Raw genomic sequence first — 56,661 nt, 5'->3', positions numbered from 1 at the left:
GCGGGCACCCCGGACCGGGCGGCCCCGGACCGGGCGGCCCCGGACCGGGCGGCCCCGGACCGGGCCACGCCGAGCGTACGGCGCGTGCGGCCGATCCAGGCCCACCGCGCGCCCCACCACGCCGGCGCGGATCCGACGGGCGTCCGGCCCGCGCCGGCGTCGTCCGGTCCGGTCATCCCGATCCGCCCCGCCACGTCGTCCACCCCGGAGTGGGCCGCCGCCGTCGCGTCCGTCCCACCGGCGTCCCGCGACCAACCTCGATTCGGCAGGCCACCAGGCGGGACGCCCGTTCCATCCGTCGGGAGCGGCGGAAGATCTTGGTAGGGATCGGCCCCCGTGGGGGCCCTTTCGTACCAAGATCTTGGCGAGGTGGCGGCGCCGCCGGTCGGACGCGCTCGCCGCCACAGCCGCCGCGAGCCGGCCCGGCCCGGCCCGGTGGACCGCTCGGTGATCGCGGGATTCGCGTCGGCTGCGGGCCCGACGTCCACCCGGGACGGGTGGTCGTGCAGGAGGCCGGGGGCGTGGGCGGCGACCAGGCGGAGCCAGTGCTCGGGGGGCGCGCCGGGGTGACGTGCCGGCGCGACCGCGGACGGGGCGGCGAGGCGGTCGGCGGTGGCCCGCAGGGCGCGGGCCAGCCGGTCACGCGGTCGCCGGGGCGCCCGCACTGCCGGACTCCAGCTCCAGTCCCTCGTACGCCAGGGTGAGCGCCTCGATGGCGATCTCCTGCGAGAGGGTGTTCAGGTGGGCGCCCCGCCACCGGGTGGGCCAGGCGTTGATCATGTTCCAGCGCAGCACCTCGGCGGTGCCGGCCGGGTCGAGCAACACCACCGAGACGTTGCGCCGGTTGACCGTGCCCTTCGCCGCCGCGTTCACCCAGTCCCACAGCTCGCGGGCGTTGGTCAGGCCGAAGTGCAGGGTCACCGGCGCGTACTCCACCTGACCGGGCACCGCCCGGATGCGCTCGTTGCCGGCCTCCCGGTAGGCCAGCGACGGTATCGCCACCTCGAAGCCACTGACCTCGGTGAAGTGCCCGTTGGTGACGCCGTTGATGAGCAGCTTGAAGTGGTACGCCCGGTAGGGGTCGACGGGCGCGCCCGGCTGCGGGGTGGCCGTGGTCGGCATGTCAGCCTCCGATCGTCTCGGTCTCGGTGCCGCCGGCCCACTGGCTCAGCTTGAACACCACGAACTCCGCGGGCTTGACCACCGCGATGCCGATGTGCGCGACCACCATTCCGGCGTCGCGCACGTCGGCCGGGTTGGTCTCCTCGTCGCACTTGACGAAGAACGCCTCCTCCGGGGTGCGGCCGAGCAGCGCGCCGTCGCGCCACACCCGGGTCAGGAACGCGCCGATGTCGCGCCGGATCGAGCGCCACAGCGTGAAGTCGTTCGGCTCGAACACCATCCAGCGGGTGCCGCCCGCGATGGCCTGCTCGATGGAGATGGAGAGCCGCCGCACGTTCAGGTAGCGCCACTCGCTGGCCTCGGCGGCGAGCGTGCGGGCGCCCCAGAGCCGGATGCCCTCGCCGGCGAAGAACCGGATCACGTTGACGCCCTTGGGGTTCAACACGTCGTGCTCCGGCCGGGTGACCCGGTACGCCAGGTCGACCGCGCCGCGTACCGGCTCGTTGGCCGGCGCCTTGTGCACGCCGCGCAGCGCGTCCGTGCGGGCCCAGATGCCGGCCACGTGCCCGCTCGGCGGGGTGAGCACCAGCTCGCCGCTGAGCGGGTCGCGGACCCGGATCCAGGGGAAGTAGAAGGTGGCGAAGTCGGACTGCCGGGGCCGGTCGCCGCCGGTGCCGGGCGGCTCGTCGTCGGCGCCGCCCGGCGTACCCTCGGCGGGCTTGTCGGACGAGGCCGGCTTGCCCGGCTTGCCGGTGGTGGCGACCCGGGTGAGCCGGGAGACGTCGGCCACCTCGGGCGGCGGGTCGCAGATCGCGACCATGGTGCGCAGCCGTTCGGCGGTGCCGATCAGGGCCTCGTGCGAGACCGGGTCGTGGTAGCCGGGGGCGGCCAGGATGGAGATCTCGTCGATCGCCTCCAGCACCTGCAGGCCGCCGCGCCGCCCGCCGGTGCCGGTGAGGCCGCCGTCACCGACGTTCACCACCCAGCAGCGGGTGCCGCCGTTGTCCAGAAAGCCGAACACGGCGCGGGCCAGCGGGGTGCTCTCCGGGTGCTCGCCGTCGGCGTAGAGGCGCAGGAACTCGGTCCAGCTGTTGACCGCCATCGGCCGGTCGACGTGCGCGCTGCGGTTCGGCGCGATCCCGACGAAGGCGGCGGTGCTCGTGCCGACCGGCCCGATCGGGCGGGCCCCGGAGGGCACCTCCTCGACGTAGATGCCGGGGGAGAAATAGGTGGGCATCGGTCCTCCTGGGGAGTCAGTCGGGGGCGCGGACGACGACCAGGTCGTCGCCGCCCGGGTCCAGCTCGGCGGTGTGCACCCGCCCCCGGCCGATCAGCCGGATCCGCACCGGACGGTCCGGGGCGTCGGGGTCGTGCGGCACGCCGACCAGCCGGAACCGGCCGGCGGCGTCGGTCTCGGTGGCCTGGGTGGTGCCGACCAGTTCCACCCGCATCGCGGCGAGCGGCTGGTCCTGCGGCCCGACCACCCGGCCGTCGAGCGTGCGCATGCCGAGCTGCCGCAGCCGCAGCGGCTGCCGCACCGGCGGCGCGGCCGGCGCCGGCCGGTCGATCCGCGCCGGCACGTCGAGCAGCAGCGCCGGCCGGGGCGCCACGCCGAGCGCCCGCCACAACGTCGGGTCGCCGGCGTCCAGCACCGGCTCCGGCCGGCCGGTCCCGGCGGTGGCCGCGGCGAGCACCCGGTCCAGCGCCGGCAGCGCCGCCGGCCCGCCGCCGCTGACCAGCAGCCGGACCACGAACCGGTACGGTTCCCGGGCCGGGCCGCCGGTCGCGGTCTGCCGGGCCGGCCGCAACTCCAGCGGCCAGACCGTGAGGCCGCCGCCCGGGTCGTCGCGCGGCGGGCCGACCGGGACGGGCTCACCCGCCGCCCCGGCCAGCCAGGACGTGACGTCCGCGACGGCTGCCTCGATCGCACCGGTCATCGCGGCGGCGTCCCCTGGATCCGGTACGCGATGGCCTCGTTCCAGACGTGCGGGTAGACGCCGATCTCGAAGTAGCGGGTGAACCTGTTGATCGGCGCGTTGGTGTGGTCGTGCCAGAGCAGCCACACCGGGGCGATGGTGAACAGCGCGTAGTTGAGCGCGACCAGGGGCAGGTAGAGCGGGCCGAGCAGCCGGGCCTGGAACACGTGCACGTCCTCGTGTCGCTGGATGCCCGGGCTGGACCCGGCGCAGACCGTGCCGATGGTGGTGGCGTAGCGGGGGGAGACCCCCTCGACCACGTTGACCCGGCCGCTGCCGGCCGAGACGACCCGGTCGAGCCGGTGGCCGAAGACCAGGTGCAGGGCCAGGTAGAGCGCCCCGGCGAACGTGTTGAGCAGGCTCCACGTGTGGTCGACCACGAAGTGGACGATCCCCTTCGCGTCGGCGCCGTAGGTGCCGGCCGAGGCGGTCGCCCAGCCGAACGGCGCGCCGACGAGCAGCCCGACGACCGCGCCGACCAGCAGCCCGACGGTGCCGGCGGCGGCCTGTCCGAGCACGGCGCCGAAGGCGGTCTGGACGGCGGCGCTGAGGATGCCGAAGACCATGACGGTCACCCCTCTCAGACCCAGGAGCGGACGTAGCGGGGCTCGCGTCCCTGCGCGAGTTGGGTCGGCGACGCCTGCGTCGCCTGCCGGTTGCCCGGCGGGAGCTGGTTGACGCCGAGCGCGGCGGAGAAGATGACCAGCCCGTTGAAGAACGCGATGATCCACTTCTCCGGTCCGGCGTCGTCGGCGAACGCGGCGGTCAGGTAGGACAGCAGGAGCGCGAAGCCCAGCGCGATCCACTTGCGCGCCTTGTCACCGCTCGGCCCGATCAGGCCGCCGATGACGTTCGTGGCGAGCAGGGTGGCGGCGCTGGCGCCGGTCAGACCGCCCAGGGCGGCCCAGGTGAAGAGATCGTTCACGGCGATCCCCCTTTTCGGCGGTGCGGTGGTGCGGTCTCGGGGTGCGGTGGTGCGGCGGATCGCGGCGGTCGCCACGGGCCCGCCCGGGTCGGCGGTGGGTCCGGCAGGCGTTGCCGGTGCTCGGGGGTGGGTCCGGCGGTCGTCGCCGGTGCTCGGGGGCCGGACCGGTGGCCGCCGACGGGGGTCGGCGGGCCGGTGGGTGGACTCAGGCCGGTGGGCCGGCAGGGGGCGTCGGCGTGGCCGGTGCGGCGGGTGCGCCCGGTCCGCTGGTGGGCACGGTCGGTGCCGGGCTTCCGCCCCGGCGGCGGCGCAGCAGCAGGACGACCACCCCGGCGCCGACCAGCAGCAGGACGACCGCGCCGCCGACGACCGGCAGCCAGGGGAAGGAGCCACCGTCGACCACGGCGGCGACCGCGCTGGTGGGTGGTGCCGGTGGCGCCTCGGCGACGGCCCGCAGCTCGGCCGGTTTGGGCTGGTTGGCGACCACCTTCCAGCTCACCGAACGGCCGGTGGTCTCGCCGTTGGTGTCGAGCACCCGGCCGGGGAACGTCACCGAGATCTCGAACGACATCAAGGTCATGAACGCCTGCTGGTTGCGGGGATCCTGCTCGGCCACCTTTCCGCCGTATTTCTTCGGATCCAGCGGCAGCGAGAAGCGATAGAGATCGTCATCGCGAACCAGATTCACGCTCTCGCTCGTGAATTGCGCCAGCGGCGTTTTCCGATAGGTGATCTGAATGCCGTAGAAGGTGGCGTCCTCGTACCGGGTCTCGGTGCCGGCGGGAAGCGTGGGAATGTTCTGCCGCAGTTCGGCGAACGCCACCGCGGCGTCCGGGTTGCGCTGCTTGAGCACGGACTTCTGCGCGGTCAGCAGGAGCTGACCGGAGATCGTGTCGTCGGCGTTCACGGTCAGCCCGAGGTTGAGTTGCATGCAGCCGCTCAGTGCCGCCACGAGCGCGAGACACACCGCGACGCGGAATGCCCGGCTGCGGCGGAGTCTCGTATTCATGCGCTCAGTGTGGACGTGCGCGCCTGGCCCCGCAGTCAGCGATCAGCCGCCGCTTTGTCGCCGATCTTACCGGCCGCCTGTCCCGTTCGGACGACCCCGGAAACGCGCGCCAACGATATCCTGAAAGGTTGTCACCGCTCATTTCCCGGCACCGGCCGCTCGGCGACGACCCGGAAGACCGGGATGCCCGGTGCCACGCGCGCGAACTCGGCGAGCGGGGCGTGCCGGTCCACCGGCACGTGCGGGCGTGCGCCGGGGGCGAGCGCGAGGTGGCGACGCAGGATCGGCGGCCGGTCGGCCACGTCGACCTCGACCAGCCGGACCGGCTCCCGGCCGCCGTGGCGCAACACCGCCCGCCCGCCGGCGGCCCGCACGTTCGCCACCCAGTTGACCCGCTCGCCGAGCATGGACACCAGGTAGCGTTCGCCCTCGTGGTCGGCGACCACCAGCGGCAGGGCGACCGTCCGGCCGGTGCGCCGGCCCCGCACCTCCAGGGTCACCCAGTGCTGAGGGCCGAGCCCGGCGGCGTGCTGCCGCGCGGCGAGCCCGTTCAGCACCCGCGCGAGCCGGTTCGGCCGCCCGCTCCGATACATCCACCGCACCTGCCGGCGCCACAGCTCCCTGACCATGATGCCTCCCTCTCCCGTGCCTCCATTGAGGACCGGGGGCGCCGCCGGCGACCAGGGTCGATCGACCCGGGTACCGCCCCGAACGTCAGGTGCCGGGACCGCCGTCGCCTCAGGCGCTCTCCCGGGTCACCAGCGTCGAGGCGAACGCCGTGGTCGGTGCCACCCGCGCCTGCGTCAGCACCGCCGTGGCCGCGGCGGCGGCGATCCGGTCCACCGGGTGGGTCGCGGTGGTCAGCGCCGGGCTGCTCACCGCCGCGTACGGCAGGTCGTCGAAACCGGCGACCGCCACGTCGTGCGGCACCCGCAGGCCGTGGGCGCGCAACGCGGCGATCACGCCGAACGCGGTCGCGTCGCTGGCCGCGTAGATCGCGTCGACGTCCGGCCACCGGCGCAGCGCCGCCAGCGCCGCCGTCCCGCCCCGGGCCGCGGTGAAGTCGCCGGTCACCAGCCGAGCCGGCGCACCCGCCGCACCCATCAGGTCCCGGTACGCGGTCACCGACCGCTCCGCGCAGCTCAGCCAGCGCGGGCCGGTGACCATGGCGATGCGGCGGCGGCCGGTGGCGTACAGGTGACGCAGCACCGCGTCGGCGCCGGCGGCGTTGTCCACGTCGAACGACGGCACGGTCGGCGAACCCCGGCCGATGGAGACGACCCGGCCGCGCAGCCGGGCCGGCACCGCGTCCAGCGCCGCCTGCGTGGTGTTGACCAGGATCACCCCGCAGACACCCCGGTCGGCGCCGAGCCGGCCCAGGCCGGACGGGTCGGCCAGCGGCAGCCACTCCAGCGCCACGCCGACCCCCTGCGGCCCGCACACCCGCGACGCGGCGCTGACCACCCGGTGCACGTACGGGTCGTCGAAGACCCGGTCGTCGCGGCCCACCACGGCCACCACCAGCCGCACACCGGCGCCGCGCACCAGCGCCCGGGCGGTCGGGTCCGGCACGTAGCCGAGGCGCTCGGCGGCGGCGCCGACCCGCGCGCGGGCGTCCGCCGAGGCGAAACCGTAGCCGCCGAGCACCCGCGAGGCGGTGGCCCGGGACACTCCGGCGGCCCGGGCCACGTCGTCGAGCCGGGCCGGTCGTGCGTCAGGCGTACCCATCGTCGCATCATGCCCGGTCCGGGCCGCGGCGGGTAAGGGGCGGGCGGGCTTGTGGTGGAAGCGCTCTCAGGTGTGCGATCGTCGTCGGGAACCATCCGGGGGAAGGGACTACCGCACCGTGAGCAACACCCTCGACGCGCCGGCCGCGCGGCCGGCGGCGCCCCGGCCGGTGTTGGCCGCCCGCACCGGCGTCGCCGTCGTCTTCGCCCTCAACGGTCTCGCGGTGGCCAGCTGGTTCTCCCGGGTGCCCGCGGTCCGCGAGGCGCTCGGGTTCAGCCCGGGCCGGCTCGGCCTGCTGCTGCTCTGCATGTCGGTGGGCGCGCTGCTGGCGATGCCCGCCGCCGGCCTGGTCACCCAGCGGCTCGGCCCGGCCCGCACGGTGGTCGTGGCGACCGTGCTGGTCGCGTTGGGCATGACGGTGGCCGGTCTCGCCACCGGCCTGGCCGGCTGGGCGGTCGGCGTCGGCGTCGGGCTCGCCGCGTTCGGCTTCGGCTCCGGGCTGTGCGACGTGGCGATGAACGTCGAGGGCGCGGCCGTGGAGAGACGGATCGGGCGGACGATCATGCCCCGTTTCCACGCCGCCTGGAGTCTCGGCTCGGTGGCCGGGGCCGGGCTCGGCGCCGGCGCCGCCCGGCTCGGCGTACCGATCGAGGTGCACCTGCCGGTGCTGGCGGTGCTGATCCTGACCGGCACCCTGCTCGGCGCCCGGGCGTTCCTGCCCGCGCCGGCCGAGGCCGCCGGCGCGGGCGCGCCGGCGGCCCGCCGACGCGCGCTGCTGGCCGCGTGGCGGGAGCCGCGCACCCTGCTGGTGGGCCTGCTGGTCCTGGTCATGGCGTTCACCGAGGGCAGCGCCAACGACTGGCTGGCGGTGGCGTTCGTGGACGGCTACGGGGTCGACGAGTCGGTCGGCGCCGCCGTGTTCGGCGTGTTCGTCGTCGGCATGACGCTGGGCCGCACCGCCGGCACGGTCGCCATCGACCGCTGGGGGCGGGTGCCGGTGCTCTTCGGCACCATCGGGCTCGCCGCCGCCGGCGCGGCCCTGGCCGTGCTGGCCGGCTCCGGCCCGCTGGCCGTGGTCGGGGTGGCGCTGTGGGGCATCGGCGCGTCGCTCGGTTTCCCGGTCGGGATGAGCGCCGCCGCCGACGACGAGGACCGGGCCCCGGCCCGGGTCAGCGTGGTCGCGGTGATCGGCTACACCGCCTTCCTCGCCGGGCCTCCGCTGCTCGGTTTCCTCGGCGACCACTTCGGCGTGCTGAACGCGCTCGGCCTGGTGCCGCTGCTGCTGCTGCCCACGCTCGCGCTGGTGCCGGTGCTCCGTCCGCCGGTGAGCACCGGGCAGCCGGCCCGCTGAGCACGGCTCAGCCGACTCCCACGGCGCTTTCAGGCACCTGCCAGGCAGGCGTGCTGCACTGGAGCGGACGCCGAGGAGAGGAGGCGGACATGGGCTGGTTCAGTCGACGGGCCGCCGACCCGACGACCCCGACGAAGCTCGACCGGGAGGCGAACCGGGAGGACCTGGCGCAGCTGGAGGCGTTCGTCACCAGCCGGCGCGGGGTCGAGTTCTATCTGGAACCGGAGACCACCGCCACCGACACCACGGTGGTCGCCATCGCCCACGACGGGGAGTGGATCCGCCGCCGCACCGGCTCGCCCCGGGTCGCCGGCAAGATCGCCCAGCGGCACGCGGTGCCGCTCTACGAGGCGGCCCGCACCGGCTATCCGGAGCGGATGCGGGCCTGGAACCGGGCCCACCCGGAACGCCGCAAGCGCTGACCGCCCCCGCTCAGACGCCGAGCGCGGCGTGGGCCTCGTCGCGGCGCAGCGGCTCGTCGTGCGCGGAGACATACCACTCGACGTGCTCGGAGAGCAGGCTGCGCGCCAGCTCGAGATCGGGCCGGTCGGTCGGGTCGCGCTCGTGCAGCGGGGGCGGGTACCAGCAGTCGCCGAGCAGCAGCACCCGGGAGTCCGGCACCAGCACCACCGTCGAGTCCGGCGCGTGCCCGCCGCCGACGTGCCGCAGCACCACGCCCGTCGGCAGCATCAGCTCGTCGGTGAACGTGCGGGTCGGCGGCAGCACCGCGAACCCGTCCCAGTCGTCCACCGCGAGCGCCCGCGCCCGGTAGCTGGGGCCCAGCCGGGGCTCGGCCCGCACCCGTTCCCGCAGGTGCCGGTGACTCCACGGGCGGGCCGCCTCGGCGCGCAGCGGGGCCACGCCCGCCTCGTGCCCGACGATCTCCACGCCCGGCCAGGCGCACGCGCCCCACACGTGGTCCCAGTGGTGGTGGGTGTAGACCAGCCAGCGCGGCTCCGGCAGCCGGGCGGCGGCGAGCCCGGCCCGGATCTCCCGGGCGTGCGCCGGACTGTTCCCGGCGTCGACCAGCACGCTGCCGCGGTCGTCGGCGACCACCGCCACGGCGGGCCGGATCGCGCCCGGGTCGGGGTCGCCGGGAAACAACCAGACCCGGTCGGCCAGATGACGCGGCTCCATCGCGGGATCCTTTCCACAGCTCGGCCGGATGCTATCGCCGTCCGGCCGGGCCGGCTGCCCCGTCAGCCGGTGAGCGCGGCGGCCAGCGCGTACCCGCCGAAGGCCGCGCCGAGCCCCGCGACCACGCTGAGGAGCACGTTCGCGGCGGCGTGCCGCCACGGGCCGCCGCGGGCCAGCCGCAGCGTCTCGTAGCTGAGCGTGGACCAGGTGGTCAGCGCGCCGCAGAAGCCGGTGCCGACCAGCGCGGTCACCGCCGGGTCGGCCGGCACCGCGAGGACCGCGCCGAGCACCAGCGAGCCGGCCACGTTGACGCTCAGCGTGCCCCACGGGAACACCGAGTCGTGCCGGGCCTGCACCGCCCGGTCGGCGAGGTAGCGCAGTGGGGCGCCGAGCGCCGCGCCGAGCACGATCAGCAGGGCGGTCACCGGGCCACCCGCCGCCGGGCGGCCAGCAGCCGGCCGGTCACCGCGTCCCCGACCGCGACCGCCAGCAGCGCGCCGAGCACGGTCGCCGCCAGGTAGGCCAGCGCGGTGCCCGGGGCCCCGGCCGTCACCAGGTGTTGCGCGTCGACCGCGTACGCGGAGAACGTGGTGAACCCGCCGAGCACCCCGACGCCGAGGAACGGGCGGACCAGCGGGCCGGCGGGGCGGGTGGTGAGCACCGCCATCAGCGCGCCGATCAGCAGGCAGCCGGTGACGTTGACGCCGAACGTGGCCCACGGGAAGGCGGCGGGCGGGTGCGGCACGGCCGCCTGCGCGCCGGCGCGGGCCAGCGCGCCCGCCGCGCCACCGGCGGCGATCACGCCCAGCACCGCGGCCGGGTGCGCGGTCAGCTCCGCCCGGTCGGCGGGCACGCGGAGATCGACGTCGGGATCGACGCGGGACTCGGGCCGTCGGGTCACGGTGCCTCCCACCAGGACGGGCATCACTGGCAGGGACCGTCGGCGATGTCGCGGTTCTCCCGGCGTGTCCCGGGACGGCGGGCCCCACCGCCGGTCTGACCCGAGCATAACCCCATCCTCTCCAGCCCTGCCCGACCCCACCCCGGCCCCGCCGGTTCGGCGGTGCTGACCTGGCCGTACGGCCGGTACGGGCGTACGGTGATCGGCATCCCGCCCGGCGCGGCGGCGTCGGGCCCGTCGCGCAGGAGGCAACCGTGCAGGACCGCACCCCTCGTCCGGAGGAGCTGGATCCCGTCGAGCGGATCGGCGTCGACGAGCTGCGGGCGCTGCAACGGGAGCGGCTGCGCCGGTCGCTGCGGCACGCGTACGACCACGTCCCGCACTACCGCCGCGCGTTCGACCACGCCGGTGCGCACCCCGATGACGTACGTGACCTGGCCGACCTGGCCCGCCTCCCGTTCACCACCAAGGCCGAGCTGCGGGAGAACTACCCGTTCGGCATGTTCGCGGTGCCCCGGGAGCGGATCGCCCGGCTGCACGCCTCCTCCGGCACCACCGGACGCCCCACAGTGGTCGGCTACACCCGGGCCGACCTGGACACCTGGGCGAAACTGATGGCCCGCTCGATCCGGGCCGCCGGCGGCCGGCGCGGTGACCGGGTGCACGTCGCGTACGGCTACGGGCTGTTCACCGGTGGTCTCGGCGCGCACTACGGCGCCGAGGAACTGGGCTGCACCGTGATCCCGGTGTCCGGCGGCATGACCGAGCGGCAGGTCATGCTGATCCGCGACCTGGCGCCCGAGGTCATCATGGTCACGCCCAGTTACATGCTCGCCATCGTGGACGAGATGGAACGCCAGGGCGTGGACCCGCGCGACACCGCGCTGCGCGTCGGCGTCTTCGGCGCCGAGCCGTGGACCGAGGACATGCGCCGGGAGTTGGAACAGCGGCTGGACATGCACGCGCTCGACATCTATGGCCTGTCCGAGGTGATGGGCCCGGGGGTGGCCGTCGAGTGCGTGGAGACCAAGGACGGTCTGCACCTGTGGGAGGACCACTTCTACCCGGAGATCATCGACCCGGTGACCGGGGAGGCGCTGCCCGACGGGGAGCGGGGTGAGCTGGTGCTGACCTCGCTGACCAAGGAGGCGATGCCGGTGGTCCGCTACCGCACCCGCGACCTCACCCGGCTGCTGCCCGGCACGGGCCGCCCGATGCGCCGGATCGAGAAGATCACCGGACGCACCGACGACATGATGATCCTGCGGGGGGTGAACGTGTTCCCCACCCAGATCGAGGAGTTGATCCTGCGTACCCCCGCGCTGTCGCCGCACTTCCAGTGCGTGCTGGACCGGCAGGGCCGGCTGGACACCCTCACCGTCCACGTGGAACGGCGCGCCGGCGCGCCGGTGGACGAGGCGCGGCGGGCCGGCGCGGCCCTGGTCGAGCAGGTCAAGAGCACCGTCGGCGTCACCGTGGCGGTCCGGGTGATCGAGCCGGACGGGGTGGAGCGGTCGATGGGCAAGATGCGCCGCATCGTTGACCGGCGGCGGGAGCGCTGAGATGACCGGCGACGACGGCCGCACCGCGGCGCACGACATGTTCGACGCCGACGTGGCCTCGAAGGGGCTCGGCATCGAGCTGGTCTCGGCCGGCGGCGGCGCGGCGGTGGCCCGGATGCGGGTCACCGCGGCGATGCTCAACGGGCACGCGATCGGCCACGGTGGCTTCGTGTTCCTGCTCGCCGACACCGCGTTCGCGTTGGCCTGCAACAGTCACGGGCCGGCCACCGTCGCCGCCGGCGGTGAGATCAGCTTCCTGCGGCCGGTACGTGAGGGCGACGTGCTCCAGGCGTACGCCACCGAGCGGGTCCGGCACGGGCGCAGCGGCATCTACGACGTCACCGTCCGGCGCGGCGACGAGGTGGTGGCCGAGTTCCGGGGGCGCAGCCGGGTCGTCGCCCGCCCTGCGCAAGGCGGGGCCCCCTATTAACGCATTCTGCATAGGAGGGGGCCCCGCTTGACACTCGACGCGGCCCGTGCGGGTCGGAGCGGCCCCGTGCCCGCTCCGACCCGCACGCGCCCGTCAGGCCGCGAGCCCGAGCGTGGTGCCCGGCGGCACCGTCGCGGCCCGGGGACCCCGGCTCGCCGGCTCACCCAGGTGGTGCGCCGGTCCGGCCGAGTGCGCCCGAGGCGGTCCCGTGGCGGCCGGTGACCAGTCGTCCGGTGCGGCCCTCGACGGTGGCCCGCCCCGGGACGCGCCGGCCGCCGCGTACGCGGAGCGGTCGGCGACCGCAGCGATCGGGGTGGACCCGGCGGGACGGGCGCCGGTCGGGCCCCTCCACCCGACCGGCGCGACCGTCCCGCCCCGAGCGGGCGGTTCGCCCACCCGTCGGCGCCCCACCCGGGGGACGCCGGTCCGGTACCCCGCCGCGGCCACCCGACGCGCGGCGGTGGTGTCGTCCGGCCAGCCGGCCGCGCGTCGAGCCGCGATCGCCACCGGCCCACCGGCGACCCGGTCGTCGACCTCCCCGGCGCCGTGCGGCTCCGCGCTGGCGAACGTCCCGACGCCGGCCAGCCGGCGGGAGAACTGCGCCCGCACGGCGCGGGGCAGCCGATGGGCGGCCACCCGAGCCACCACCGGCTCCACGATCGTCCAGCCGGCCGGCTCGCCGGCGCCGGCCCGGCGGAGCAGGCCGGTCGCGGCCAGGGCGTGCAGCGCCGGCTCGGCCTGGCCGGCGGGCCAGCCGAGCATCCGCTCGACGGTGGCGGCGACGATCGGGCCGCCCAGCGTGGCGGCGGCCATCAGCACCGCGCGTCGCCCGCCGTCCAGCGTGTCCAACCGGGCGTCCACCTGCCGGCGAACGGCGTCGGGCACCCCGGCCGGCTCGATGACCGGGTCGGCCGCGGCGTAGGCGGTGGCGACGCCCGGGTTGCCACCCACCAGCGGCAGCAGCCGTGCGGCCAGGGCGGCGGGCCGCTGGGCCCGGTCGAGCAGGTGCCGCAGCAGCCGACCGGTGTCGCGGGCGCCCAGCGGTGGCAACCACACCCGGTGTCGGGGGTCGGCCGGCTCCGGCCACGGGTCGGCCGGTCCGGCGCCGTGCGTGGTGACCACCGCCAGCGCCAGCCCCCGGTCGCCGGCCGCGGCGTGCACCTGGCGCAGGAACCGGTGCAACGCCGGCGCGGCGCGGTCCAGGTCGTCCACGGCCACCACCACCGGCCCGTCGGCGGCGCGGTCGAGCAGCAGCTCGCGGCAGGCCGGCACGGCCCGGGCACCCGCCGCGGCGTCGCGTGGCGCGGCGAGGAACGCGGCCAGCGCTGCGCCGGTGTCGGCCCGCCCGAGGGTGCGGCGCACCGGCGATCCGGGCCGGGCGGGCACGCCGGCCGGACGGTCGGTCCGCTCCGGCGTGAGCAGCGCGCGGATCAGGTCGGCCAGCGGCGCGAGGTCCCCGTCCGGGTACGGCGGGCAGCGCGTCACGCACCAGCGCACCGCGGTGCCGTCCACCCGCGTCACCGCCCGGGTCAGCTCGTGCAGCAGCCGGCTGCGACCGCTGCCGGGCGGCCCGGTCAGTGAGATCCACCGTGGACGGCGCTCGCGCAGCGCCCGGGCGACCGCGTCGGCCGCGCCGGCCAGCTCGCGACGGCGGCCCACCAGTGGACCGTCGTGCCGGGCCGGCCGGTGTCCGGCCACCCCGGTCACCCGCCACACGTCCAGCGGCGACGCCTTGCCGGGCAGCGTCGCGGCGGCGAGTGGACGCTGGTCCACCAGGCCGGCGACGGCGCGTCGGGTGGTCGGGCAGACCACCACGCCGCCGGGCGGCGCGTACTCCTGGAGCCGGGCCGCGGTGGTGATCACCGCACCGCTTGCCGCACCGTGCCCGCCGTCGCGGGCACCGGTCAGGTCGACCAGCACCTCGCCGGTCGCCACGCCGACCCGCACCCGCAACCGGGCGTCACCGGGTGACCGCCGGTCCAACGCCGCCTGGATCTCCAACCCGGCCCGCACCGCCCGGTACGCGTCGAAGCCGTCGCCGTCGGGCGCGCCGAACAGCGCCATCACCGCGTCGCCGACGTACTTCTCCACCACGCCCCGCCACCGGCGCAGCACTCCGGAGACGGTGCCGAAGTAGACCCGTTGCAGCGTCCGCACGTCCTCCGGGTCGAGCCGTTCCATCAGGGCGGTGGAGCCGACGATGTCGACGAAGAGCACGGTGACGGTGCGGCGTTCCTCCGGCACCGGCCAGCGCGCCGCGGTGACGGCTTCCCGACGCTGCACGGGCGTGGTGATCAACATCGCACCCACCCTTTCCCTGGTCCGGTGCCCGACGACCTCCGGACACTTTCACCACCGGGTCGTCGGGGGATCGGTAGGACGACGTATGTCGGGCACGCGCAACCGTTAGTCGTGTTGTCGACGCGAGGAGTACGAGTGGGGCCCCGAGGCCGTAGAACGGTGCGGGAACCTGTGACTAGGCTGCATTGCATGGCCAGCGACCTGGACACCGCACCGCTCGTCGGCCGCTCCGGGACCCTGGCGACGCTGCGGTCGGCGCTGCTCGACGACGTCGCTGCCGGGCAGACCGCGGCGGTGTTCCTCACCGGCGAGAGCGGGGTGGGCAAGACCCGGCTGCTCGGTGAGGTGGGGGAGCGGCTGCGGCAGGCCGGCGCCCTGGTCCTCACCGGCGCCTGCCTCGACATCGGTGACGCCTCGCCGCTGCACCCGGTGCGCCAGGCGTTGCGCCGGCTCGACGCCGACCTGGCCGAGGCGCGCACCACCTCGGCGGTCCGCGGGCTGTTGCAGGTCTTCGACGAGGAGACCCCCGGCCCGGACGGCGCGGGCGCCCTGCTGGAACGAGTCGCCCAGGGGCTGCACCTGGTCGCCGGCGGCCGGCCGCTCGTGCTCGTCCTCGACGACCTGCAGTGGGTCGACCGGAGCACCCGCCAGCTCCTGCTCTATCTGCTCGCCGGCCTCGGTGACCTCCAGTTGTCGGTGCTCGCCGCGATCCGCGCCGAGTCGCTGCGCGGCGCCCACCCGCTGCGCCGGGTGCTCACCGAGCTGCGCCGGCTGCGCTCGGTCCGGGTGGTCGACCTGCTTCCGCTGGACCGTGCCGGCACCGACGAGTTGGCCGCCGCGATCGTCGGCGCGCCACTGCCACCGGAGGCCGCCGACCAGATGTGGCAGCGCAGCGGCGGCAACCCGTTCGTGGTGGAGGAGTTGGCCCGCGACCGGCGCGACGGCCGCGACGGCCTCTCCGACACGCTGCGCGAGGTCTTCCTGGACCGGGTGGACGCCCTGCCGCAGCCCGCGCACGCCGTGGTGCAGGCGGTCGCCGCCGGCGTCGAGCCGGTCGAGCACTGGCTGCTGGCCCAGGTGGTCCGGCTGCCGGAGGACGAGCTTCTCGACGCGGTGCGCGAGGCGGTGGCGCACCGCCTGCTGGTCGGCGCCGACGACGGCTACCGGCTGCGGCACCGGCTGGTCGCCGAGATCCTCGCGCACGAGCTGCTGCCCGCCGAGCGGGCGGCGCTGCACCGCCGCTACGCCGAGGCGCTCACCGCGGCCCCGGCCGAGCTGCACCAGGCCCGGCTGGCCCACCACTGGCGGCAGGCCGGCGAGCCGGCCCGCGCGCTGCCGGCCGCGATGGCCGCCGCCCGGGAGGCGGAACGGCTGCACGGGTACGCCGAGGCGCACCGTCACTGGTCCGCCGCGCTGACCCTGGCGGCCACCCCGCCCCCGGTGTCGCCGGACGGCAGCCGGCCCCCCGAGCCGGTCGAGGTGGACCGGGCCGAGCTGCTCAGCCACGCCGCCGAGGCCGCGCACCACAGTGGGGAACACGCCCGGGCGCTGACCCTGCTGGAGGAGTTGTCGGCCGACCCGGCCGGGCCGCCGGCCTGCGCGTTGCGCATCCGGCGCGCCCGCTACCTGGCCGCCGCCGGCCGCTCCGCCCCGGCCGAGCAGGAATACCGGCTGGTGCTCGCCTCGGCCGACTGCACGCCGCACGAGCGGTGCACCGCCGCCGCCCGGCTGGCCGAGCTGCTGCTGCACCTGGGCCGCTACGCCGAGGCCGGCGACCAGGCCCGGGAGGCGCTCGACCTGGCCGCCGAGGTGCCCGGCTCCACCTCGGAGGTGGTGCTGGCCAGCGCCGCGCTGGGCTTCAGCGAGGCGTTCCTGGAGGATCCGACCGCCGGGCTGGCGGTGATGCGCCGGGCGCTGGAGACCGCCGAGCGCTCCGGCCGGCCGGAGGACGTGGCCTGCGCCTACCTGCACCTCGCCGAGCTGCTCACCGGCCCGCTCAACACCTGCGAGGAGGGGGTGGTGGTGGCCCGGCGGGGCGCCGAGCGCGTCGCCGAGCTGGGTCTCGGCCGCACCTGGGAGACCCGGCTGCTGGCGGTCGCGACGAACGGGCTGTTCCGGGTGGGGCAGTGGGCCGAGGCGGAGAAGGTCGTCGCCGCCGCGCTGCGGCACCGGCCGTCCGGTGCGGACGCGGTCGAGCTGCTGCTGGCCCGGTGCCGGCTCTCCGTCGGGTACGGCGACGTCGAGGCGTCCGACCGTGACCTGGAGGCGGTCGCGACGGTGCTGGCCGGCGGCGGAGCCCGGCACGTGCTGCCGATGCTCATCCTGCGCGCCGGGCTGCACATGTGGCAGGGCCGGCACGACCTGGCCCGGCAGGCCGTGCAGCGGGGCCTGACCGAGAGCCGCTCCGACGACGTGATCGTGCTGGCCACGCTGGCCTGGCACGGGTTGCGGGCCGAGGCCGAGGCGGCGGCCAGCCGCACGGTCGAGGTGGACCCGACAGCGGTGCGCCGGCTGCGGGAGGCGGTCGACCGGGTGACTCGTAAGAGCGGGCAGGCCGGCGCTCCGGTGCGGTACGTGGCCGACGGTTTCCTGGCGCTCTGCGACGCCGAGCTGAGCCGGCTCGAAGACGGCCGGGGCGACCCCGAGCTGTGGGCCCGCTCGGCCACCGAGTGGGACCGGCGCAACCATCCCTACCCGGCGGCATACTCCCGGTTGCGGCAGGCCGAGGCGCTGCTGGGCCGGCGCAGCCGGGTGGCCACCGCCGGCAAGCTGCTGCGCCGGGCGCACGCGATGGCGCAGTCGCTCGGCGCGGTGCCGCTCAGCGCGGAGATCCGTAGCCTGGCGGGTCGGGCCCGGGTCGCCCTGGACGACGCGCCGCCGGCCGCGCCGGCGCCCCGGCCACGGGCGGCGGCGACCGTGACGCCGGCGGTGGACGAGCTGGCGGTGCTGACCGCGCGGGAGCGCGAGGTGCTCGCCGCGGTCGCCGAGGGACTGACGAACAAGGAGATCGGCCAGCGGCTGTTCATCAGCGAACGGACCATCGGCGTGCACGTGTCGCACATCTTTGACAAGCTCCAGGTCCGCACGCGGGTGCAGGCCAGCGCGATCTTCCTGCGCAACCGGCCGGAATAGACGTACGTCGGCTATACGTCGTTCTACTGATCCGGCGTGCCCGCGGCGGCTGGCAGGCTGTGCGGCGGAATCGGGTGGCGTCGTGGGGGACGCCGACCATCGTGGAGGAGAGATGACCGAACCGGTCTGGGGTCCCGTGCACCAGGACATCGTCGGGCTGCTCGCCGACCACCCCGCCGACGTGCCGGCGGTCGTGGACCATCTGACGAAGTTGCAGGACCTGCTGGTCCGGCTCCCGCCGCTGGAGGCGAGCTGCCCGCTCGCCGACTTCAACAAGCTCTACCTGGTGATCACCAGCACGGTGCTCGACGGCCTCTACGAGGACCGGTTCGTCGACCCGGCGTTCCTGGCCCGGCTCGACGTGGACTTCGCCGCGCGCTACTTCGAGGCGCTGCGGTTCTGGACCGACTCCAGCCCGAGCACGCCGCGGGCCTGGTCGTGCCTGTTCAAGCGGATGCGTGGCCCGGACGCCCGGCCGCTGCCGTCGGCCGCCGCCGGCGTCAACGCGCACATCAACTACGACCTGCCGTTCGCGTTGGTGACCACGCTGGAGAGCCTGGAGTCGGAGCCGGTCGACGGCAGCGACCAGCACCGCGACTACCTGGAGATCAACAAGATCTTCGCCGAGCGGATCCCGGAGCTGCGCCGCGGCTACCTGGACCACTGGCAGCTCATGATCGACATGGTGAACGGCGACATCGACGACTGGTACCAGGGCGAGCTGGTGGAATACACCCGCAACGTGGCCTGGCGCAACGCGCAGAAGATCTGGCGCTGCCGCCACGACCCGGACGCCCGCGAGTGTGAGCGGATGCGGCTGGACGACAACGCCGCGCTGCTCGGCCGGCTGCTGCTGTCGCCCCTGGGAGCGTTCCTGCAGTAGCCGGGACGGGGGGTCCCCGTGTCCCGCCGTCCGGGCGCGGGACACGGGGGCGCCGTCCCCCTCGCCGCTGGTTCGATAGGCGTTCGGCCAGGTCACGCCCCGGTCAACGCCTACCGTCGGGGCATGGCGCAGGCACGGGACGGGGAGCAGCCCCGGCGTACGCGGGACCGCCGCCGCGAGGCGCACGCCGCCGCCGCGGCCCGGGCCGGCCGACACGCCGAGCCCGGCGACGGGGCCGGCCGCGCCCCGGGCGCGTTGCCGGAGCGGGTGGCCACGCCGACCCGGCCGGCGGCGCCCGCCGACCGGCTGCACCGCTGGCTGTTCCAGCACCGGGTCGAGCCGGTCGGCCCGGAGGTCCGGGAGCACCAGTCGCGGGCGCACCCGTGGTGGCAGGTGATGTGCCTGACCGGGGTCGACTACTTCTCCACCCTGTCCTACCTGCCGGGCATCGCCGCGGTCGCGGCCGGCGCGCTCAGCCCGCTGGCCACCCTGCTGATCGTGGCGCTGACCCTGTTCGGGATGCTGCCCATGTATCGGCGGGTGGCCCGGGAGAGCCCGCACGGGCAGGGCTCGGTGGCCATGCTGGAGCGGCTGCTGCCATTCTGGCGGGGCAAGGTCTTCGTGCTGGTGTTGCTCGGCTTCGTGGCCACCTCGTGGATCATCACGATCACGCTCTCCGCCGCCGACGCCAGCGTGCACCTGCTGGAGAACCCGATCCTGCCCGCCTCCTTCCCGCACGGCGCCACGGCGGCGGTGCTGGTGACCGTGACGCTGCTGCTGGTGCTCGGCGGCGTGTTCCTGCTCGGCTTCAGCGAGGCCGTGCAGGTGGCCATCCCGCTCGTAGCGGCCTTCCTCGGGCTGAACGCGGTGGTGGTGGCCGCCGGACTGGCCGGCATCGCCGCCGACCCGGGCGCGCTCGGTGACTGGACCGGCCGGCTGACCCGGGTCGGCGGCGCCGGCGACGTGCTCGCCACCAGCGTGCTCGCCTTCCCGCTGCTGGTGCTCGGCCTGTCCGGCTTCGAGACCGGGGTGAGCATGATGCCGCTGGTGCGGGGCGACGGCGAGGACCCGGAGCGGCGGCTCGCCGCCCGGATCCGCAGCACCCGGCGGCTGCTCGCCACCGCCGCCCTGATCATGTCGGTCTACCTGGTCGCCACCACGTTCGTCACCACCGTGCTGATCCCGCCCGAGGCGTTCGCTCCCGGCGGTCCGGCCAACGGCCGGGCGCTGGCATACCTGGCGCACGAGCGGCTGGGGGAGGCGTTCGGCACCGTCTACGACCTCAGCAGCGTGCTCATCCTCTGGTTCGCCGGCGCCTCGGCGATGGCCGGACTGATCAACATCGTGCCGCGCTACCTGCCGTCCTACGGGATGGCGCCGGAGTGGGGACGGGCGGTGCGACCGGTGGTGCTGGTCTACACCGCGATCAGCATCGCCATCACCGTCGCGTTCTCCGCCGACGTCAACGCCCAGGCCGGCGCGTACGCCACCGGCATCCTCGCCATGATGGTCTCCGGCGCGATAGCGGTGACCATCTCGGCGCTGCGCGCCCGGCACCGGGCCGCCGCCACCGGGTTCGCGCTGCTCACCGCCGTCCTGCTGTACGCGCTCGCGGAGAACGTGGTGGAGAAGCCCGACGGCATCACCATCTCCGGCTTCTTCATCGCCGGGATCATCGCGGTCTCGTTGATCTCCCGGGTCACCCGGACCACGGAGCTGCGCGCCGAGCGGATCGAGTTCGACGCGCCGGCCCGCCGGTTCGTCGACGAGTCCGCCGCCCGGGATGGGCGGCTGCACCTGATCGCGAACAAGCGGCGCAGCGGAGATCGGTGAAGGAGTACCGGGTCAAGGAGCGGGCGCAACGGTCGATGAACCCGGTGCCCGGCGCCGCCGACGTGATCTTCCTGGAGATCGACGTCAGCGACCCGTCCCAGTTCAGCCAGGTGCTGCGGGTGTGCGGGGTGGAGGTCGGTGGGTACCGGATCCTGCGCGCCCGCAGCCCGGCCGCGCCGAACGCGATCGCGGCGATCCTGCTCGCCCTGCGGGACGCGACCGGGGTCCGGCCGCACTGCCACTTCGAGTGGTCGGAGGGCAACCCGATCGCGCACCTGCTGCGCTACCTGATCCTGGGGCGCGGTGACACCCCGCCGGTGGTCCGCGAGATCATCCGCAAGTCCGAGCCCGACCCGACCCGCCGCCCCGGCATCCACGTCGGCGGCTGAGGTGTAAGGAGGGGCCCCTTGTTAACGCCTCGTGTAGAGAAGGGACCCCCTCTCACACCTGCATCTGGAAGCCCAGCCTCCTAGGACGGCCGGCGGTGGTGACGGCGGAGACGGCAGGGACGGCAGGGACGGCGGGACCAGGGGGACGGCGGGGACGGAGGTGACGGCGCTCGCTCGGGCACGGAACGGCCCGCGCTCGCTGGGCGGGCGCGGGCCGGGGGGAAGTGCGGGGTGCGGCGACCTACTTGGAAGGCTCGGGCAGCTTGCAGTCGATCTTCGGGTTGGCGCCGATGTAGTTCAGCGGGCCGGCCACGATCGTGACCAGGATTGTGCCCGCCTCCGCGCAGTTGGTCTCGTCGTTGCCGTAGTAGCCGCGCTGACCGGCGGCGATGGCGCCGATGATGAGCCAGATGACGACCAGGACGCCGAGTATCGAGGTGCCGCGCATCAGTTGCCTCCGCTGGGGTTGTGGTGGATTCGAGGTGGAGGGCATGTACCCCGCACGGGTGATCCGTCAAACGGCGCACCGCCGTGGACACGGCCGATTCCGATTACCGGCGGCCGGCTCAGTGCGGTGGCACTGGCTCCTCGGGCGGGCGGCCCCGACTGCGCAGGTGGTCGGCGCCGGCCACCCCCGCCAGCACCAGCATGGCGCCGACGGCGGCGTACACCGGCGCGAGGAACAGCAGCGCGGGCGCGATGGTGAGCAGCGCCAGGATGCCACCGGGGCGGGACCGCGAGACCCGGCTGAACACCTCGTACTCGAAGGCGGCCCGACCGGCCAGGAACAGTGCCGGCCCGCCGAGGATGACCGCCAGCCAGGCCGGCGGGGTGCGTCCGGTCGGCTCCAGCAGCACCAGGTCGAAGCCGGCCGCGGCGGTCACGACCCCGGCCACCATGAGCAGGTGGGTGTACGGGGCGGTGATCAGGAAGCTCGGCTGGCTCGACCGGGCGATGGCGTGCGGTAGCAGCTCACCGGACTTGTGCACGTAGATACGCCAGAGCAGCAGCGTGGTGGTGAACGCGGTGGTGAACGCGGCGATGTTCTCCACCTCGGAGTGGTGCAGGCTGAACACGGTGCCGGAGACCAGCACCGCGTCGCCCAGCGCGATGATGAAGAACTGCTGGTAGCGCTCGGAGAGATGCTCGGCGGTCACGTTGCGCTGGGCCTCCGGCACCGAGCCCAGGCCGGGCACCGGGTACGCGAGGCGGAACCCCAGGTAGTCGATGGCCAGCGCGCCGGCCCAGAACCAGATGCGGGCGTGCCCGTGTGCGGCGACCGCGCCGATCAGCCAGGGCACCGCGGACACCGCGAACCAGACGAGGATCCGGATGGCCCGGCGGCGGGTCTCGGGATGGCGCCGGACCGCCGGCATGAGGAACACGCCGCGTCCGAGATGGATCGCCACGTACGTGCCGGCGAAGACCAGCCCGCGGGCGCCGAACGCCTCCGGGATGGCGGTGGTCATCAGCAGCGCGCCGAACATCACGGCCACCACCAGCAGTTTGATCTCGGCGCGTCCCGGATCGTAGAGGTCGGTGACCAGCGTGGTGATCGCCCAGGTCCACCAGATGGCCATCAGGATGACCAGCGACTCGGCGGCCCGCTCCCAGCCGACCCCGCGGATCAGGTAGCGCGAGACCAGGGCCAGCGCCACCACGTAGACCAGGTCGAAGAAGAGCTCCAGCAGCGTCACCCGGCGTGGAGCCTCGGGATCGCGCACCGGGGGCCGCGGGTCGGCGGGCTCCGGCGGTGCGGTGGGCACGAGCTGCTCCTGCGGTGGCGGGATCGTGCGGTAGGCGGTCTTGCCCCCTCCCCGACGGTAGCGACGACGGTGTGCGCCCGTCGGCTTTCCGGCATTCCGGTCGCACCGAACAGGTCGGGCCGGTGACGATCGTCGGTCGTCACCGGCCCGGGGTCCGGTACCGGCTACTCGGCGCCCGCCGGGAGCGCCTGCCCGGTCTCGCCGCGGGTGCCGGCCAGCACCTTCGCCTGCTGGGGCCAGGTGGCCAGGCCGGGCGCGGCACGCAGGCCGGCGGTCTTCACGGTCTCGCGCAGCGTGGCCTCGTCCAGCTCGGCGAGCTGGCGGTAGGTGCGGATGCCGGCGTCCTGGAGCGCGGCGGCCAGCTTCGGCCCGATGCCCTGGATGCGGCGGAAGTCGTCCGGCGCGTCAGTCTCCGCCCGCGCCGGCTCGTCGTTCTCCGCCGAGGCCCGGGGCGCCGGGACGGTCGGCGTGACCGCCGGCGCGGTGGCGGCGGCCGGGCCGGCCGGCTCCCGCGTCGCGTCGGCGGGCTCCGCGACGGCGCCTGCCGGCGCCGGCATCGGGTCGGCGGGCTCCGCGACGGCGCCGGCCGGCGCCGGCGTCGCGTCGGCCGGGGTGGGAGCGGCGACGGCGGGCACGGGCTCCGGCTCGGTCGCCGGTGCGGTCGGCGTCGCCTCGGCGACCTGCGCCACGCCGCTGCCGGCCGGCTCCGCGGCCACGTCGGCCGGGGTCGGCTCCGCGGCGTCGACCGGCTCGCCCGGGTGCGACGCGCCCGCGTCGACGGACTCCGCGGCGATGGTGGCCGGCCCGGATCCCGCGGTGACGGCGGCCGGCTCGGCGGCGGTGGACGCGGCGGTGACGGCGGGCTCGGACTCGGCGGGGGAAGTGGTGTCCACCCCGGTCGTGGTCGGCTGATCGGTCACGGCTGCCGGTGCCGGCGTCTCGTCGACCACCGCGGCCGGCCGCGGTTCGTCGACGGTGCCGGTCATCTCGGCAGCCGGGGCGGTGGCACCCTCCACCGTGGGCGCCGACGCGTCCGCGCCGGCCCGGCGACCGGACACCACCCAGCCGACGCCCACTCCGATGAGCAGGGCCAGGATCACGAACAGCCACTGCCCGAAGCTCGACGGCATGGCCTACCTCCTTCTATGTGCGTGCACGACGGTCACGAGAAAGCTCGGGGCAGCTTCGCACACGTGCGCGCGAGGCGACAGGCAGGTCGGCGTCGGGGCGTCGGCGGTGCCACCGGCCGCGCCGGCCGGTGGCCGGAGGATGACCGTGGGTGGGGAGGACGCTCCGGGACCCGGTGCCGTACGTGGTCCCGGAGCGCCCCCGTCGGTGGCCCGTCCCGGCTCAGTGGATCCGGTCGGGGGCCGGGCTGTCGGCGGCGTCCCAGCTGTAGAAGCAGCCGGCGACCGCGTCGCGGGGCGAGTGCCAGGTCGGCAGGTACGGCGAGGTGTGCGCGGACAGCCGTTCGTTGACGTGTTCGTAGAGCGGGTTCTCGCGCAGCTCGGCCGCCAGGTCCGGGGCCACGTCGACGGTCTCCATCAGATGGACGCACAGGTCGTGCAGGTAGTACAGCGACCGGTGCCGCACGCCGGTGAGCCGGGGCAGTTCGGTCGCGTCGGACTCGGCGAAGATCTGGGCCACCCGGCCCTGCGAGCCGGGCACGATCCGGCTGACCACCAACAGTCGACTCATCGCAGGTCCCTTCCGCCGCGCTGCCGCCGCTCGCCCCGACCCGGGTGGCGGCGGTCGTCGTGTCTCCACGGTGGCGGCGCGGGTGTCACCTCGCCGTCACGGCGTACCCCTGGGCATTGATGGCGGTGGTGACGTCGCGCCGCGCGGGTGCGGCGCCGGACCGCGCGCGACGGTGCGCCGCCCCCCGGATGGCGGCGGCTCCGCGCGACTGGCGCGGCGGATCGGGGCGAGCGTGTCGTCGAGCAGGGCGGTCATGGCCGGGGACGGTTCCAGGCGCAGCTCGCGCAGGAGCAGCTCCCGGTAGACGTAGAACGAGTGCACCGCCTCGAACGCGTTGCCTTCGGCCAGGTGGATGCGGACGACCAGGCGGTGCGGGGTTTCGCGCAGCGGCTCGGCCGCCATCGCCTCCAGCGCCGCTTCCAGCGCCTCGCCGTGGCGACCCGCGACCAGGTGGTTGCCGGCCAGTTCCTCCAGCATGTGCAGGCGGAGCTGGCGCAGCCGTTCGCGTTCCAGCAACACCCAGTCGTCGTACCAGCCGGGGAGCAGGTCGTGCCGGCCGGCGCCGGTGACGCCGCGGGGGACCGCGCCCTCGCGTACCCGGGCGGCGGCCTCGACCAGCTCGTCGGTGTCGAGGCGGACGGTGGGGCCGAGGCGGACGGTGTCGCCGTCGGTGCGCAGCGGGCAGCACGGGTCCTGGCGCAGCCGCCAGAGCGCGGTGCGCAGCGAGGACAGCGCCCGTTCCTCGGGGTTCTCGGGCCAGAGCAGCCCGGCGAGGTGACTGCGGGTGGCGCCCGGGCGCAGGCCGATCAGCGCGATGACACGTTGCAGCCCGCGGGGCACCACCACCGGCACGCCGTCGTGCAGGAGCTGGAAGCCGCCGAGCAGGTGCAGCGCCACCCGGGGGGCGTGGTTTCCCGCCGTCGGCATCCTCGATCCACCGGACACGGCGCACCCCCCACCGCCGGGAATCGGCGTCCCGACTGTCCTGTCTGCCCGGATCCTCTCGCCCGTGACGCCGGCGTCGGATCGCCTGCGCCGTGGCCGCCGGACGCGCGCCGTGACCGGGTCGATCACCACGGAGGATATCAACCTCTGTTACTCTCAGTCAACGCCTCGCGTCCTGGTTGACCCTCCGTAACGGATTCGTAAGTCGCCCGTGATCTGCGAAAAAGTGTCGTCAACGGGAAAGCGGAAGATGACCTTCGCATAGCTCACGCACAGGTTGCGTCAACGCAGCGTCACCATTCCGGCGGGCCGGTGGTGGCCGGTTGACGCCCGGGTGACGGCACCGGCGGCACGGTGGGTCATCCGTGCGGCGCGACCGGTCCGCCGCGCACCGGGACGTAGCAGGGGAGGCCGCGGATGGACCGCTCGCTCATCGTCGCCAAGGTGGTGCCCACCGCCGAGGACCGGGTCGCCGAGATCTTCGCCGAGTCCGACGCGACCGAGCTGCCCGGCCTGGTCGGCGTGCGGCACCGGTCGCTCTACCGGCTGCACGACCTCTACGTGCACCTGCTGGAGACGGAGACACCGGCGCAGGGCGCCGTCGAGGACGCCCGCGGCCATCCCGAGTTCGTGCGGATCAGCGAGCGGCTGCGACCCTACGTCTCACCGTACCTGCCCACCTGGCGCTCGCCGCGCGACGCGATGGCCCACTGCTTCTACCGGTACGACGCCGGGCGGCGGCCGTGACCACCACCGCGCCCCGCGACGAGCAGCTCTGGTCGCGGTGCGACGGCTGCGCCTCGCTGCTCTACCGCAAGCGGCTGCGCCGCAACCTGGACGTCTGCCCGGAGTGCGGCTCGCACGCCCGGCTGGACGCGCCGGAGCGGGTGGCGCAACTGGTCGACCCGGACTCGTTCACCGCACTGCCGGACCGGGCCGTCCGGGTCGACCCGATCGACTTCGTCGACGCGCTGCCCTATCCGCACCGGCTCGGCGCGGCCCGCGCCGGCACCGGCCTGGACGAGGCGGTGCTCTGCGGCACCGCCCGGCTGGGCGGGCACCCGGTCGCGCTCGCGGTGATGGACTTCCGCTTCCTCGGCGGCAGCCTCGGCTGCGCGGTCGGCGAGCTGATCACCCGTACCGCCGAGCGGGCGCTCGCCGACGGCACCCCGCTGGTGCTGGTCACCGCCTCGGGCGGGGCGCGGATGCAGGAGGGCGCGCTGTCGTTGATGCAGATGGCCACCGTCAGCCAGGCCCTCGCCGGGCTGCGCGAGGCGGGTCTGCTCACGGTCAGCGTGGTCACCGACCCCACGTACGGCGGGGTGGCCGCGTCGTTCGCGACGAACACCGACGTGGTGCTCGCCGAGAGCGGCGCCCGGCTGGGCTTCGCCGGCCCCCGGGTGATCCGGCAGGTCACCGGCGCGGCGCTGCCGGACGGTTTCCAGACCGCGGAGTACCTGCTGCGGCACGGGCAGGTCGACCTGGTGGTGCCCCGGCACGCGCTGCGGGGCCGGCTGGCGGCGCTGCTCGCCGCCGCCGAGGCCGGCCGCCGGCCGCCGGCCACCCGGCCGGCGCCGCGTCCGGTCGCCCCGCCGCCCGCCGCCGCGCGCCCGGCCCGCGACCCGTGGGAGACGGTACGCACCGCGCGGCACCCCGGCCGGCCGACCACCCTGGACTACCTGGAGACGGCGTTCGACGGCTTCGTCGAGCTGCACGGCGACCGGCTCGGCGCGGACTGCCCGGCGGTCGTCGGCGGCGTGGCCCGCCTCGCCGGCCGGCCGGTGATGGTGATCGGCCACCAGAAGGGGCACACCACCGCCGAACTGGTGGCCCGCAACTTCGGCATGGCGTCACCGGCCGGGCACCGCAAGGCGCTGCGGCTGATGCGGCTCGCCGCCCGGCTCCGGCTTCCGGTGGTGACGCTTGTGGACACGCCGGGTGCCGACCCGGGGGTGGCCGCCGAGCGGCAGGGTCAGGCCGCGGCGATAGCGGAGAGCATCCTGGCGATGAGCGTCCTGCCGACCCCGGTGGTCGCGGTGGTCACCGGCGAGGGTGGCAGCGGCGGTGCGCTGGCCCTCGCCGTCGCCGACCGGGTGCTCATGCTGGAGCACGCGGTCTACTCGGTGATCAGCCCGGAGGGCTGCGCCGCGATCCTCTGGTCGGACAGCTCCGCCGCGCCGCAGGCCGCCCGGGCGCTGCGACTGACCGGCGCCGACCTGTGCCGGCTCGGCGTGGTCGACGAGCTGGTGCCGGAGCCGCACCCGGGCGCGCACGGCGACCCGGCGGGCGCGGCCGAGCTGCTGGGGCGGGCGGTCGCGGTGAACCTGGCCCCGCTGCTCACGGTGCCACCGGCCACGCTGGTGCGCCGTCGCCGCCAGCGCTTCCGCCGTTTCGGCGCGGCCCGTTCCGCCGCCGCGCCGGGCGCTGCCGCGCCGGCCGGTGGACGTCCGGAGGTGGCGTGATGGCCGACGACGGGGCCGAACAGGTGCTGGACGGGCTGCGCCGGCAGGCCCACCGGTTGGTCGCCGACCTGGCCGGCCCGGTACGCCGGGTCCGGCTGCGCAGCGGCGACGCGGCGCTGGAGGTCGAGTGGCACGACCCGGTGCCTGCGCCGCGGGCCGGGCTCCCGCCGGCCGGCCAGGCGACGGTCCGGGTCGACGTGGCAGCGGCGCCCGGGTCCGACCGGCCGACCGTGCGCTCGCCGGTGGTGGGCACGTTCTACCGGGCCCCGGAGCCGGGCGCCGCGCCGTTCGTCGCGGTCGGCGACGTGGTCCGCCCGGGTCAGGTGATCGGCATCGTCGAGGCGATGAAGCTGATGAACGAGGTGACCGCCGGCCAGGCCGGCCGGGTGGTCGAGGTGCTGGTCGCGGACGGCAAGCCGGTCGAGTACGACCAGCCGCTGCTGGCCCTGGACCCGGTCACCGGGGCGGACGCCTGATGTTCGACAAGGTGCTGATCGCCAACCGCGGTGAGATCGCGCTGCGGGTGCTGCGCGCCTGTCGGGAACTCGGCGTGCGCACCGTGGTGGTGCACTCCAGCGCCGACGCCGACTCGCTGCCGGTGCGCCTGGCCGACGAGGCGGTCCGGATCGGCCCGGCGGCCAGCCGCCGCAGCTACCTCAACGCCGCGGCGATCGTCGAGGCGGCCCGGCAGACCGGGGCCCAGGCGGTCCACCCCGGCTACGGCTTCCTCTCCGAGGACGCCGACTTCGCCGAGATCTGCGCGGAGAACGGGCTGGTCTTCATCGGCCCGCCGCCGCAGGTGATGGCCGCGCTCGCGGACAAGTCCACCGCCCGCGCGCTGATGAGCCGGGCCGGTCTGCCCCTGCCACCGGGCAGCGTGCGGACGTCGCCGACCGTGGCCAAGGCGCAGGAGGTGGCCGCCGAGGTCGGCTACCCGGTGATCGTCAAGGCCGCGGCGGGCGGGGGCGGGCGCGGGATGACTGTGGTGCGCTGCGCCGCCGAGCTGCCCCGCGCGTATGCCCGCACCCGCGCCGCCGCGCAGGTCGCCTTCGGCGACGACCGGGTGTACGTCGAGCGTTACCTCGCCGACGCCCGGCACGTCGAGGTGCAGGTGCTCTGCGACGGCCAGGGCAACGGCGTGCACCTGGGCACCCGGGACTGTTCGGTGCAGCGCCGGCACCAGAAGCTCATCGAGGAGGCGCCCGCGCCGGCGCTGCGACCGGCCACCCTGGACACGCTCGCCGAGGTGGCGCTGCGCGGCGCGCTGTCGGTCGGCTTCGCCGGCGCCGGCACCGTCGAGTTCCTGGTCGACGACGCGGAACGCGCACACTTCCTGGAGATCAACTGCCGGATCCAGGTGGAGCACCCGGTCACCGAGATGGTCACCGGCGTCGACCTGGTCCAGGAGCAGTTGCACGTGGCCGCCGGCGTCCCGCTGCGCCTGCGGCAGTCCGACGTGCGGCTGCACGGGGTGGCGATCGAGTGCCGGGTCAACGTGGAGGACCCGGACCGCGACTTCGCGCCCGCGCCCGGCCGGCTGGAGCGGTTCCGCCCGCCGGGCGGCCCGTTCACCCGGGTCGACACGCACGGGCACGTGGGCTACCTGGTCAGCCCGCACTACGACTCGCTGCTGGCCAAGGTGGCGGTGTGGGCGCCGGACCGCGACGCCGCGCTGGGCCGGCTCGACCGGGCGCTGGCCGAGTTCGAGGTGGCCGGCCCCGGCGTGCGCACCACCATCCCGTTCGCCCGGCGGGTGCTGCGCGACAGCGCGTTCCGGGCCGCCCGGCACACCACCGCGCTGGTCGAGCGCCTGCTCGCCCCGGGTTCCGACGCCGAACCGAACGACGGGGCCGCGCCGCTCGACGCGGACCACGAGGCCGGGCGGCTCGACGCCGACCCGCATCCCGAACCCGTGCACCCGGTGCCCGATCCCCGCGCCGAGGCCGCCCCGGCCGGCCGTACCCCCGCTCCCGCCGCGCCCGCCGCCGGCCCGACCACCTGGAGGAACCGATGACCCTCGCCCCCGACCGCCCGTTGACCAGCGAGATCACCGAGATCCTGGTGACCCGCTGCGGGCTGGACCCGGACGCCGCCGCCGGCGCGCCGGCGGCCAGCCTGGAGGAACTGGGCATGGATTCGCTGGCGCTGCTCGAACTCGCCGCGGTCGTGGCCGACCGGTGGCGGGTGAAGATCCCCGAGCAGGCCGGCGCGCTCAGCATCGCCGGCGTCGCCGACCTGGTCGCCCGCCGCGCGGACCCGCCCGGGCACACCGAGAACGCGGTGGACATCGCCGCGCCGCTGTCGCTGGTCTGGGAGATCACCAACGACGTCGCCCGGTGGACCCAGCTGTTCACCGAGTACGCGGTGGCCGAGGTCCTGCACCGCGACGGCGACACGGTCCGCTTCCGGCTCACCATGCACCCGGACGACGACGGTGTGGCGTGGAGCTGGGTCAGCGAACGCACCGCCGACCCGGCCACCCGGCAGGTGCACGCCCGGCGGGTGGAGACCGGGCCGTTCGAGTACATGCGCATCCACTGGCGGTACGAGGAGTTCCCTGGCGGCACCCGGATGACGTGGACCCAGGACTTCGCCATGAAACCGGGCGCACCGCTGGACAACGCCGGGATGACCGACCGGATCAACACCAACAGCAAGGTCCAGCTCGCCGTGATCAAGGAGAAGATCGAGCGGGCGTACGCGGCGGGAGGCACCCGATGACCGACACCACCACGGCCCGGATCTGCGCCCGCGACGTCCCCGCCGACCGGCGGCGCGGCGGGGAGCTGCGGGTCCTGCTCGGACCGAAGACCGTCGGCAGCACGTCCGGCTTCATGGGCGTCGCCACGCTCGCGCCGGGGGAGTGGATCGCCGAGCACTACCACCCCTACAGCGAGGAGTTCCTCTACGTCGCGCGGGGTGCGATCACCGTCGACCTGGACGACGTCCCGGTGCCGCTGGCCGCCGGCGAGGCGCTCTACGTGCCGAAGGACGTGCGGCACCGGCTGCGCAACACCGGCGACGAACCCGCCGAGGTGGTCTTCCACCTGGGCCCGCTCGCGCCCCGGCCGGAACTCGGCCACGTCGACACCGAGAGCGCCGCCCCACCGCCACGGGAGCCGTCGTGACCGGCCGGCGCACCGTGGTCACCGGCGTCGGGGTGGTGGCGCCCGGCGGCGCGACCCGGGACCGGTTCTGGAAGACGATCACCGAGGGGCGCACCGCCACCCGGCGGATCAGCTTCTTCGACCCGTCGCCGTTCCGCTCGCAGATCGCCGCCGAGTGCGACTTCGACCCCGACGCCGCCGGGATCACCCTCGCCGAGCGGCAGCGCGCCGACCGGTACGTGCAGTTCGCGCTCGCCTGCTCCGCCGAGGCGCTCGCCGACAGCGGGCTGACCCTCGGCGACGCCGAGCGGGAACGGGCCGGCGTGGTGCTCGGCACCGCCGTCGGCGGCACCATGGCGCTGGAACAGGAGTACGTCCGGGTCAGCGACTCCGGCCGGCGTTGGCTGGTCGACCACACCCTCGGCGGGCCGTACCTCTACCAGGCGCTGGTGCCGAGCAGCCTGGCCGCGGACGTGGCCTGCCGGCACGGCCTGCACGGCCCGGCCCAGGTGATCTCCACCGGCTGCACCTCCGGCATCGACGCGATCGGCTACGCCCACCAGCTCGTCGCCGACGGCGAGGCCGACGTGGTGCTGGCCGGGGCCGCCGACTCGCCGATCTCCCCGGTCACCGTCGCCTCGTTCGACGCGATCGGGGCGACCAGCCCGGACAACGACGACCCGGAGCACGCCTCCCGGCCGTTCGACGCCGACCGGCACGGCTTCGTGCTCGCCGAGGGCGCGGCGGTGCTGGTGCTGGAGGAGGCCGGGCACGCCCGCCGCCGGGGCGCGCACGTCTACTGCGAGGTGGCCGGCTACGCCAGCCGCAGCAACGGCTTCCACATGACCGGGCTGCGCCCGGACGGCGCGGAGATGGCGGTGGCGATCACCGACGCGCTGCGCCAGGCCCGCCTCGCCGCGTCGGCCGTGTCGTACGTCAGCGCACACGGCTCCGGCACCCGGCAGAACGACAGGCACGAGACCGCGGCGTTCAAGCGGGCACTGGGGCCGGCCGCGTACCGGGTGCCGATCAGCTCGATCAAGTCGATGGTCGGGCACTCGCTGGGCGCCATCGGCTCGATCGAGATGGCCGCCTGCGCGCTGGCCATCGAGTACGGCGTCGTCCCGCCCACCGCCAACTGGGCCACCCGGGACCCGGAGTGCGACCTGGACTACGTGCCGAACGAGGCCCGGGAGGTGCCGGTGGACGTGGCGCTGTCGGTCGGCAGCGGGTTCGGCGGGTTCCAGTCCGCGATGGTGTTCCGCCGGCTGGCACCGTGACGGCCCGGGCGGTGGTGACCGGCATCGGCGTGGTCGCGCCCAGCGGCGTCGGCGCGGACGCGCACTGGGACACCGTGCTGGCCGGGACCCGGCGCACCGGACCGATCACGCTGTTCGACCCGGCGTCCTACCCGACCCGGGTGGCCGGCGAGGTGGCCGACTTCGACCCGGCCGGGTTCGTCGACGCCCGGCAGCGGGTGCAGACCGACAGGTGGAGTCATCTCGGGTTCGCCGCGACCCGGTTGGCGCTCACCGACGCCGGGCTGGCCGAGGTCTCGCCCGACCCGTACGGCTGGGCGGTGACGTTGGCCAGTTCGTCCGGCGGCAACCTGTTCGGGCAGCGGGAACTGCAACGGCTCTGGGGTGGGCCGTCGCGCACCGTCGGGGCGTACCAGTCGATCGCCTGGTTCTACGCGGCGAGCGTCGGCCAGTTGTCCATCCGCCACCAGTTCAAGGGCCCGTCGGGGGTGACCGTGTCCGAGTCGGCCGGCGGGCTGGACAGCCTGGCGCACGCGGTGCGCACGGTGCGCCGGGGCACCCCGGTGGTGGTCGCCGGGGCCACCGAGTGCCCGCTGAGCCCGTACGCGCTGGCCTGCCAGCTCCGCTCCGGGCTGCTCAGCGACGTCGCCGACCCGGCGCGGGCGTACCGGCCGTTCGACGTCTCGGCCAGCGGTTACGTGCCGGCCGAGGGGGGCGCGGTCTTCGTGGTGGAGGAGCTGGGACACGCCCTGGGCCGGGGGGCCCGGATCTACGGCGAGATCACCGGCTGGGCGGCCACCCACGACGCCGCGCCCACCGACGCGCCAGACGGGCCCGACCCGACCCACTACGCCCGCGCGTTGCGGCTGGCCCTGGACCGGGCCGCGGTGCGTCCGCACGATGTGGACGTGATCTGGCCGGACGCGCTCGGGGCGCCGGCGTACGACCGGGCGGAGGCGAGCGCGCTGCGCGCCGTGTTCGGTGACCGGACCCCGCCGGTGACCACGCAGAAGCCGTTGACCGGCCGGGCCCACCAGGGGTCCTCGGCGCTGGACGCGGCCACCGCCCTGCTCGCGTTCTCCCGTGACGTGCTGCCGGTCTCCGCCGCCCCGGACGAGCCCGCGCCCGGGTGCGAGCTGACGTTCCTGCGCGAACCCCGCCGGCCGCGCAGCCGGATCGCGCTGGTGGGCGCGCGCGGCTTCGACGGGTTCAACAGCGCGCTGGTGCTGCGTGGCGCCGCGCCCCCGCCGACCGGGGACAGCTGACGGCCCGCCGGGGCGGCGTGCGTCTGATCAGGACACGCGCGCCCGGCCGGCGGGCCACCTAGCCGGCGTGGCCCCGATCCTGCCTGTCCGATCGAGCCTGGGCAATCCACCCAGCCGCTGTTTTGGATCTAGCCATTTGCACCTGGCGATGCGGAGAAGACCCGACGTAGGGTTCCGTCAACTCCCACGTGGAGCGGGTCTCACGTATTTCTAGGCTGGGCGGTGGCGGGTCGTGACCGGGGTGGAAGATCCACAGTCGACGGTAGGTTGGGTGGACGACATCCTGCTCACGGGTCCGGCGGGCGACGTCTGCCTGCGGCTTCCCGAACCGGTCGACCGGGGCACGCTGCGCCGGCTGGTCGGCGAGGCGCAGGAGCGGCTGGTCGGGGCCGGGCTGCGTCGCGGCGGAGCCGTCGCGCTGCGCCTGCCCCCGTCGCTGGCCTACGTGGCGCACCTGCTCGCCACCTGGCGGGCCGGCGCCCAGGCGGTGCTGCTCGACCACCGGCTCACCGACCACGAGGTCGACCGGGCGCTGCACCGGCTCCAGCCGCAGGTGGTGGTCGCGCCGGTGCGCACCGGCGGCGGCGCGCTGCGCGTGTTCGTCGACGTCACCGCCGGGGTGCGCGCCTGGTCCGACCGGCCGGCCGGCAGCCCGCACGCGGTGATCCAGCTCAGCTCCGGCTCCACCGGCCCGTCCAAGGTCATCGGCCGCACCGCTGCGGACCTGGTCGCCGAGGTGCGCCGCTACACCGAGATCGACGGGGTGGCCCGGCCCGGCGAGCGGATCATCCTGCTGCCCAGCATGGTGCACGTGCTCGGCCTGGTCGGCGGCCTGCTCTACGGGCTGCACGCCGGCGTCGAGCTGTGCCCGCCGGAGCGGCTCAGCGGCGACGCGGTGCTCGCCGCCGTCGCCGCCCAGGACACCCCGGCCACCGTGCTCGGCGTGCCGTTCCACATCGGTCTGCTCGCCTCCACCGTGCCCACCGGGCCGCTGCCCCAGCTCGCGCGCATGACCACCGGCGGCGAGCTGGTGCCCGCCGCGGTCGCCCGGGCGTTCACCGACCGCTACGGCGTCCCGCTGGGCAACATGTACGGGATGACCGAGGTCGGCGTCATCGGCACCGACCTGTACGGCCGCCACCGTCCGGCGATCACCCCCGCCCCCGGCATCCGGGTGCGGGAGCAGGACGGCGAGCTGTGGGTGAGCTGCCCGGCGAACCCGTACGTCGGGCTCGCCGACCCGACCCGCTGGGCCGACGGCTGGCTGCACACCCGCGACGCCGGCACCGTCGACCCGGACACCGGACTGGTCACGATCAAGGGCCGGCTCGACTCGCAGGTGTCGGTGGGCGGGCTCAAGGTCGACCTGACCGAGGTGGAGGCCACCGTCGCCGGGCTGCCCGGGGTCACCGCCGCGGTGGTGGTCTGGGACGACGGGATCAGCGCCTACGTGCAGCACGACGGCGCGCTGACCGAGGACGCCCTGGACCGCCTGATCGCCGAGCGGTTGGCCGGCTTCAAACGGCCCCGCGCCCTGCACCTGCTGGAGCAGTTGCCCCGCACCACCACCGGCAAGCTGGTCCGCTCCGTCCCGACGCTGCGGGACGCCGTCTCGTGACCGGCCCGCTGCGCGAGCACGACCACGACCACCACCGGACGCCCTCGGGCCGTCCGGCGTACCCCGATCCCCGCCCCGGACCGGCCGGGCGGCGCGCCACCCGCGCGCCGCAGGCGCCGCCGCGTCAGCTCCCGTGCGACGCCGGCGGCCCGGCCGGCCCACCCGGACACGGTGTCCCGACCGGGCACCGGTAACTGGTAGCGAAATGAGGTCACACCCATGCGCGACGAGGTCCGCACCTTCGTCATCGAGCAGCTCGCCGACATGAACTACGACGTCGAGGAGATCGACGACGCCACCACCCTCGGCCCCTCCGGCGTCGACCTGGAATCGCTGGCGCTGGCCGACCTCGCGGTCCGCGTCGAGGACCGCTACGGGCTGAAGTTCGCCGACGACGAGTCGGAGAAGCTGGCGTTGATGACGGTCGGCGAGTTCACCACGATGGTCGCCGACCGGGCCGCCGCGAACAGCGACCACTCCTGATGCCCGGTCAGCCCGACCTGGGGCGAGCTGACCTGGTGAGCATGCTCGCCGAACTGACCGCGAAACCCGCCGACCAGGTGCCCGACCGGATCGGCTCGATGGAACTGGCCTGGCTGGTGCATCTCGTCGAGCAGCGGTACGACCGCCGGCTCGACCTCACCGACGACCAGCTCGCCGGCATCCGCACCGTCGACGACGCGCTGGCGGTGCTCCACACCTCGCTCACCGCTCCCGCAGATGGCTGAGCGGGCCCTCGTACGGATCACCGGCATGCACGCGGTCAGCGCCCTGGGCAGGGGCGCCGACGCGCTGCTGGCCGGGGTGCTCACCGGCGCCCCGGCGTTCACCCCGGTGCGCCGTTTCGACACCACCGGCCGGCGGGTCACCGTGGCCGCCACCCTGCCCGAGACCGGCACGCTCGCCGAGGAGCTGACCGACGCGATCGACCGCGTCGGGCGGGCCGCCGGGCTGGCCCCGGCCGACCGGGCCGCCGCGGCGCTGTTCCTGGCCACCCACGGCGGGCCGCCCACGCTGCCCGTACCGGTTGACGTGGCGGAGCCGACGACGCCGGCGCTCGCCGGTCACCTGGCGGCCCGGTGCGGACTCGGCGGACCGACCCGGGTCTACACCACCGCGTGCGTCTCGGCGAGCACCGCGGTCGCCGACGCCGCCGCGCTGATCCGCCGCGGCGACCTGGAGCGGGTCGTGGTCGCGGCCGGCTACCTGGTGGAGCCCGACCAGTACGCGCTGTTCGACGCCGGCCGGGCGCTCGCCGCCGACGCGGCGGTACGCCCGTTCAGCGCCGGCCGCAAGGGGTTGCTGCTCGGCGACGGGGTGGTCGCGGTGGTGCTGGAGTCGGGCGGCGCCGCCGCCCGGCGCGGCGTGGCGCCACTGGCCACCGTGGCCGGGTGGGGCCGGGCCGGGGACGCCTACCACGCCTGCCAGCCGGACCCGGGCGGGAACGGCCTGGCCCGGGCGGTCGAGGCGGCGCTGGTCCGCGCCGGGGTGTCCCCGGCCGCGGTCGGCCACGTCAACGCCAACGCCACCGGCACCCCGTACAGCGACGCCTCCGAGGCGGCGGCGCTGCGGCGGGTCTTCGGCGATCGGGCCGGGCGGCTGCCGGTCAGCGCCACCAAGTCGGTGCACGGGCACGCGCTGGAGGCGTCCGGGCTGCTCGAACTGGTGGTCACCGTGCTGGCGCTGGGGCACGGCACGCTGCCGCCCACCGCCGGCTGGCTGGCCGCGGACCCGGACTGCCCGCTGGACGTCGTCCGCGACGCCCCGCGCCCCGCGGCCACCACCCACGCCCTGACCCTGAACGCCGCGTTCGGCGGCGCGAACACCGCGCTGCTGGTGAGTGCCCCGTGACCGCCCCGGCGCATCCCACCCCGCGACCGTGCGGCCCCGACGACCCCGGCGAGAACGCCGACGCCGCGCGGCCGGCGGCATGGCGGGTGCTCGCCGAGGCGCGGTGGCCCGAGGCCGGGGACGCAGACGCGCCGGCGGTGCCGGGGTTCGTGCACTCGCCCTTCGCGCCGCTGGTGGTGGCGGTCGCCGAGCGGTGCCTCGGGCGGCGGCACCCGAGCCGGCCGCTGCCGGCCGGCAACCGGACGGCGGTGCTGCTGGTCAGCGCGAGCGGAGACACGGCCGCGGCGGCGCACGTGCGGGCCACGGTGGCCGGCGGTGGGCGGGTCGGCCCGCTGTTCTTCTTCCAGTCGGTGCCGAACAGCGTGGCCGGGCACGTCGCGGCGCGCTGGGGACTGGACGGGCCGGTGGTCTGCCTGAGCCCGACCGGCGACCCGCGGGCCGACGGCGAGGCCGCGGCCGACCTGTTACGCCACGACGGCGACGCCACGCAGGCGTTGCTGATCCTGATCGAACTGGCACCGGACGGTACGCCGGGCGAGGCGACCGCGGTGCTGCTGGGGGAGGGGACACGTCAATGAGGACGAGGGGACTGCGCGGCGCGCTGGCCGCCGACACCGAACTGGGCGCGGGCAACGTGCTCGCCCGGGTGCTGGCCCACGGCGCCGACCCGGACGGCCCGGGGCTGGTGTTCGACACCGCCGTGGACGGCCGCCCCGCCGAGACGCCACTGACGCTCGGCGAACTCGACCGGCTGGTCGCCGCCCGGGCGGCCTGGCTGCACGAGCGCGGGGTGCGTCGGCGCGACCCGGTGGCGGTCTGGGCCGGCACGGCCGCCGACACGGTGCTGTCGTTCCTGGCGCTGACCCGGCTCGGCGCCATCCCGGCGCTGATGAACGGCAGGCTGCGCCCGGAGATCGCCGCCGAGTACATCCGCCGGCTGCGCGCCGCCGGGGTGCTCGCCGACGCGGAGCACGCCGCCGCGCTGGCCGGGCACGACCTGGGCGCGCCGCTGCTCGGCGAACCCGCGCAGGCCGGCGGCGGGGACCCGGACGCCGCGCCCGCGCACTACCGGCACCACCCGGACGACCCGATCGTGATCACCCACACCTCCGGCACCACCGGCGTGCCGAAGGCGGTGCTGCACTCGCACGCCAGCCTCTTCGCCGCCACCCGGCACCTGCTGTCCATGCCGCAGGCGCAGGGCACCTCCCGGATCCTCAACGCGCTGCCCGCCCCGCACACCGCCACTGTGCTGATGGTCAACCAGGCGTTGGGCAACCGGGCCGAGATGTTCCTGCTCTCCGAGCAGGGCGGCGAACGGGTCCTCGACGCGATCCAGCGGTGGCGCCCGGACGGCGTCTTCGGCTTCTCGGTGACCTGGGCCGAGCTGGCCCGCTTCGACCTGTCGGGCTACGACCTCGACTCGGTGCGGCTGTGGTTCAACACCGGCGACTGCTCACACGAGCCGCACGTGCGCCGGCTGGTCGCGGTCGGCTCGCGGGACGTGGTGACCCGCGAAGGGGTGACCCGGGTGCCCGGCTCGGTCTTCATCGACGGGCTCGGCTCCAGCGAGATGGGGCACTCGATGTTCCACGTCACGCACACCGTCGACACCAACCACTACGGCCGCTGCGTCGGCCGCCCCTACCGGTTCGCCACCGTCGCCGTGCTCGACGCCGAGGGCAACGAGCTGCCCGCCGGCCAGGTCGGTTGGCTGGGCATCGACTCGCCGTCGCTGTTCCGCGGCTACTGGAACGACTCGGTCACCACCTACCGCTACCGGCTGCGCGGGTGGTATCTCACCGGTGACCTGGTGTACGCCGACGACGCCGGCCGCTACTACCACCTGGACCGGGCGGTCGACTCGGTCGAGGTCGGCGGGGGGAAGCGCTTCTTCACCGCGCTGTCCGAGGAGCGCATCCTCGCCGCCTGCGCCGACGTCACCGACTGCACCGTGGTGATCGTCAAGGCGGACGACGGCACGGTCACCACCGACGTGCTGCTGGAGCTGGCCGCCGGGGCGGACCCGGCGCGGGACCGCACCGAGCGCATCCGCGCCGCGCTCGGCACGGACGTGGCGGCCACGCTGCGCCGGGTGGTGCCGGTGAGCGCCGACGACATCCCGGTCACCGTGACCGGCAAGGTGCGCAAGGTGGCGCTGCGTGAGCGCTACCTGACCGAGGCGCCGTCGTGACCGCCCTGATCACCGGCATGGGGTTGTTCACCCCGGCCGGGCGGGGCGCGGCCGAGACGTTCGACGCGCTGCTCACCGGCCGGTCCGGGCTGTCCCGGCCGCCGCAGGGGCACCCGGCTCACGACAGCCTGGAGGTCGCCGGCGTGCTGCCGCCGATCGACCCGCGCAGCGTCGCCTCCGGACCGGAGACGAAGGTCCTCGACCGCGTCGTGCTGCTCGCCCTGATCACCGCCGCCGAGGCGCTCGCCGACGCCGGCATCGAGGTCGGGCGCGACGTCGACCCGGAGCGGACCGCGGTGATCGTCGGCGGAGTCGGCGGGATGTCCACGCTGGAGAGCCAGGTCATCGCCCGCGCCGAGCGGGGCCGGGCCGCGGTCAGCCCGTACCTGCTCACCGGGATCCTGCCGAACATGCCCTCGGCGCGCATCGCCATCGCGCACGGCATCCGCGGCTACAGCTCGGCGGTGGGCACGGCCTGCGCCTCCGGCGCCCAGGCCGTCGCCGACGGGGTACGCCTCATCCGCGCCGACGAGGCCGACGTGGTGGTCTGCGGGGCGAGCGAGGCGCCGCTGTTCGGCACGTTCGCCGACACGTTCGGCAACGCCCGGGCACTGGCCCGGGGCTGGGACGAGCCCACCGAGGCGAGCCGGCCGTTCGACAAGCGCCGCAACGGGTTCGTGCTCGCCGAGGGCGCGGCGCTGCTGGTGCTGGAGCGGACCGGGCACGCCGCCGCCCGGGGCGTCACCGGCTACGCCGAGGTCGCCGGCTTCGGGGCGAACACCGACGCGTACCACCCGACCGCGCCGCGCCCGGACGGCGCCGGCGCGGCCAGGTGCATGCGCCGGGCCCTGGCCGCCGGCGGGATCGGCCCGGCCGACGTCGGCTACGTCAACGCGCACGGCACCGGCACGAAGCTCGGCGACATCGCCGAGACGACCGCGCTGGGCGAGGTGTTCGGCGTGGGCGGCGTGCCGGTCAGTTCCACCAAGGCGCTGACCGGGCACCTGCTCGGCGCCTCCGGGGTGCTGGAGGCGGCGGCCACCGCGCTGGCGCTCGGGCGCGGCCAGTTCCCACCCACCTACCACCTGGACGACCCGGACCCGGAGTGCGAGGCGGACCACATCCGCGCCGTGCCCCGGCCCAGCCGGACCGAGCACGCGCTGACGAACTCGTTCGGGTTCGGCGGCCAGAACGTCAGCCTGCTGCTGCGCCGGGTCGCCACCTGAGGCTCGAGGTTGACCGGACTCCACCCCGGGCGAGGCGTCCGGGTCGCGATCACGGGGGGAAGAGGGGAAGAAAGGCCATGCACGTCAACGGCATAGACCATCTGGAACTGTACGTGGGGGACGCCCGGCAGGCGGCCTTCTACTTTGACAACGCGGTCGGGTTCCGGCTGCACGGACAGGGCGGCCCGGAGACCGGGCTGGCCGGCCAGCGCTCGCTGCTGCTGGCGCAGGCCGGCATCCGGATGCTGCTCACCACCGGCCTGTCCGCGGAGCACCCGGCGGCCACCTACGTGCACCGGCACGGCGACGGCATCGCGGTGGTGGCCCTCGCGGTCGACGACGCCGCCGGGGCGTACGCGGAGCTGGTGGACCGCGGCGCGACCGCGGTGACACCGCCGCGGACCTACACCGGCCCGGACGCCGAGGTGGTGATCGCCGAGGTCGGTGGCTTCGGCGACGTGCTGCACCGCCTCGTCGAACGGCGTGGCGACCGCAGCGTGTTCCTGCCCGGCGCGATCGAGCCGGTGGCCGTCGCGGACGGCGACGCGCTGCTGGCCGAGGTCGACCACCTGGCGGTCTGCGTGCCGCCCGGGCAGCTCGACGAGACGGTCGCGCACTACGAGAAGGTGTTCGGCTTCGCCGAGATCTTCGCCGAGCACACCGAGGTCGCCGGCCAGGCGATGAACTCGAAGGCCGTGCAGAGCCCGTCCGGGCAGGTGACCCTGGTGCTGCTGGAGCCGGACACGAGCGTCCGACCCGGCCAGATCGAGGAGTTCCTGCGCTGGCACGCCGGTGCCGGCGTGCAGCACCTGGGGCTGCGCACCGACGACATCGTGACCGCGGTCAGCGCGCTCGCCGACCGGGGGGTGCGGTTCGCCCGTACGCCGGGCGCCTACTACGACGACCTGGAACAGCGGGTCGGGCGGTTGGACGCGCCGGTGGACCGCCTGCGCGAGCTGAGCATCCTGGTCGACTCCGACCACGACGGGCAGCTCCTGCAGATTTTCACCGAGTCGATGCACGTGCGCCGCACGCTGTTCCTCGAACTCATCGAGCGGCGCGGGGCACGCACCTTCGGCAACGGCAACATCAAGGCGCTCTACGAGGCCAAGGAACGCGAGCTGGCCGCGGCGGGGGCGATCCCCGCCGCCGCGGCCGGAGGGTTGGAGGGGTAGGGCCCATGACCACCATCGACACCGGGCTGACCGCCGAGGAGGAGGCGCTGCTGCCCTCCGACGACGACGTCCGGCACTACGCCGAGCACGGCTGGTACCTGTCCAAGAAGCTGTTCACCGACGACGAGGTCGACGAGTTGGTGGCGGCGACCGACCGCTACTACGCCGGGGAGCGCGACCGGCGGCTGCCGCTGCGCCCGCCGAAGCTCGCCTACTGGGAGCCGTCGCGCGGCGACGTGCAGCGGCACAACGACTACGTCCACCACGAGCACGACGGGATCGCCCGCATCCTGCGCAAGCCGCTGATCGGGGCGGTCGCCGCCCGGCTGGCCCGGGCCACCGAGATCCGGATCTTCCAGTCCACGCTGATCTGGAAGCCGCCGATCGCCGGCGAGCCGTCCAACATCGTGCCCTGGCACTTCGACAAGCACTACTGGGCGTCGTCGTCGTCGGAGGACATGCTCACCGCGTTCATCCCGTTCCACGACTGCGGCGAGGAGATGGGCACCATCACCATGGTCGACGGCTCGCACCGGTGGCGGGAGATCGGCGCCGACGACACCGTGGTCCGGCACTTCGCCGACCGGGACCGCGACCAGCTCGAGACGATGCTGGCGGAGAACGCGGCGTTCAACCACGCCGAGATCCGCAAGGTGCCCATGGTGATTCCGAAGGGGCACATGAGCTTCCACCACTGCCGCATCTATCACGGCAGTGGCGCCAACGTCAGCGGCCGGCCCCGGCGGGCGGTGTCGCTGCACCTGCAGGACGGCGCGAACGCCTGGCGGGAGTACCCGCTCTCCGACGGCACGTTCGCCGCCTACAACCACGACGCGCTGGTCCGCCGCACCCACGACGGTCGGCCGGACTACGCGGACCCCGATTACTGCCCGGTCATCTGGCGCGACCGCGCCCAGCAGGGAGGCTGACAATGTCACGGTACGACTGGGGAAAGACGCACCCGGGCATCGAGCGGCTGGAGCGGGCGGTGACCGAGCGCCGCGACGTGGTGGTCAAGCACCCGCTCTACGCCAACCTGGACACCCACGAGGCGCTCGTCACGTTCATGGAGCACCACGTCTTCGCGGTCTGGGACTTCATGTCCCTGCTGAAGTCGTTGCAGCGCCAGCTCACCTGCGTCACGGTGCCGTGGATTCCGACCGGCCCCACCGGCAGCCGCCGCCTGATCAACGACATCGTGATGGTGGAGGAGAGCGACGAACTGGGTGAGGGCTACATCAGCCACTTCGAGCTGTACGTCAACGGCATGACCGAGGCCGGTGCCGACACCACCGCCGTGAACCGCCTGGTCGACCTGCTGCGGGCCGGCCGCCCGGTCACCGAGGCGCTCGGCGCGGCCGGCGTGCCGGCAGCCTCCGCCGCGTTCGCCGGCACCACCTGGCGGATCATCGAGACCACGCCGGTGCACTGCCAGGCGGCGGCGTTCGCGTTCGGCCGGGAGGACCTCATCCCGGAGATGTTCACCCAGGTCGTCGCCGTCAACGAGCGCAGCAACCGGCTGAACACGTTCGTCGACTACCTGGAGCGGCACATCGAGGTCGACGGCGAGCAGCACACCCCGATGGCCATGCAGATGCTCGCCGACCTGTGCGGCGACGACGACACGAAGTGGCAGGAGTGCGCGGACACGGTGAACTCGGCGCTGGCCGCCCGAGCCCGGCTCTGGGACGACATCCTCGCCGCGATCAAGGAGGGCCGCCCGGCGTGACCGGATCCGACCCGGCCGCGCTCTACCGGACCGTCCGGCTGATCCGCCGCTTCGAGGAGCGCGCGATCGAGCTGGTCGACGCCGGGGAGATCGTCGGCGGCATCCACCCCTACCTGGGCCAGGAGGGGATCGCCGCCGGGGTGTGCGCGGCGCTTCACGCCGACGACCTGGTCACCGGCACCCACCGCGGGCACGGGCACGTGCTCGCCAAGGGCGCCGACCCGGCCCGGATGCTCGCCGAGCTGTGCGGCCGGGTCACCGGGCTCAACCGGGGCCGGGGCGGGTCGATGCACGCCGCCGACTTCGGCGTCGGGGTGCTCGGCGCCAACGCCATCGTCGGGGCCGCCGGCGCGATCCTCACCGGAGCGGTGTGGGGGCGCCGGCGGCGCGGCGCCGACATCGTCGGCGCGACGTTCTTCGGCGACGGCGCGGTCAACGAGGGGATGCTGCTGGAGGCGTTCAACCTGGCCGCGCTCTGGCGGGTGCCGGTGCTGTTCGTCTGCGAGAACAACGGCTACGCCACCACCATGCCGGTCGCCGGCGCGGTCGCCGGCACGATAGCCGGGCGGGCCGCCGCGTTCGGCATGCCGGCGACCGCCGTCGACGGCCAGGACCCGGAGACGGTACGCGCGGCGACCGCCGCCGCCGTCGCGCGGATGCGCGCCGGCGGCGGCCCGGAGCTGATCGAGGCGCACACCTACCGGTTCGACGCCCATCACACCTTCGAGCACCGGGTACGCCTCGACTACCGGCCGCCGGAGGAGGTGACCGCCGGGCGTACCCGGGACCCGGTCGACATCGCCGGCGCGCGGCTGGCCCCGGCGATGCGGGCCGAGGTCGACGCGTCCGTCGAGGCGGTCCTGGCCGCCGCCGTCGACTTCGCGCTGGCCGGCCCGCACCCGGACCCGGCGACCGCTCTGGACCACCTGTACGCCAGTGGGCTGACCGCCCGGACCGGAGGTGGCTGATGCCCCGGCTCTCCTACCGCAGGGCGCTCACCCGCGCGCTCGCCGACGAGATGACCCGCGACGAGTCGGTGGTGGTGCTCGGCGAGGACATCCGGGTGGCCGCCGCCAACGTCACCACCGGCCTGCTGAAGAAGTTCGGCCCGGAGCGGGTGCGCGACACCCCGCTGTCCGAGCAGGCGTTCACCAGCTTCGCCACCGGGGCGGCGCTGGCCGGGGCCCGCCCGGTGGTGGAGTTCCAGATCCCGTCGCTGCTGTTCCTGGTCTTCGAGCAGATCGTCAACCACGCGCACAAGTTCCCGCTGATGACCGGCGGCCAGTGCGCGGTGCCGGTCACCTACCTGGTGCCCGGCTCCGGCTCCCGCACCGGGTGGGCCGGACAGCACTCCGACCACCCGTACGCGCTCTTCGCCCACGTCGGGGTGACCACTGTGGTGCCGGCCACCCCGGCCGACGCGTACGGCCTGCTGGTCTCCGCGATCCGCTGCGACGACCCGGTGGTGGTCTTCGCCCCGGCCGGCGCTCTCGACCTGCGGGAGGACGTGCCCGAGCCGGCACTGGTGCCGTTGGGCCGGGGCGTGGTCCGCCGGGCCGGGGACGACGTCACCGTGGTCGCGGTGGGGCACCTGGTGCACGACGCGCTCGCGGTCGCCGAGGAGCTGTCCGGCCAGGCGTCGGTCGAGGTGTTCGATCCCCGCACGCTCTACCCGTTCGACTGGGACGGTCTGCTCGGGTCGGTGGCCCGCACCGGCCGGCTCGTCGTGGTCGACGACGGCAACCGGTCCTGCGGGATCGCCGGCGAGATCATCGCGACAGTGCTGGAGCGGGTGCGGCTCGCCGCTCCACCGAGGCGGGTCACCCGGCCCGACGGCGCGGTGCTGCCGTTCGCGCCGGCCCTGGACCGGGCCGTGCAGCCCGGCCGGGAGCAACTCACCGCCGCCATCCAACTGACCCTCAAGGACGGATGAACGATGGACCCGAACTACTCGTGGCCGCCGCTGGACGCGGCGTGGAACGACCTGCCCGACTCCACCCGGTCGGCCATGGTGACGGCCGGTGCCGGCGCCTGGGAGAAGATCTTCCACGGCCGGGCCACCTACAACAACCAGTGGCGGCTGGCCCGCCCGCCGGTGCTCACCTCGGACGCGTTCCGGGAGCTCAACGAGGTCTGCGACCGCATCGCCCAGCTCATCCTGGAAGCCTGCTGCCGGCGGGCGCGCACCGCCGACGAGCTGCGCCGGCTGCTCGACGTGCCGGAGGGGGAGACCCGCCTGCTCGACCCGGCGGAGGAACTGCACGAGGGGCTGCTCGCCGCGTACCGGCCGGACGTGTTGTTCTCCGGCGGTGTGCCGTGCATCGTGGAGTACAACATCGACAGCAGCCTCGGCGGCGGGTTCGACGCCGACACCGTGATCCAGCGGTACGCGGACCTGTACCGTGACGCCGGCCTGCTCGACCGGGCGCGGCCTGCGCCGTCCCTGCTGGACCAGCGGTTCGTCGCCATCCGGGACACCCTCGGCCTGCCCGCCGGCGCGCGGGTGGCGTTGCTGTTGGACTTCGATGCCGACTATCCGGGGCTGGAGACGCCGGAGATGTTCCTCCGGATCCTCGCCCCGCTGACCGACCAGGCCCGGCCGTTCGGCATCGACCTGGTCATCGCCTCGGTCGGCAGCGCCACGCTGGACGACGAGCGGCGGCTGGTGGTGGGCGGCGCCCCGGTGGACGCGTTGTTCCGGCTCTTCGTGCCCAACCGGGTCACCCCCAGCGCGGGCCTGGACGCGGTGGCCGGCGCGCTGGCGGCCGGGACGCTGCCGATGTTCGTCAGCAGCGCCGCGTGGCTGCTCAGCAACAAGCTGAACTACGCCTGGCTCTGGGCCGACCTGGACCTGCTGCCGGAACCCGACCGGGCGCTGGTCCGCCGCTACGTGCCGCACACCGTCGCGCTCACCGCCGACCAGCTCGACCGGGCGCTGGCCGAGCAGGCCGACCTGGTCGCCAAGCCGTCCGGCGGGTCGGCCGGGCTCGGCGTGCTGATCGGGCCGGAGATGAGCGAGGCGGCCTGGGCGGCCGGGGTACGGGCCGCGATCGACGAGGGCGGTCACATCCTGCAGCGCTACCACGAGGCGGACCGGGTGGCGATGGACTTCGTGCGGATCGAGACCGGCGAGACGGTGACCGCCGACGTCCCCTGGAGCCTGGCGCCGTACCTGTTCGGCCGCACCGCCTCCGGCGCCCTGGCGAGGGTCGGCTACCCGGGTGGCGAGGGCGTCCTCAACCTGGCCCGAGGCGTCCTCCTGACCGGCATCCTCCTCACCGACTGACCGTCGGGGGTGGTGAGGAAGGCGGACAGGGGGGCGATCAGGGCGGGGGCGCCACGGCGATGTTGTTGTGAGGCTCGCGGGCACACGCCGGGTGGGGCGCGGGACACGGTGGCGGCCAGCAGCTCGTTGGTCTCGGTGACGAACGGCGCGGCCTTAGCGCCGCTGATCAGCAGCGTGTCGGCGGTCATGCCGGCGTACTGCTCGGCCGGGCGGGCAGCGCCTCACTCGCCAGCGGCCGGCCCGGGTCGCGACCCGTCCGCGGCGGGCGCCGCCGGGTGTGGTGGGTGGCGAGGACGCGGAGGGTCTCGGCGGTGGCCACGGCGTCGCTGCGGGCGCTGCCGTGCCGGCCGTCGCCGCTGTAGAGCGACGGGTCGGCGACCAGCGGATGGTCGGTGAGGTGCACGTGCAGCGTGCCGAGGCGCTCGGCCACCGCGCGGGTGTGCCGGGCCAGCCGGCGCATCCGCACGCCCAGCCCGGCCCGCAGCGTGTCCCGCACCGCCGGGCTGTGCGAGACGTCGAACATGCCGACCGTGATCACGTCCGCCCCGGCGTCGTGTAACGCGGTGATGATCGCGACCAGCTCCGCGTCGACCACGTCGGGGTCGTAGCCGGGCCGGAACGCGTCGTTGCCGCCGCACACCACCAGGGCCAGGTCCGCTCCGAACGCCAGCGCGTCGGCCAGTTGCGTGGCCCGCACCTCGTGCGCCCGCAGCCCGCGCCGCCCCAGGTTGAAGTACGCCAGCTCTGGTCGCACGGCCCGCAGCTCGGCCGCGATCCGGTCGGCCCACTGAAGGTCCGGGTAGCCGTCGAGCGGCTCGCACAGGCCCTCCGCGACGCTGTCGCCCAGCACCACGAACCGGTGCCAGGGATGGTCGCGCAGCAGGTCGGCGGCCTCGCCGGGGCGCAGGCACCACGGATCCGTGGCCTCGGTCAACGTCGATGACATGACCGGGAGGCTAGCCGATCGGACGGTCGGGGCAGCGGATTCCGATCGTGCGTGGCGCGGATCGGCGTCGTTCAACTGGACCATCACCATGGCCGCCGGCCATGGCGAAGACGCTACGCCCACCCACCCGACACCGTCGGTCAGGCCGGCGTGGGAACGGCCGGTTCCGGCGTCGGCCGGTCGGCTGCGGACCGGAGGAACAGCAGCGGCGCCACGGTGAGCACCAGGCAGGCCATCGACATCACCAGCAGCGCCGGCGCCAGGCCGAGCAGCGCCACCGACCAGCCACCGAGCAGCGCGCCCACCGGCAGGCCGAGGAACGCCACCGAGCCGGCGATGCCCAGCACCCGGGTCTGCAACGCGGCCGGCACCCGTTGGTAGAGCGCGGCGCCGAGCAGCGGATTCACCGCCGCGATCCCGATGCCGGACAGGAACATCACCACCAGCACCACCACCAGCTCGTCGCTGAGCGCCAGCGCCAGCAGGCGGGGAGCGCCGCTGAGCGCCAGCCCCAGGGCGAACACCGCCTGACCCGGCAACCGCGTGCCGACCAGCGTGAACAGCAGGTTGCCCAGCAACGCGCCGGCCGAGAAGACGCCCAGCAGCAGCCCGAACCCGGCCGGGTCGCCGAGCACCTCATTCACCCACAGCGGGACCCAGACCGCGACGCTGGCGTTGGCGAACATGTTGGACACGGACACCACGACCAGCATGATCAACAACGTCCGGTCGGTGCGCAGGTAGGCGAAGCCGCCGCGCAGCGCCCGCAGGTAGCGCTCCCGGGGCGCCGGCTGCGCGGGCGCGGGCGGGCGGACCAGCAGGCCGATCAGCAGCGCGCAGACCGCGAACGTGGCCGCGTCGATCCAGATCGCCCGGGTCAACCCCACCCAGTCGATCAGCAGCCCGCCCAGCACCGCGCCGAACAACGTCATGCCCCGGGCCAGCCCGTCATAGGCGGAGGTGAGCCGGATCAGCGGCACCCCGGCCCGTTCGGCGGCCGGCTTGAACAGCACGTGCTTGACCCGGTCACCGATGCCACGCAGCCCGCCGGCGACCGCCACCAGCACCAGCAGCGTGCCGAAACCCAGCCACGGTGCGAGCGCCACCACCGCCATCGCGACCGCGCTGGCCGCGTCCACGAACACCGAGGTACGACGGACGCCGAACCGGTCCGCCCACGGCGTGGCGAGCGCGCTGGAGAGCATGTACGGCAGTGTCTCGGCAGCCGCCACCAGCCCCATCTTGGTCGGGCTGCCGGTGGTCTCCAGCACCAGCCAGGGGATGGCCACCACCGAGATCCGGGTGCCGAGGTTGGACAGCAGGTCGGCGCCGACCAGGGTGTACAGCTCCCGGCGCGGGTTCACGCCGGGCTGCCGATCGGGTGCGCGGCGGTGTACCGGGCCCGCAGCGCCCGTTTGTCCACCTTGGCGGACCGGTTCAGCGGCAGCGCGTCGACGAACTCCACCGCACCCGGCGCCCAGGTCTCGCTGAGTTCCCGGGTCACCAGCGCGATCAGCTCGTCGCCGGTGACCGACGCGCCCGGCGCCGCCACCACGTACGCGTGCGGCAGTTCCCCGGCCACCGGGTCCGGCACCCCGATCACCGCGGCGGCGCGGATCCCGGGGTGCCCGGCGAGCACGTCCTCGATCGGCCGGGAGTAGATCGGCCAGCTCCGCTGCCGGGTGAGGATCCGGTCCTGGAGCCGGTCGACGAGGTAGAGGAAGCCGTCGTCGTCGAGGTGCCCGATGTCGCGGGTGCGCACCCAACCGTCGACGAGCGTCTCGGCGGTCAGCTCCGGCTGGCCGTGGTAGCCGGCGAAGCTCAGCTTCGTGCGGGCCCACACCTCGCCGTCCACGCCGGCCGGCAGCACCCGGCCGTCGGCGTCGCGGATCTCCACCGTGACGTCGCCGTACGGCCGGCCGCAGGAGCGCAGCCGCTCCGGGTGCGCCGGATCCTCCGTCAGGCCGGGCTGGGCGCAGATGACGACCGCCTCGCTGAGCCCGTACACGATGCGCAGGCACGGGCCGAAGCGGGCGATCGCCTGGCGCAGCCGGGCCGGCGCGGCGGGCCCGGCGCCCACGTTGAACATGAACATCGCGGAGAAGTCGGCGCCCGGCAGGTCGGGGTGGTCGAGCACCTCGTAGAGCATCGGCGGGGTGACGAACGTGGAGGTGAGCCGCTCGGCGTCGACGGTGGCGATGAACGCCGCCGGGTCCCACTCCTCGCGCAGGAACAGCACCCCGCCGCTGAACAGGTTGACAAGCGTGGTGATCTGGCCGCTGGCCAGCCACATCGGGGAGTGCGACAGGTGCCGCAGCAGCGGGAAGCCGGCGGCCCGGAAGTCGGCCGCGAGCGCCAGGACCTGCCGGTAGAAGCTCTCCCGGTGGTGCACCAGCTTCGGCGTGCCGGTGGTGCCGCTGGTCTGCAGGAACGACTCCGGCGCGGGCACCTCGGCCGGCAGGTCCGCGCCGTCCGCACCGGGCGCGGTCAGGTCCGGCCCCGCCCCGCCGGGGCCCAGGCAGAGCACCGGCACGCCGGCCAGGCCGGCCGCGAGCTGCCCGCCCAGCGGGTCGCGCGGGTCGTGCACGAAGACCTCCGGCGCGGCCAGCGCGACGAACTCGTCGATCTCGCGGCGGGAGGTGACCGGGGCGATCCACATGCTCCGGCAGCCGAGCAGGTGCAGCGCGAGGTGCAGCAGCGGACCCTCGACCGTGTTGCCGAGCATCACCAGCACCGCCGCGCCGGGGCGTACACCGTGGCGGCGCAGCGCGGCGGCCAGGCCGCGCACCTCGGCGGCGACCTGCGGGTAGGTCAGCCGGCGTCCGCCGCCGACCAGCGCCTCCCGGTCACCGAACCCGGCGAACAGCTCCAGCGCGTCGTGCACATAGTTCGGGCGGTCGGTCATGGCAGCCCCCATCGTGGTCCGCGAACGGTGCCCGGCCAGGTCGGGGCCGGGACTTCGACGGTGGGCGTCCGGGTCGGCGACCGCACCGCCGCCGGTTCCGAGCCTAGGCAGCGGCGGTCCACCACGGACAGAGCCGATCGTCGGTGCCCGGCGTCCCGCGGGCATTTGATCATGTCGATCAGGTTGATTGACGCTCGTCGCGGCGGGCGGCTAGTTTCCGGTCCATCGCCCGGGGAGATGGCGCCGACCGCGCCACGCCCGGGGCTGCCGACCATGGAGGATCGATGCCGACCCCGAAGAGATGGCACGTCATAGCTTCCGCCGCAACGCTGCTGCTCGCCGGCACCCCGGCGGTGACCGCGAGCGCCGGCCCCACCGACACCGACCGCGCCGGGCACGGGCGCGCCGAGTGGGCCGGGAGCTGGGCCGCGGCGGTGACCCGCGGGAACACCGTGGGGCTGACCAACACCGGCCTCAACGACCAGAGCATCCGGATGACCGTGCAGACCACGGTGGGCGGTCCGCGCCTGCGGGTCCGGCTCACCAACCTCTACGGCGAGCAGGCCGTCAAGGTCGGTCACGCCACGATCGCCCGGCCGAACACCACCACCGTCGACGACCTGTCCGACATCGACCCGGCCAGCGTGCGCGAGCTGCGCTTCTCCGGTGACGCCTCGGCCACCATCAACAAGGGTGCCGAGCTGCTCAGCGACCCGCTGGCCTACCCGGTGGCCGAGCAGGAGGACCTGGTGGTCACCCTGTACTTCCCGGTGCTCACCGGGCCGGTCACGTTCCACGGCCAGTCCCGGGTCACCAACTTCATCGGGGCGACGGACCTGACCACCGCGGCCGACGGCGCGGGTTTCACCATCAAGCCGAACTGCTGCTGGATGTTCCTGTCCGGCATCGACGTGGAGCGCAGGAAGACGCCGGGCTCGGTGGTGGTGCTCGGCGACTCGATCGGCGACGGCAACGGCAGCACGGTCAACGCCGACAAGCGGTGGCCGGACCTGCTCGCCGAGCGGCTCATCGACGCCCGCCCGGAGGTCCGCACGCCGGGTGTGCTCAACCTGAGCCTGGCCGGCAACCGGCTCAACCACGAGGGGCCGGAGCCCGGCGCGGGCGGCTTCCCCGGCTACTACGAGCTGGGCCCGAACGCGCTGGCCCGGCTCAACGAGGACGTCTTCCCGCAGACCGGCGTCCGGACCGTCATCACCCACCTGGGCATCAACGACATCTGGATGAGCGACGACAGCAGCGAGGCGATCATCGCGTCACTGCGCCAGCTCAACCAGCAGGTCAAGGCGCGCGGGCTGACCAGTCTGGTCGGCACCATCACCCCGTACGAGGGCAACGGCGGGCCGGGGGTGTGGACCGAGGAGAAGGACGCCACCCGCAACGCGGTGAACGCCTGGCTGCGCGGCCCCGGGCGGGCCGAGTTCGACGGCGTGCTCGACTTCGACGCCGTGCTGCGTGATCCGGCGCAGCCCAGCCGGCTGCTGCCGGCGTACGACGCCGGGGACCACATCCACCCGAACGACGCGGGCGCGCAGGCGATGGCGAACGCCGTGCCGCTGCGGATGCTCGGGCTGTGACACCGGGCGGGGGCGGCGTCGACACGGCGGCCGCCCCCGCCGCCATTCCTGGGGAGGAAGAACGCCGTGGACGTCAGTGAGATCCTGACCGGCCTGTACAGCGAGCAGGGCCGGCAGAACCCGTATCCCTTCTACGCGGCCCTGCACGAGCACGGGCCGATCAACGCCGTTCCCACCCGCGCCGAGCACAGCACCGTCACGGCGGTGGCCGGCGGCTACGACGTGGTGGATCGGATTTTGCGCGATCCCGGGTGGTACAAGGGTTTCCCGCCCGGCTGGGAGGAGCAGGAGATCCTGCGCACCTTCCTGACCTCGATGATGTTCATCAACCCGCCGGACCACACCCGGATGCGCGCGGTGTTCGCCCGCACGTTCACCCCGCGTCGGCTCGGCGCGCTGGAGCCGGTGGTGGTGCGCATCGTCGACGAACGCCTGGACGCGATCGCCGAGGCCGGCGCGGACGGCACCGAGGTGGACTTCGTCGCCGACTTCGCGTACCCGGTCCCGGCGCTGGTGATGGCCGAGTTCATCGGCCTGCCGGCGGCAGATCTGGCCTGGTACCGGCAGCGGGTCGACTGGATCGACGAGTACATGGACGTCTCCGGCAAGACGCCGGAGCGGCTGGCCCGGGCCAACCAGGCCGCCGACGAGCTGCGGGTCTACTACCGCGACCTGATCGCCCACCGTCGCCGGTCCCCGGGCGCCGACCTGATCAGCGGCCTGGTCGAGGTGCTCGACGCCGGCGGCGTCGAGCTGACCGAGGACGAGCTGATCAGCAACCTGATCGTGCTGTTCAACGCCAGCTTCGTCACCACCGTCTACATGTTCAGCAACGGTCTTCCGCTGCTGCTCGGCCACCCGGAGGTGACCGCTGCGCTGCCCGGCGACGACGCGCTCGCCCGGGGCTGCGTGGACGAGGTGCTGCGGATGGAGAGCCCGGTGCACTTCCTGGCCCGGTCGGCGCCGGCCGACTCCGAGCTGGACGGCGTGGCGGTGGGCCGGGACGAGAACGTGCTGCTGCTGATCGCCGCCGCCAACCGCGACCCGGCCCGGTTCCCCGACCCGGACCGTTTCGATCCGCGCCGCGACGGCCCGCCGTCGCTGGCCTTCGGGGTCGGATTGCACTTCTGCCTCGGCTCGGCGGTGTCGAAGCTGGAGGGTAGGCTCGCGCTGCCCCGGCTCTTCGCCCGCTTCCCCCGGCTCGCGGTCACCCAGCCCTACACCTACAGCGGCAGCCTCTTCCTGCGCGGCATCGACAAGCTGTTCGTCACCACCGGGGAGGCCCGATGACGCTCGATCCGCAGGTCCTCGCGTGGCGGGCCGCGCGCGCGGCGGCCGGCGCCGCGCCGCTCTACACCCAGTCCCTGGCCGAGGCCCGCGCCGCCGACCTCGCCGCGATCCGCGCCGGCGCCGGCGCGGTCGAGCCGGTGGCCGAGGTACGCGACACCGAGGTGCCCGGCCCGGCCGGGCCGCTGCCGGTGCGGATCCACCGGCCGGCCGGTGCCGGCCCGCTGCCCACGCTGCTCTACTTCTTTGGCGGGGGGTGGACGCTCGGCAGCGTGGACACCGCCGACGGGATCTGCCGCCGCCTGGTCAACCTGGCCGGCTGCCAGACGGTGACCGTCGGCTACCGGCTCGCTCCCGAGCACCCGTTCCCGGCCGCGGTGGAGGACTGCTACGCCGGGCTGCGCCACCTCGCCGCCCGGGCCGCCGAGTTTTGGATCGACCCGGCGCGGCTGGCGGTGGGCGGGGACAGCGCCGGCGGCAACCTGGCCGCCGCGGTGACGCTGCTGGCCCGCGCCGACGGCGGCCCCCGACTCGCCGCCCAGGTGCTGGTCTACCCGAACACCGACCAGCGTCCCGGGCGACGCCCGGCCGACGACGACGAGGACCCGCTGCTGTTCAACCGGCACTCGGTCGGCTGGTACCGCGGCCACTACCTCGCCGACTCGGGGGACGCGGCCCACCCGCTGGCCTCGCCGCTGCTCGCCGAGGACCTGTCCGGCCTGCCGCCGGCCCTTGTCGTCACCGCCGGACACGACCCGCTGCGCGCTGAGGGCCAGCGGTACGCTGAGCGCCTGGGCGAGGCCGGCGTGCCCACCGAGACGCTCGACTACCCGGGCATGATCCACGGCTTCTTCGCCATGCCCGGGGTGTTCGACGCCGGCCGCGAGGCGCAGGAGAAGGTCGCCGCCTTCCTGCGCCGACGCTTCGGCCTCGACCCGGCCGACCCGGTGCCGCCGGGCGGGGAGTCGGCCGGGAGCGCGACGGGTGTCCGCGCCCATGGTTGAGCCGGGCTTCGTGCCACCGGCATGCCTGGCCGACTTCGCCGCGTTGGCCCGGGCGGTGCTCCCGGCCGACGTGTGGGACTTCGTCGACGGCGGCAGCGGCGCCGAGACCGCGTTGGCCGCCAACCGGGCCGCGCTGGACCGGGTGGCGGTGCTGCCCCGGATGCTGGCCGGCGTGGACGACCCGTCCACCGAGGCGTCGCTGCCGGGCGGCCCGGCCGCGCTGCCGGTGGCGGTCGCGCCGATGGCGTACCAACGCCTGCTGCACCCCGACGGCGAGCCCGCGCTCGCGGCGGCGGCCGGCGCGGCCGGCGTGCCCTACGTGGCCAGCACGCTGTCCAGCACGCCGATCGAGGAGATCGCGGCGGCCGGCGCGACGGTCTGGTTCCAGCTCTACTGGCTGCGCGACCGCGCGTTGGTGGCCGACCTGCTGGACCGGGCGTCGGCTGCCGGCTGCGCGGCGGTGATGGTCACCGTGGACGTGCCGGTGCTGGGCCGGCGGCTGCGCGACGCGCGCAACGGCTTCGCGCTGCCCCCGCACGTCACCGCCGCCAACCTGCCCGGCGGCCGGGACGACCTGGCCCACCAGGGCACGCCCGGCGTCTCGGCCGTGGCGGCGCACACCGGCGCGGTCTTCGCCCCGGCGCTGAGCTGGTCGGACCTGGCCTGGCTGCGGGCGCGTACCCCGGTGCCACTGCTGGTGAAGGGCATCCTGGACGCGCGCGACGCGGTCCGCGCGGCGGACGCCGGCGTGGACGCGGTGGTGATCTCCAACCACGGCGGCCGGCAGCTCGACGCGGCCCCGGCCAGCGTGAGCGTGCTGCCGGAGGTGGTCGACGCGGTGGGTGAGCGGTGCGCGGTGCTGCTGGACAGCGGCGTGCGTGGCGGCGTGGACGTGCTGCGCGCGCTCGCGCTCGGCGCGGCCGGCGTGCTGGTCGGCCGGCCGCTGCTCTGGGCGCTCGCCGCCGGCGGTCGGGCCGGCGCGGAGGCCGCCCTGGCGTTGCTCGCCGCCGAGCTGCGCGACGCTCTCATCCTCAGCGGCTGCCCCGACCCGGCGTCGGCCCGGCGGCTGCGCACCCGGATCGGAGGCTGACGTGCGACAGGTGGACCTGGCCGTCACGGCGCTGCACGGCAGCGTCGACGATCCGGCGCTGAACTCGATGAACTTCCTCAACGAGGTGGCGCAGCACTACCCGGAGGCGGTGTCGCTGGCCGCCGGCCGGCCGTACGAGGAGTTCTTCGACTCGGCCCGGCTGCCCGAGCACCTGGACCGGTTCCGCCGGCACCTCGCCGACGATCTCGGGCTCGACGCCGCCCAGGTGGACCGGACGCTGTTGCAGTACGGCCGGACGAAGGGGATCGTGCACCACCTGATCGCCCGCAACCTCGCCGTCGACGAGCAGCTCACGGTGGACCCGGAGGCCATCGTGGTGACCGTCGGCTGCCAGGAGGCGATGTTCCTGGTGCTGCGGGCGTTGCGGGCCGGACCGTCGGACGTGCTGTTCGCGGTGGCGCCGACGTACGTCGGGTTGACCGGCGCGGCCCGCCTGGTCGACCTGCCGGTGCGCCCGGTGGCCGGCGGCCCGGACGGCGTCGACCTGGCCGACCTGCGCGCCGGGGTGCGCCGGGCCCGCGCCGAGGGACTGCGGCCACGGGCCTGCTACGTGATGCCGGACTTCGCCAACCCGTCCGGGGTCAGCATGGACACCGCGCACCGCCGCCGGCTGCTCGACCTGGCCGCCGAGGAGGACCTGCTGCTGATCGAGGACAACCCGTACGGGCTCTTCCCGACCGCCGGCACGGACCGCCGTCCGACGCTCAAGGCGCTCGACACGACCCGCCGGGTCGTCTACCTCGGCTCGTTCGCCAAGACCGTGCTGCCCGGCGCCCGGGTCGGCTACGTCGTGGCCGACCAGCGGGTGGGCGGCTCGGACGGCACTGTCGGCCCGCTCGCCGACCAGCTCGCGAAGATCAAGAGCATGGTCACGGTGAACACGTCACCGATCAGCCAGGCGGTGATCGGCGGCGCGCTGCTGGCGCACGACTGCTCGCTGGTGGCCGCGAACGTCCGGGAGCGGGCCGCGTACGCCCGCAATCTGGGCCATCTGGTCGACGGCCTGGCCCGGCGCTTCCCGGCCGGCGGCCCGGTGCGCTGGAGCGTGCCGGCGGGCGGCTTCTTCGTGGTGCTGACCGTGCCGTTCGCGGTCGACGACGCGCTGCTGCACCGCTCGGCGCGGGAGTACGGCGTGCTGTGGACCCCGATGGCGCACTTCTACGACGCCGGCACGCCGGTGAACGCGTTGCGGCTGTCGGTGAGCGCGGTCACCCCGGCGCAGATCGACCTGGGGTTGGACCGGCTCGCCGCGCTGGTCACCGACACCACGGCGGCGGTGGGGACGCCGGCCTGACCGCGCAGTGTCGCGCGCACGCCACCACCGGTGTTCCCCGGCCGCGCGCGCACCGTTGATAATGGACGGATGGTTGCCTGGGAGTACGCGCTGCTGGTCCGCCGCTATCAGGGGCAGGGCCGCAATTTCCACGTCTCGTTCGTCTGGTACGGCCCGGACGGGTCCCGCACCGACGTGACCGCGTACGGTGACACCGCGGTCGCGCACCTCAACCGGGTGGGCCGCGAGGGCTGGGAACTGGTCAGCGCCGCCGAGGACG

The 56,661-nt window shown here is 75.0% G+C and carries 53 protein-coding genes and 1 pseudogene (1 of these 54 only partly in view); 34 read left to right on the top strand and 20 right to left on the bottom strand.

Going from position 1 to position 56,661, the window contains the following annotated elements:
• Positions 1-639: 639 nt before the first annotated feature.
• The 8 genes from AB0H28_RS15135 to AB0H28_RS15100 form a co-directional block, all read right to left on the bottom strand.
• Positions 640-1,122 (bottom strand): phage tail protein, encoded by a 483-nt coding sequence (locus AB0H28_RS15135; protein ID WP_358039334.1) that lies wholly within the window; start codon positions 1,120-1,122, stop codon positions 640-642.
• A 1-nt stretch (position 1,123) separates the two neighbouring features.
• Positions 1,124-2,359, bottom strand: coding sequence for a phage tail sheath subtilisin-like domain-containing protein (locus AB0H28_RS15130; RefSeq protein ID WP_358039331.1), 1,236 nt, complete (start codon positions 2,357-2,359; stop codon positions 1,124-1,126).
• Positions 2,360-2,375: 16 nt separating this feature from the next.
• Positions 2,376-3,059, bottom strand: coding sequence for a carboxypeptidase-like regulatory domain-containing protein (locus AB0H28_RS15125; RefSeq protein ID WP_358039328.1), 684 nt, complete (start codon positions 3,057-3,059; stop codon positions 2,376-2,378).
• The gene (locus AB0H28_RS15120) at positions 3,056-3,664 is read right to left on the bottom strand and encodes a glycine zipper family protein (RefSeq protein ID WP_358039325.1); all 609 of its coding nucleotides are present in this window, start codon (positions 3,662-3,664) and stop codon (positions 3,056-3,058) included. The genes AB0H28_RS15125 and AB0H28_RS15120 overlap by 4 nt, the downstream gene beginning before the upstream one ends.
• A 14-nt stretch (positions 3,665-3,678) precedes the next feature.
• Complete coding sequence (locus tag AB0H28_RS15115) at positions 3,679-4,023, bottom strand: hypothetical protein (RefSeq protein WP_358039322.1); 345 nt, start codon at positions 4,021-4,023, stop codon at positions 3,679-3,681.
• A 205-nt stretch (positions 4,024-4,228) separates the two neighbouring features.
• Positions 4,229-5,032: a DUF3153 domain-containing protein gene (locus AB0H28_RS15110; protein WP_358039319.1), complete on the bottom strand. Its 804-nt coding sequence runs from the start codon at positions 5,030-5,032 to the stop codon at positions 4,229-4,231.
• A gap of 131 nt (positions 5,033-5,163) precedes the next feature.
• Positions 5,164-5,661 carry a nitroreductase/quinone reductase family protein gene (locus tag AB0H28_RS15105; RefSeq protein WP_358039316.1) on the bottom strand — a complete coding sequence of 166 codons (498 nt, stop codon included), beginning with the start codon at positions 5,659-5,661 and terminating at the stop codon, positions 5,164-5,166.
• Between the two features lie 109 nt (positions 5,662-5,770).
• A complete protein-coding gene (locus tag AB0H28_RS15100; RefSeq protein WP_358039313.1) occupies positions 5,771-6,760 on the bottom strand; it encodes a LacI family DNA-binding transcriptional regulator in 990 nt (329 codons plus the stop codon).
• A gap of 118 nt (positions 6,761-6,878) precedes the next feature.
• Here AB0H28_RS15100 and AB0H28_RS15095 point away from each other — a divergent pair, with 118 nt between their 5' ends.
• The gene (locus AB0H28_RS15095; protein WP_358039310.1) at positions 6,879-8,111 is read left to right on the top strand and encodes an MFS transporter; all 1,233 of its coding nucleotides are present in this window, start codon (positions 6,879-6,881) and stop codon (positions 8,109-8,111) included.
• Between the two features lie 89 nt (positions 8,112-8,200).
• Positions 8,201-8,533 (top strand): hypothetical protein, encoded by a 333-nt coding sequence (locus AB0H28_RS15090; RefSeq protein WP_269691438.1) that lies wholly within the window; start codon positions 8,201-8,203, stop codon positions 8,531-8,533.
• 10 nt (positions 8,534-8,543) lie between these two features.
• Here the strand turns inward: AB0H28_RS15090 and AB0H28_RS15085 are convergent, their stop codons facing one another.
• The 3 genes from AB0H28_RS15085 to AB0H28_RS15075 all read right to left on the bottom strand — a co-directional run bounded on the left by AB0H28_RS15085 (position 8,544) and on the right by AB0H28_RS15075 (position 10,173).
• Positions 8,544-9,248, bottom strand: coding sequence for an MBL fold metallo-hydrolase (locus tag AB0H28_RS15085; protein WP_358039306.1), 705 nt, complete (start codon positions 9,246-9,248; stop codon positions 8,544-8,546).
• A 62-nt stretch (positions 9,249-9,310) separates the two neighbouring features.
• On the bottom strand, positions 9,311-9,673 hold the full coding sequence (gene crcB / locus AB0H28_RS15080) for a fluoride efflux transporter CrcB (RefSeq protein ID WP_358039303.1): 363 nt from the start codon (positions 9,671-9,673) through the stop codon (positions 9,311-9,313).
• On the bottom strand, positions 9,670-10,173 hold the full coding sequence (locus tag AB0H28_RS15075) for a CrcB family protein (RefSeq protein WP_358039300.1): 504 nt from the start codon (positions 10,171-10,173) through the stop codon (positions 9,670-9,672). The genes crcB and AB0H28_RS15075 overlap by 4 nt, the downstream gene beginning before the upstream one ends.
• A gap of 230 nt (positions 10,174-10,403) precedes the next feature.
• Here AB0H28_RS15075 and paaK point away from each other — a divergent pair, with 230 nt between their 5' ends.
• Both paaK and paaI read left to right on the top strand, forming a co-directional pair.
• Entirely contained in the window at positions 10,404-11,711 is a 1,308-nt protein-coding gene (gene paaK / locus AB0H28_RS15070) for a phenylacetate--CoA ligase PaaK (RefSeq protein ID WP_358039297.1), read from the top strand.
• 1 nt (position 11,712) lies between these two features.
• Positions 11,713-12,141, top strand: a complete 429-nt coding sequence (gene paaI / locus AB0H28_RS15065; protein WP_358039294.1) for a hydroxyphenylacetyl-CoA thioesterase PaaI — start codon at positions 11,713-11,715, stop codon at positions 12,139-12,141.
• A gap of 93 nt (positions 12,142-12,234) precedes the next feature.
• Here paaI and AB0H28_RS15060 read toward each other — a convergent pair whose 3' ends face one another.
• Positions 12,235-14,442 (bottom strand): adenylate/guanylate cyclase domain-containing protein, encoded by a 2,208-nt coding sequence (locus tag AB0H28_RS15060; protein ID WP_358039291.1) that lies wholly within the window; start codon positions 14,440-14,442, stop codon positions 12,235-12,237.
• A gap of 189 nt (positions 14,443-14,631) precedes the next feature.
• Between AB0H28_RS15060 and AB0H28_RS15055 the strand changes: the two genes are divergently transcribed.
• The 3 genes and pseudogenes from AB0H28_RS15055 (at position 14,632) to AB0H28_RS15045 (ending at position 20,679) form a co-directional block, all read left to right on the top strand.
• Positions 14,632-17,574, top strand: coding sequence for an AAA family ATPase (locus tag AB0H28_RS15055; RefSeq protein WP_358039288.1), 2,943 nt, complete (start codon positions 14,632-14,634; stop codon positions 17,572-17,574).
• Between the two features lie 112 nt (positions 17,575-17,686).
• Entirely contained in the window at positions 17,687-18,457 is a 771-nt protein-coding gene (locus AB0H28_RS15050) for a DUF5995 family protein (RefSeq protein ID WP_358039285.1), read from the top strand.
• A 123-nt stretch (positions 18,458-18,580) separates the two neighbouring features.
• Positions 18,581-20,679: pseudogene (locus AB0H28_RS15045) on the top strand (amino acid transporter).
• Positions 20,680-20,920: 241 nt separating this feature from the next.
• On the opposite strand, the gene AB0H28_RS15040 reads toward AB0H28_RS15045, so the two are convergent.
• The 5 genes from AB0H28_RS15040 to AB0H28_RS15020 form a co-directional block, all read right to left on the bottom strand.
• Complete coding sequence (locus AB0H28_RS15040) at positions 20,921-21,127, bottom strand: hypothetical protein (protein WP_281588914.1); 207 nt, start codon at positions 21,125-21,127, stop codon at positions 20,921-20,923.
• 118 nt (positions 21,128-21,245) lie between these two features.
• Positions 21,246-22,445 (bottom strand): low temperature requirement protein A, encoded by a 1,200-nt coding sequence (locus AB0H28_RS15035; protein ID WP_358039282.1) that lies wholly within the window; start codon positions 22,443-22,445, stop codon positions 21,246-21,248.
• A gap of 164 nt (positions 22,446-22,609) precedes the next feature.
• Positions 22,610-23,575 carry a helix-hairpin-helix domain-containing protein gene (locus AB0H28_RS15030; protein WP_358039279.1) on the bottom strand — a complete coding sequence of 322 codons (966 nt, stop codon included), beginning with the start codon at positions 23,573-23,575 and terminating at the stop codon, positions 22,610-22,612.
• A gap of 220 nt (positions 23,576-23,795) precedes the next feature.
• The gene (locus tag AB0H28_RS15025; RefSeq protein WP_358039276.1) at positions 23,796-24,143 is read right to left on the bottom strand and encodes a TcmI family type II polyketide cyclase; all 348 of its coding nucleotides are present in this window, start codon (positions 24,141-24,143) and stop codon (positions 23,796-23,798) included.
• A gap of 96 nt (positions 24,144-24,239) precedes the next feature.
• Positions 24,240-25,088 carry a BTAD domain-containing putative transcriptional regulator gene (locus AB0H28_RS15020; RefSeq protein ID WP_358039273.1) on the bottom strand — a complete coding sequence of 283 codons (849 nt, stop codon included), beginning with the start codon at positions 25,086-25,088 and terminating at the stop codon, positions 24,240-24,242.
• Positions 25,089-25,505: 417 nt separating this feature from the next.
• On the opposite strand from AB0H28_RS15020, the gene AB0H28_RS15015 reads away from it, so the two are divergent.
• The 21 genes from AB0H28_RS15015 to AB0H28_RS14915 all read left to right on the top strand — a co-directional run bounded on the left by AB0H28_RS15015 (position 25,506) and on the right by AB0H28_RS14915 (position 46,260).
• Positions 25,506-25,835 (top strand): TcmI family type II polyketide cyclase, encoded by a 330-nt coding sequence (locus AB0H28_RS15015; protein ID WP_358039270.1) that lies wholly within the window; start codon positions 25,506-25,508, stop codon positions 25,833-25,835.
• On the top strand, positions 25,832-27,550 hold the full coding sequence (locus tag AB0H28_RS15010) for an acetyl-CoA carboxylase carboxyltransferase subunit alpha (RefSeq protein ID WP_358039267.1): 1,719 nt from the start codon (positions 25,832-25,834) through the stop codon (positions 27,548-27,550). The genes AB0H28_RS15015 and AB0H28_RS15010 overlap by 4 nt, the downstream gene beginning before the upstream one ends.
• Positions 27,550-28,026 (top strand): acetyl-CoA carboxylase biotin carboxyl carrier protein, encoded by a 477-nt coding sequence (gene accB, locus AB0H28_RS15005; RefSeq protein WP_358039264.1) that lies wholly within the window; start codon positions 27,550-27,552, stop codon positions 28,024-28,026. Before AB0H28_RS15010 ends, accB begins: the two co-directional genes overlap by 1 nt.
• On the top strand, positions 28,026-29,564 hold the full coding sequence (locus AB0H28_RS15000) for an acetyl-CoA carboxylase biotin carboxylase subunit (RefSeq protein WP_358039260.1): 1,539 nt from the start codon (positions 28,026-28,028) through the stop codon (positions 29,562-29,564). The genes accB and AB0H28_RS15000 overlap by 1 nt, the downstream gene beginning before the upstream one ends.
• Positions 29,561-30,271 (top strand): SRPBCC family protein, encoded by a 711-nt coding sequence (locus AB0H28_RS14995; RefSeq protein WP_358039257.1) that lies wholly within the window; start codon positions 29,561-29,563, stop codon positions 30,269-30,271. The genes AB0H28_RS15000 and AB0H28_RS14995 overlap by 4 nt, the downstream gene beginning before the upstream one ends.
• Positions 30,268-30,678, top strand: a complete 411-nt coding sequence (locus AB0H28_RS14990; RefSeq protein ID WP_358039254.1) for a cupin domain-containing protein — start codon at positions 30,268-30,270, stop codon at positions 30,676-30,678. Before AB0H28_RS14995 ends, AB0H28_RS14990 begins: the two co-directional genes overlap by 4 nt.
• Positions 30,675-31,937, top strand: coding sequence for a beta-ketoacyl-[acyl-carrier-protein] synthase family protein (locus AB0H28_RS14985; RefSeq protein WP_358039251.1), 1,263 nt, complete (start codon positions 30,675-30,677; stop codon positions 31,935-31,937). Before AB0H28_RS14990 ends, AB0H28_RS14985 begins: the two co-directional genes overlap by 4 nt.
• Positions 31,934-33,181, top strand: coding sequence for a beta-ketoacyl synthase N-terminal-like domain-containing protein (locus AB0H28_RS14980; protein WP_358039248.1), 1,248 nt, complete (start codon positions 31,934-31,936; stop codon positions 33,179-33,181). Before AB0H28_RS14985 ends, AB0H28_RS14980 begins: the two co-directional genes overlap by 4 nt.
• Positions 33,182-33,452: 271 nt before the next feature.
• Positions 33,453-34,799: a class I adenylate-forming enzyme family protein gene (locus AB0H28_RS14975; protein ID WP_358039245.1), complete on the top strand. Its 1,347-nt coding sequence runs from the start codon at positions 33,453-33,455 to the stop codon at positions 34,797-34,799.
• Positions 34,800-35,018: 219 nt separating this feature from the next.
• Entirely contained in the window at positions 35,019-35,282 is a 264-nt protein-coding gene (locus AB0H28_RS14970; protein WP_091056030.1) for an acyl carrier protein, read from the top strand.
• Positions 35,282-35,527 (top strand): acyl carrier protein, encoded by a 246-nt coding sequence (locus AB0H28_RS14965; protein WP_358039243.1) that lies wholly within the window; start codon positions 35,282-35,284, stop codon positions 35,525-35,527. Before AB0H28_RS14970 ends, AB0H28_RS14965 begins: the two co-directional genes overlap by 1 nt.
• Positions 35,520-36,650 (top strand): beta-ketoacyl synthase N-terminal-like domain-containing protein, encoded by a 1,131-nt coding sequence (locus tag AB0H28_RS14960; RefSeq protein ID WP_358039241.1) that lies wholly within the window; start codon positions 35,520-35,522, stop codon positions 36,648-36,650. Before AB0H28_RS14965 ends, AB0H28_RS14960 begins: the two co-directional genes overlap by 8 nt.
• 86 nt (positions 36,651-36,736) lie before the next feature.
• Complete coding sequence (locus AB0H28_RS14955; RefSeq protein ID WP_358039692.1) at positions 36,737-37,228, top strand: hypothetical protein; 492 nt, start codon at positions 36,737-36,739, stop codon at positions 37,226-37,228.
• Positions 37,225-38,844, top strand: coding sequence for a class I adenylate-forming enzyme family protein (locus tag AB0H28_RS14950; protein ID WP_358039238.1), 1,620 nt, complete (start codon positions 37,225-37,227; stop codon positions 38,842-38,844). Before AB0H28_RS14955 ends, AB0H28_RS14950 begins: the two co-directional genes overlap by 4 nt.
• Entirely contained in the window at positions 38,841-40,070 is a 1,230-nt protein-coding gene (locus tag AB0H28_RS14945) for a beta-ketoacyl-[acyl-carrier-protein] synthase family protein (RefSeq protein ID WP_358039235.1), read from the top strand. The genes AB0H28_RS14950 and AB0H28_RS14945 overlap by 4 nt, the downstream gene beginning before the upstream one ends.
• Positions 40,071-40,147: 77 nt before the next feature.
• Positions 40,148-41,245: a 4-hydroxyphenylpyruvate dioxygenase gene (gene hppD, locus AB0H28_RS14940; RefSeq protein ID WP_358039232.1), complete on the top strand. Its 1,098-nt coding sequence runs from the start codon at positions 40,148-40,150 to the stop codon at positions 41,243-41,245.
• A 5-nt stretch (positions 41,246-41,250) separates the two neighbouring features.
• A complete protein-coding gene (locus AB0H28_RS14935) occupies positions 41,251-42,174 on the top strand; it encodes a phytanoyl-CoA dioxygenase family protein (RefSeq protein WP_358039229.1) in 924 nt (307 codons plus the stop codon).
• Between the two features lie 2 nt (positions 42,175-42,176).
• A complete protein-coding gene (locus AB0H28_RS14930; RefSeq protein ID WP_358039226.1) occupies positions 42,177-42,974 on the top strand; it encodes a DUF3050 domain-containing protein in 798 nt (265 codons plus the stop codon).
• Positions 42,971-43,942: a thiamine pyrophosphate-dependent dehydrogenase E1 component subunit alpha gene (locus AB0H28_RS14925; protein WP_358039222.1), complete on the top strand. Its 972-nt coding sequence runs from the start codon at positions 42,971-42,973 to the stop codon at positions 43,940-43,942. Before AB0H28_RS14930 ends, AB0H28_RS14925 begins: the two co-directional genes overlap by 4 nt.
• Entirely contained in the window at positions 43,942-44,907 is a 966-nt protein-coding gene (locus tag AB0H28_RS14920) for a transketolase C-terminal domain-containing protein (RefSeq protein ID WP_358039219.1), read from the top strand. The genes AB0H28_RS14925 and AB0H28_RS14920 overlap by 1 nt, the downstream gene beginning before the upstream one ends.
• A gap of 3 nt (positions 44,908-44,910) precedes the next feature.
• A complete protein-coding gene (locus AB0H28_RS14915) occupies positions 44,911-46,260 on the top strand; it encodes a hypothetical protein (protein WP_358039216.1) in 1,350 nt (449 codons plus the stop codon).
• A 184-nt stretch (positions 46,261-46,444) separates the two neighbouring features.
• Here AB0H28_RS14915 and AB0H28_RS14910 read toward each other — a convergent pair whose 3' ends face one another.
• From AB0H28_RS14910 to AB0H28_RS14900, 3 genes are all read right to left on the bottom strand, one after another.
• Positions 46,445-47,206 (bottom strand): SGNH/GDSL hydrolase family protein, encoded by a 762-nt coding sequence (locus AB0H28_RS14910; protein WP_358039213.1) that lies wholly within the window; start codon positions 47,204-47,206, stop codon positions 46,445-46,447.
• Between the two features lie 140 nt (positions 47,207-47,346).
• Positions 47,347-48,570 carry an MFS transporter gene (locus AB0H28_RS14905; protein ID WP_358039210.1) on the bottom strand — a complete coding sequence of 408 codons (1,224 nt, stop codon included), beginning with the start codon at positions 48,568-48,570 and terminating at the stop codon, positions 47,347-47,349.
• Entirely contained in the window at positions 48,567-50,111 is a 1,545-nt protein-coding gene (locus tag AB0H28_RS14900) for an AMP-binding protein (protein ID WP_358039208.1), read from the bottom strand. Before AB0H28_RS14900 ends, AB0H28_RS14905 begins: the two co-directional genes overlap by 4 nt.
• Before the next feature lie 311 nt (positions 50,112-50,422).
• On the opposite strand from AB0H28_RS14900, the gene AB0H28_RS14895 reads away from it, so the two are divergent.
• The 6 genes from AB0H28_RS14895 to AB0H28_RS14870 form a co-directional block, all read left to right on the top strand.
• Positions 50,423-51,706 carry an SGNH/GDSL hydrolase family protein gene (locus AB0H28_RS14895; protein WP_358039689.1) on the top strand — a complete coding sequence of 428 codons (1,284 nt, stop codon included), beginning with the start codon at positions 50,423-50,425 and terminating at the stop codon, positions 51,704-51,706.
• 66 nt (positions 51,707-51,772) lie between these two features.
• Positions 51,773-52,996 carry a cytochrome P450 gene (locus tag AB0H28_RS14890; RefSeq protein WP_358039206.1) on the top strand — a complete coding sequence of 408 codons (1,224 nt, stop codon included), beginning with the start codon at positions 51,773-51,775 and terminating at the stop codon, positions 52,994-52,996.
• Positions 52,993-53,997: an alpha/beta hydrolase gene (locus AB0H28_RS14885; RefSeq protein ID WP_358039203.1), complete on the top strand. Its 1,005-nt coding sequence runs from the start codon at positions 52,993-52,995 to the stop codon at positions 53,995-53,997. Before AB0H28_RS14890 ends, AB0H28_RS14885 begins: the two co-directional genes overlap by 4 nt.
• On the top strand, positions 53,990-55,087 hold the full coding sequence (locus AB0H28_RS14880; RefSeq protein WP_358039200.1) for an alpha-hydroxy acid oxidase: 1,098 nt from the start codon (positions 53,990-53,992) through the stop codon (positions 55,085-55,087). The genes AB0H28_RS14885 and AB0H28_RS14880 overlap by 8 nt, the downstream gene beginning before the upstream one ends.
• A 1-nt stretch (position 55,088) precedes the next feature.
• Positions 55,089-56,402, top strand: coding sequence for a PLP-dependent aminotransferase family protein (locus AB0H28_RS14875; protein WP_358039197.1), 1,314 nt, complete (start codon positions 55,089-55,091; stop codon positions 56,400-56,402).
• Between the two features lie 69 nt (positions 56,403-56,471).
• A protein-coding gene (locus AB0H28_RS14870) for a hypothetical protein (RefSeq protein WP_091056082.1) crosses the window boundary here: on the top strand, positions 56,472-56,661 show its 5' portion. Its footprint extends 62 nt past the window's final position; only the first 190 of its 252 coding nucleotides appear in the window; the start codon lies at positions 56,472-56,474; its stop codon lies beyond the right edge, outside the window.

This window comes from Micromonospora sp. NPDC050980, assembly GCF_040653835.1.
Taxonomy (GTDB): domain Bacteria; phylum Actinomycetota; class Actinomycetes; order Mycobacteriales; family Micromonosporaceae; genus Micromonospora.
This window is presented reverse-complemented; position numbering and strand designations above follow the sequence as displayed.

Bases quoted from the DNA above. Each gene is read 5' to 3' on its own strand.
- AB0H28_RS15135 (WP_358039334.1), bottom strand. From the start codon at position 1,122: ATGCCGACCACGGCCACCCCGCAGCCGGGCGCGCCCGTCGACCCCTAC.
- AB0H28_RS15130 (WP_358039331.1), bottom strand. From the start codon at position 2,359: ATGCCCACCTATTTCTCCCCCGGCATCTACGTCGAGGAGGTGCCCTCC.
- AB0H28_RS15125 (WP_358039328.1), bottom strand. From the start codon at position 3,059: ATGACCGGTGCGATCGAGGCAGCCGTCGCGGACGTCACGTCCTGGCTG.
- AB0H28_RS15120 (WP_358039325.1), bottom strand. From the start codon at position 3,664: ATGGTCTTCGGCATCCTCAGCGCCGCCGTCCAGACCGCCTTCGGCGCC.
- AB0H28_RS15110 (WP_358039319.1), bottom strand. From the start codon at position 5,032: ATGAATACGAGACTCCGCCGCAGCCGGGCATTCCGCGTCGCGGTGTGT.
- AB0H28_RS15105 (WP_358039316.1), bottom strand. From the start codon at position 5,661: ATGGTCAGGGAGCTGTGGCGCCGGCAGGTGCGGTGGATGTATCGGAGC.
- AB0H28_RS15100 (WP_358039313.1), bottom strand. From the start codon at position 6,760: ATGGGTACGCCTGACGCACGACCGGCCCGGCTCGACGACGTGGCCCGG.
- AB0H28_RS15090 (WP_269691438.1), top strand. From the start codon at position 8,201: ATGGGCTGGTTCAGTCGACGGGCCGCCGACCCGACGACCCCGACGAAG.
- AB0H28_RS15085 (WP_358039306.1), bottom strand. From the start codon at position 9,248: ATGGAGCCGCGTCATCTGGCCGACCGGGTCTGGTTGTTTCCCGGCGAC.
- AB0H28_RS15075 (WP_358039300.1), bottom strand. From the start codon at position 10,173: ATGCCCGTCCTGGTGGGAGGCACCGTGACCCGACGGCCCGAGTCCCGC.
- paaI (WP_358039294.1), top strand. From the start codon at position 11,713: ATGACCGGCGACGACGGCCGCACCGCGGCGCACGACATGTTCGACGCC.
- AB0H28_RS15060 (WP_358039291.1), bottom strand. From the start codon at position 14,442: ATGTTGATCACCACGCCCGTGCAGCGTCGGGAAGCCGTCACCGCGGCG.
- AB0H28_RS15055 (WP_358039288.1), top strand. From the start codon at position 14,632: ATGGCCAGCGACCTGGACACCGCACCGCTCGTCGGCCGCTCCGGGACC.
- AB0H28_RS15050 (WP_358039285.1), top strand. From the start codon at position 17,687: ATGACCGAACCGGTCTGGGGTCCCGTGCACCAGGACATCGTCGGGCTG.
- AB0H28_RS15040 (WP_281588914.1), bottom strand. From the start codon at position 21,127: ATGCGCGGCACCTCGATACTCGGCGTCCTGGTCGTCATCTGGCTCATC.
- AB0H28_RS15030 (WP_358039279.1), bottom strand. From the start codon at position 23,575: ATGCCGTCGAGCTTCGGGCAGTGGCTGTTCGTGATCCTGGCCCTGCTC.
- AB0H28_RS15025 (WP_358039276.1), bottom strand. From the start codon at position 24,143: ATGAGTCGACTGTTGGTGGTCAGCCGGATCGTGCCCGGCTCGCAGGGC.
- AB0H28_RS15015 (WP_358039270.1), top strand. From the start codon at position 25,506: ATGGACCGCTCGCTCATCGTCGCCAAGGTGGTGCCCACCGCCGAGGAC.
- accB (WP_358039264.1), top strand. From the start codon at position 27,550: ATGGCCGACGACGGGGCCGAACAGGTGCTGGACGGGCTGCGCCGGCAG.
- AB0H28_RS15000 (WP_358039260.1), top strand. From the start codon at position 28,026: ATGTTCGACAAGGTGCTGATCGCCAACCGCGGTGAGATCGCGCTGCGG.
- AB0H28_RS14995 (WP_358039257.1), top strand. From the start codon at position 29,561: ATGACCCTCGCCCCCGACCGCCCGTTGACCAGCGAGATCACCGAGATC.
- AB0H28_RS14990 (WP_358039254.1), top strand. From the start codon at position 30,268: ATGACCGACACCACCACGGCCCGGATCTGCGCCCGCGACGTCCCCGCC.
- AB0H28_RS14970 (WP_091056030.1), top strand. From the start codon at position 35,019: ATGCGCGACGAGGTCCGCACCTTCGTCATCGAGCAGCTCGCCGACATG.
- AB0H28_RS14965 (WP_358039243.1), top strand. From the start codon at position 35,282: ATGCCCGGTCAGCCCGACCTGGGGCGAGCTGACCTGGTGAGCATGCTC.
- AB0H28_RS14960 (WP_358039241.1), top strand. From the start codon at position 35,520: ATGGCTGAGCGGGCCCTCGTACGGATCACCGGCATGCACGCGGTCAGC.
- AB0H28_RS14950 (WP_358039238.1), top strand. From the start codon at position 37,225: ATGAGGACGAGGGGACTGCGCGGCGCGCTGGCCGCCGACACCGAACTG.
- hppD (WP_358039232.1), top strand. From the start codon at position 40,148: ATGCACGTCAACGGCATAGACCATCTGGAACTGTACGTGGGGGACGCC.
- AB0H28_RS14935 (WP_358039229.1), top strand. From the start codon at position 41,251: ATGACCACCATCGACACCGGGCTGACCGCCGAGGAGGAGGCGCTGCTG.
- AB0H28_RS14930 (WP_358039226.1), top strand. From the start codon at position 42,177: ATGTCACGGTACGACTGGGGAAAGACGCACCCGGGCATCGAGCGGCTG.
- AB0H28_RS14920 (WP_358039219.1), top strand. From the start codon at position 43,942: ATGCCCCGGCTCTCCTACCGCAGGGCGCTCACCCGCGCGCTCGCCGAC.
- AB0H28_RS14915 (WP_358039216.1), top strand. From the start codon at position 44,911: ATGGACCCGAACTACTCGTGGCCGCCGCTGGACGCGGCGTGGAACGAC.
- AB0H28_RS14910 (WP_358039213.1), bottom strand. From the start codon at position 47,206: ATGTCATCGACGTTGACCGAGGCCACGGATCCGTGGTGCCTGCGCCCC.
- AB0H28_RS14900 (WP_358039208.1), bottom strand. From the start codon at position 50,111: ATGACCGACCGCCCGAACTATGTGCACGACGCGCTGGAGCTGTTCGCC.
- AB0H28_RS14885 (WP_358039203.1), top strand. From the start codon at position 52,993: ATGACGCTCGATCCGCAGGTCCTCGCGTGGCGGGCCGCGCGCGCGGCG.
- AB0H28_RS14880 (WP_358039200.1), top strand. From the start codon at position 53,990: ATGGTTGAGCCGGGCTTCGTGCCACCGGCATGCCTGGCCGACTTCGCC.